Here is a 56,251-nt window from a genome sequence, read left to right on the forward strand (position 1 = left end):
CGCTGGCTGGCTCTCATTGCCACGCTGATCGATCTGGCGTTGGGCATACTACTGTGGATCAACTTCGATATCGGCGGCGCGCAGTGGCAGTTCGTCGAGAAGGCGGCCCTGTTCGACCGGTTCAGTTGGGCGCTGGGTATCGATGGCATCGCGCTGATGCTGATCATGCTCTCGGTGTTCCTGATGCCGATCTGCATCGGTGCCAGCTGGGAGGCGATCCAGACCCGCGTCGGCGAGTACATGGCGGCATTCCTGCTGATGGAAGTGCTGATGATCGGCGTCTTTGCCGCGCAGGACATCTTTCTGTTCTACATCTTCTTCGAGGCCGGGCTGATCCCGATGTACCTGATCATCGGCATCTGGGGCGGTGCGAACCGGATTTACGCGAGTTACAAGTTCTTCCTCTACACCCTGCTCGGATCGGTGCTGATGCTGATCGCGATGTTCTGGATGGTCAACGAGGCAGGCACGTCGGACATCCCCACGTTGATGGCCTATGACTTCCCGCTCGAGGCGCAGTCCTGGCTGTGGCTGGCGTTCTTCGCGAGCTTCGCTGTCAAGATGCCGATGTGGCCGGTGCACACCTGGTTGCCCGATGCGCACGTTCAGGCGCCCACCGCAGGATCGGTGATCCTGGCAGGCGTGCTGCTCAAGATGGGTGGCTATGGTTTCATCCGCTTCTCGCTGCCTATGTTCCCCGATGCGTCGGTCGACTACATCTGGTTGGTCTTCATCCTGTCGATGATCGCGGTGGTCTACACCTCGCTGATCGCCTTGGTGCAGAGCGACATGAAAAAGCTGATCGCCTATTCGTCGGTTGCGCACATGGCGATCGTGACGGTCGGACTGTTCGCCTTCAACCGCCAGGGGCTCGAAGGCGCGCTGATCGTTATGCTCAGCCATGGTCTGGTTTCGGGCGCGCTGTTCCTGTGTGTCGGCGTGATCTATGACCGGCTGCACACCCGCGAGATCGACCGCTACGGTGGTCTTTCGATCAACATGCCGCGTTATGCGCTTTTGTTCCTGCTGTTCACGATGGCATCGATTGGCTTGCCTGGCACCAGCGGTTTCGTCGGCGAGTTCCTGTCGCTGGTCGGGGTCTATGAAGTGTCGAGCTGGGTTGCGATCGTGTCGACCACGGGGATCATTCTGGGCGCCGCGTACATGCTGTATCTCTATCGGCGCGTCGCCTATGGCGTGATCAAGTCCGATGACGTCGCTGCCATGCCCGATCTTACCAAGCGCGAAATCGCGCTGCTGCTGCCGATCGCAGTCGTCGTGTTGTGGATGGGTGTCTACCCTGAAAGCTTCATGGCACCCATGCGGAATGATGTCGGCGCGCTCGAAGCGCGGCTTGCCGCGGCCAAGCCGCTGGGCGATGCCCAGGTCAAGCTGGGTGTTGCTCCCGTCCTGACGCCCGCAGCCCATGCTGAAGAAGGCCATCACTGATGAATTATGCGCTCTGGTTCCAGCTGGCCTCGCCGGAAATCGTCCTCAGTATCGCCGGACTGTTGCTGCTGCTGATTGCTGCCTGGAGCAGCGACAAATCGGCGCGCCTGGTAAGCATCCTCACTGTTGCCGCGTTTTTCGGTGCGTTGGCGCTGTCGCTCAACTTCCTGCTGGCCGATGGCTATGCAGAAGGCGCGGATGCGTTCTATGGCCAGTACCGAATGGACCGATTCGCAGCGTTGTCGAAGGTCCTGATTTTCCTGTCGGCGATTGCCTGTGTAATCGTCGCGCCTAAGTTCTTCGCGCGCGACGGCATGATGCGCGCCGAATACCCGATCCTCATCCTGTTCGCTTCGGTTGGCATGGGATTGATGGTATCTGCGGTTGATCTGTTGACCTTGTACATCGGCCTCGAACTGCAGAGCCTTGCGGCGTATGTGCTTGCCAGCTTCCTGCGCAGCGACGACCGCTCGGCGGAGGCGGGCCTCAAATATTTCGTGCTCGGTGCGCTAGCAAGCGGCATCCTGCTGTTCGGCATGTCTCTGCTTTATGGTTTCACCGGTACCACCAGCTTCATCGGCATCCAGACCGCGTTTTCGGATGGTGTGTCCACCGGCGCGCTGTTCGGCGTCGTCTTTGTGCTATCGGGACTGGCGTTCAAGATCAGTGCCGTGCCCTTCCATATGTGGACGCCCGACGTTTACGAAGGCGCGCCAACCCCGGTCACGACCTTCTTTGCCACCGCACCCAAGGTCGCGGCGCTGGCGCTGACCATGCGGGTGGCAATCGAGGCATTTGGTGGTCAGCAGAGTGTCTGGCAGCAGATCGTGATCTTCGTGGCGATGGCCTCGATCCTGTTGGGCGGCGTCGCTGCGATCGGCCAAACCAACATCAAGCGACTGCTTGCGTATAGTTCGATCAACAACGTCGGGTTCATGCTGATCGGCTTGGCCTGCGGAACGCCCGAAGGCGCATCAGCGATGATGACCTATCTGATCATCTATGTCGCAATGACTCTGGGCAGCTTTATCTGCGTGCTCGATCTCAATGATCGTGAGGGCCGCCCGGTCGAGGACATCCCCAAGCTCGCAGGGCTGTCGCGGACCCGTCCCGGCCTCGCCGCGGCCCTCGCGGTGTTCATGTTCAGCCTCGCAGGCATTCCGCCGCTGTTCGGTTTTTGGGGCAAGTTCGTGGTGTTCGATGCGGCGGTGGCTGCCGGCCTCATCCCGCTTGCGGCGCTCGGTATCGCTGCCTCGGTCATCGGGGCGTTCTATTATCTCAAGGTCATCAAGGTCATGTATTTTGATGAACCTGCCGATGTCATCGCGCCCAGCGATTCTACCGCGCGTTTGGCGCTGATCGCGGTATCGGCGTTGTTCGTGTCGCCACTGGGTTATTTTGCAACTTTGGCATTGAGCCCCATCACCGAAGATGCTGCCAGGGCATTGTTCTGGGCCGCCTGATCGAAACCGTCGCGCTGACCGCATCGACCAATGCGGACATGCTCGCACGCGCGCAATCAGGTGCGCCCGAAGGGCTGTGGATCAGGGCCGATCAGCAAAGCGGGGGCAGGGGGCGCCTGGGCCGCGAATGGCTGAGCCCGCTGGGCAACCTGTATTGTACGACCCTGGTTCGCATCGCGCCCGATGATCCGCCAGCGCACTTGCTGGCCTTCATCGCAGGACTGGCAGTTCTCGACACGGTGAGGGCGATCATCCCTGATGCAGAGCCGCGACTCAAATGGCCCAATGACGTCCATATCGAAGGCGCGAAGCTTGCCGGCATCCTGCTCGAACGGCGCAATGATGCGGTGGTCGTCGGTATCGGGTTGAACGTCGCCATCGCGCCCGAGGTTGTAGGGCGTTCGGTCACCTCGCTGCATGATCAGGGTGCCATGGCGCAGATCGATGCTCCGGTGGCACTCGACCTCCTGGCAGAACGATTCGAATCGCGGCTTTGCCAGTGGCGGTCTCTCGACACTGCAACGCTGCTTGAAGTCTGGTGCGACGCCGCGCATAAGCCCGGAGAGGCGATGGCGGTGCAACGCGGTCCCGGTGACCGGGTCGAAGGCGTGTTTGATGGCCTGGCCGAAGATGGGGCGCTGCGCCTGCGCTGCGCCAATGGCCGGGTGGAAACCGTCAGTGCGGGCGATGTCCACCTGATCGCGTGAAGCCGGTTACTTGAAACGAGGGACGTTCAACATGCTGCTTGCCATTGATGTCGGCAACACCAACGCCGTGTTTGCGCTGTTCGACGGGCGCACGATCAAGGCACGGTGGCGGATATCCACCGACGCACGGCGCACGGCGGACGAATATGCTGTCTGGCTTAACCAGTTGCTCGCGCTCGAAGGCTTCCTGCGCCAGGACATCAGCCAGGTGATCATTTCCACGGTCGTGCCGCGCGCGCTGCACAACCTGCAGGTGCTTTCGCACAAATACTTCAACGTTGAGCCGCTGATTGCCGGAGTCGCTCCCGCCGACTGGCAGATGCAGATCGATGTCGATGAGCCTAAATCGCTGGGCGCCGATCGCGCGGTCAATTCCATCGCGGCGCACGCGTTGCACCCCGGCGACATCATCATCATCGACTTTGGCACCGCAACCACCTATGACGTTGTCGATTATACGGGTGCTTACAAAGGGGGCATCATCGCGCCGGGGATCAACCTGTCGCTCGATGCCCTGGTACAAGCTGCCGCAAAGCTGCCGCGCATCGCGATAGAAACCCCGCGCAACAATCGCTCTGTTATCGGTCGCAACACCGAGGATCAGATGCAGATCGGCGTGTTCTGGGGCTATGTCGCGATGATGGAAGGACTGGTCGCCAGGATGCGCGCCGAGATCGGCCGTCCGACGAAGGTCATTGCCACCGGCGGGCTGGCGGTGCTGTTCCATGAGCACACGACGATATTTGACGCGGTCGAACCCGACCTGACCCTGCAGGGTCTAGCTATGATTGCCGAAAGGGCATTTTGAATACATGAAACCTGGAAAAGAACTATTGTTCCTGGCCCTTGGCGGGTCGGGCGAAATCGGCATGAATGCCAACCTCTATGGCTGTGACGGCAAATGGGTCATGGTCGATCTGGGCATGACCTTCTCGGACCCGGCTTATCCTGGCGTCGAATTGGTGTTCCCCGATCTAGAATTCATCGAGGAACGCGCCGACGATCTGCTCGGTATCGTGCTGACCCATGGCCATGAAGATCATATCGGGGCGCTGCCTTATCTGGCGGCGGACCTCGGCGTTCCACTGTTCGCCACGCCGTTCACCGCTGATCTGATCCGCCGCAAGCTCGAAGAGCAGGGTCTGGTCAAGGATGTCGAGCTCAACGTCATCGAAAACGAGGGCAGTCTTCAGCTCGGCCCGTTCGGGTTCCGTTATCTGCCGCTCGCACACTCGATTGCCGAGGGCAATGCGCTGCTGATCGACACGCCTTATGGCCGGGTCTTTCACACCGGCGACTGGAAGCTCGACGACGAGCCGATCGTCGGTGTGCCCTCGACACCTGCGACGCTGAGCGCGCTGGGTGATGAGGGTATCCTCGCAATGGTCTGCGATTCGACCAACGTGTTCAACCCGGAAAGCTCGGGCTCTGAAGGTGCGGTACGGGATGAACTGATCAAGGCGGTCAAGCCGCTCAAGGGTCGTGCGCTGATCACAACCTTCGCCTCCAACGTTGCGCGGTTACATACGCTGGGCGAGGTTGCCAAGGCGACCAACCGCGCGTTCTGCGTTGCGGGTCGCTCGCTCGACCGGATTATCCAGGTCGCCAAGGCTAACGGCTATCTCAAGGATCTACCCGAACTGGTCGATTTCGATACCGCGATGGGCCTTCCGCGCCGCGAGGTGCTGGTGGTCGCCACCGGCGGCCAGGGCGAGCCGCGCGCCGCACTGGCGCGGGTTGCCGATGGCAATCACCAGATCAAGCTGGAAGCAGGCGATACCGTTTTGTTCTCGTCCAAGGTCATTCCCGGCAACGAGATCGCGATTGGCCGAATCCAGAACAAGCTGGCGGGCGATGGCGTCATGATGGTGACCGATCGTCAGGCCGATATCCACGTCTCAGGTCACCCCGGGCGTCCCGAGCTCGCCGAGATGTACAAATGGATCAGGCCCAAGATCCTCGTCCCGGTGCATGGCGAAATGCGGCATATGACCGAGCAGGCCCGGTTCGGGATCGAGCAGGGCATTCCTTCGGTGGTCGTGCAGAAGAACGGCGATCTGGTCCGACTGGCGCCGGGCAAGCCCGGCGTGATCGGCAGCGAACGCAGCGGACGGCTGGTGCTCGATGGCGATGTCATCCTGCCCGCCGATGGCATGACCATGGCCGAGCGGCGCAAGCTTGCGGTCAACGGTCAGGTCAGCGTCGCGGTGGCGCTCGATGCGCGCGGCGCTCTGATCGGCGACCCAGTGGTGCGCTGCCTGGGCCTTCCGGTCGAGGACGATCTCGATGCCTTCATCGCCGAAACGGTCGAGGACGTCCGGCAGGCGATCGAAAAGCCGGGCAAAAGCAAGCCTCGCGGCAGACAGGGCCGGTCCGAAGGCAAGCCGTCGACGAAGGCGGCAGGTAAGGGCGATGACGTGCAGGAGGGCATCCGCCTGGCTGTGCGCCGTTCGGCCACGCGCTGGACCGGCAAAAAGCCCGTGGTCACCGTCTTGATGATCGCCGGGTGACGACCCATTTGAACCAAAACGATCAGGGTGAAACTACATGAGCTGGACGAGTATCGCCGCCATCTATCTGCTGTTCTGGGTGATCACCGCGTTTGTGGTGATGCCCTTTGGTGTGCGGACGGCGGACGAACTGGGGATCGAGAAGGTGCGCGGTCAGGCGGACAGCGCGCCAGCCAATTTCAAGCCCATGCGGGTTATCCTGATCACCACGGCGCTATCGGCAGTCGTGTTCGGGCTTTTCTACGCAAATTATCTCAACGGATGGATCGGTCCTTCTGACGTCAACATCTTTGGCAAGCCGCCGGGTCTCGATTGATGCTTCGACCCATGCGATGGGTCGTTCACGATTAGTGTGGGACTTTTCTGGCGATTGATGGTACACAACTGCCATCGCGTGAAATTTGATCCAAGCCTACACGCGACTGAGAGACACGCGGCTTGATTGCTCCACGCTCTTGCTTGCACAGCAAATTGAGCCGACGCATGCCCGATATCAACCAGCTTTTAGAACTTCATCAGTTGGCGCATCAGCGTGCGCTGCATGCTGCCACCGCAGATGAGCGCGCCTGCCAGCGCCTGCTCGCGCAAGGCTATGCGCAGCGTCTTGATGAGGTCACTTATCCCCAGCCGGGCAGTTTCCTGCTCGACTGAACCATTTGGGAGTGTCGTTTTCCTCAACGAGATCGATGCCCCCATATCTTCACATGCAATGGCCGGGACCGGGCGCTGCATATGTCGCAATCGTTCTTCCGGTCCTGAATACGTCCTGGTATTTTCGCAGATTGCTGCAGCCCGGATGCTCTACTCTTAAGGAAATGACTATGCCTATTGGCACCGTAAAGTTTTTCAACGCCGACAAGGGCTATGGTTTCATTCAGCCCGACGATGGCGGCAACGACGCGTTCGTTCACATCAGCGCCGTTGAAGCATCGGGCATGCGTACGCTCGATCGCGACCAGCGCGTGAACTTTGAGCTGGAACAGGATCGCCGCGGCAAGATGGCGGCTGTCCGTCTCTCGGCTGCTGCCTGAATTCGGGTGCAAGGGTGCGGGGTGGCGGATTGCGCCGCTCCGCAGCCTCTTTGCCTTCGGAACGACCTAAAAGTTTACGCGGGTTCGACACCTGTTGCCTCATGGGTCGCCCGCTATCAAAACGGGCAGCTCCGGGGTTGGTGCTGCCTTCATGGGCCTACCAACTGACTGGTAATCGCCATTCATGCTTTGCTTGAGATGGTTTGATCTAGCGCGCTAATCGTCTAAGCGCAGCGCCATGTCCGAGACGAATCCCGATATCCTGCCTGCAGGTCTTGCCGATCTGCTCCCTCCGCGCGCCGAGCAGGCAGCGCGTCTCACCCGCAACGCCATGGATGTGTTCGCGGGACATGGCTATGACCGCGTCTCGCCGCCCCTAGTCGAATATGAGCGCTCGCTGGCATCACGGATGCAGGGGACCGGGCGGCAGCATCTGTTCCGGATGGTCGATCCGACCTCGATGCGTACGCTGGCGATCCGGTCGGACATCACCGTGCAAGTGGGGCGGGTCGCAACCACGTTGATGGCGTCGGCACCGCGACCGCTCCGGTTGAGCTATGCCGGCCAGGTCCTGCGGATCGCATCGGACCAGCTCGCCCCCGAGCGCGAGCGGCTGCAGATCGGCGCCGAGCTGATCGGGCATGATAATATCGCTGCAGCACAAGAAGTGGTGCGGATCGCGATCGAGGCGCTGTCGCAGGCAGGCGTATCCGGCATAACCGTCGATCTGACGTTGCCCGATTTGGTCGATACGCTTGCTGGAACCGCGTTTCCGCTTGTACCCACTGAGATTTCTTCCGTGCGCCGCGAACTCGATATGAAGGACGCAGGGGGCCTGACGGCGCTTGGCGCCGATGCCTATCTGCCGCTGTTGTATGCGATGGGGCCGTTCGAGGTCGCTATCACCGCGCTGGCTGCGATTGACGCGGGTGGGGTGCTAGCCAGCCGGATTTCGGCGCTGCGGCAGATTGTCGCGGGCTTGCCCGATGACGTGACCGTGACTTTGGACCCCACCGAGCGGCATGGCTTTGAATACCAGAGCTGGTTCGGCTTTTCGCTGTATGCGGAGGGTTGTGCCGGCGTGTTGGGACGTGGCGGCACCTATGCCATCCCCGATGGCAAGGGCGGCGAGGAGGTCGCCACCGGTTTCTCGCTCTATCCCGATGGCTTGCTCGATATGGAATTGAACGGCGGTGATGGATCAGCCGGCAAGCTGTTTCTGCCACTGGGCCATGACCGCGCCGTTGCAGCACGTTTGCGCGCGATTGGCTGGCGGACGCTTGCTGCACTGACCGACAGCGATGATGCGGTGGCACTGGGATGCACACACCGGCTCGATGGCAATGAAACCATCCAGCTTTAGGAACAAGCCCTCATCAAAAGCCTGAGAGGAACTCCGAAACCGCGATGGTGTGGGCATTGTCCTGTGCGCCAAGCTCGCGGTTTATCGTCATATGACTTTCACCCGCGATCGATTGAACGCGTGCGGTCGCGCCTTCCGCTGTTAACGCTGCGGCCAGCGCGTTGGACTGGTCGGCGGCGTCGCGACGGCTGGCAACATGCAAAATCAGCCATCGCTCCACATTCGGTGCCGCGACATGCGTGATCGGAGATAGCCGTGCCTGGCGCGCAGGGTCGGTGCCAAAGGCCGGAGTGTAAAGGCTCTTTGCGAGCAAGGGTTGGGCGCGCATTTGCCGTGCCACGTCGTACCCCGCACCATCGAGCAGGATGACCCCGGCAATTTTGCGCATATTGCCGCCAAGATACGCAGGATCGGTCGCGATCAACGCCGCCAGATGTGCGCCAGCACTGTGACCCATCACGACGATTCTTGCCGGATCGATATCGACCGATGCCGATTCGGCGAGCAGTTCGCGCAGTGCTGCGGCAACATCAGCGGCCTGCTGCTCGACCGGAGCCTCGGGCAGCAGACGGTAGCCCACCGACGCAAAGGCCCAGTCCTTGCCCATCAAGAAATCGGGTTTCCGCTGGACCATGCTTCGGTCGCCATTGCGCCAGCCACCGCCATGAACGTAGACCAGCAACGGAAAGCCGCCTGCTGGCTTCGCACCTTTTGGCACGTAAAGATCGATGGCCTGTCTGGGGGCGCTGCCATAGGAAATCGTGCGCGCCCGCGGATCGCTTGATTGCGCTGGAGCAGGGACCTGGCGGTTGGCGATGCCTTCGACAAACTGCGCCTTGCAGCGTTCCGACAACGTATCTCTGCGCTCGCGCAGGCACGACCGGATTTCCGATCGGTTGAGCCCGCACATTCGCACCACTTCACGGCGGCATTCACGGTCGAGCAGGCGCTCGCGTCCGCCGCCCTGCTGCGCCAGAACCGGCGCGAACAGCCCCATCGCTACGATCAGTCCCATGATTGTCCCGCGCATCATCGGTTCCCGCAATTCCTGAGTGGTCGCGCAAAGAATGCCCGACAGGCCGAAGGCGCGTCCATTCCCGAGGTGCACTAAATTGTATCACGATTTGCCCTAACACACTGGACGCAGCCGCCCGCCATCACTAGGACGAGCGCGTTTTGCGCGCCGTTGATCGGCGCGTCCATCTTTCAAAAAGGTTGATGTCGTGGCCAATGTTACGGTGATCGGCGCCCAATGGGGCGATGAAGGCAAGGGCAAGATTGTCGACTGGTTGGCCGAGCGTGCCGATGCCGTGATCCGCTTTCAGGGTGGTCACAATGCCGGGCATACGCTCGTCATCGGCGAGAAGGTGTTCAAGCTCTCGCTGCTGCCGTCGGGAATTGTGCGCGGGACTTTCAGTGTCATCGGCAACGGCGTCGTGCTCGATCCCTGGGCGTTGCGCGACGAAGTCGCCAAGCTTCGCGGGCAGGGGGTCGAGATCACCCCCGACAATCTGGCCGTCGCAGACAACTGCCCGTTGATCCTGCCGTTCCATCGCGACCTTGATGCCTTGCGCGAGGATGCCAGCGGCCAGGGCAAGATCGGCACCACCCGTCGCGGCATCGGCCCGGCGTATGAGGACAAGGTCGGCAGGCGCGCGATCCGTGTGTGCGATCTGGCGCATCTCGATGCGCTCGATCCGCAGCTCGACCGGCTGTGCGCGCACCATGACGCTTTGCGCGCAGGCTTTGGTGAACCTCCCGTCGATCGTGCAGAGCTGCTGGCACAGCTGGCCGAGATCGCTCCGTTCGTGCTCGAGTTCGCGCAGCCGGTCTGGAAGCGCCTCGGCGAAATCCGCCGCGCAGGGGCGCGGATGCTGTTCGAAGGCGCACAGGGCGTGCTGCTCGATGTCGATCACGGCACTTACCCCTTCGTCACCTCGTCGAACACCGTCACCGGGACCGCATCGGGAGGCAGCGGCCTTGGCCCCCAGGCCACCGGCTTCGTGCTGGGGATTGTCAAGGCCTACACCACCCGCGTCGGATCGGGGCCATTCCCGACCGAACTGCAGGACGAGGTCGGCCAGCGGCTGGGCGAGCGCGGGCATGAATTCGGTACCGTAACGGGGCGTCAGCGCCGGTGCGGATGGTTCGATGCCACGCTGGTCCGGCAGAGCTGCGCGGTCGCAGGCGTGACCGGCATCGCACTGACCAAGCTCGACGTGCTCGATGGCTTTGCCAAGCTCAAGATCTGCACCGGCTACCGGCTCAACGGCAGGGTGCTCGACTATTTTCCCGCGCACGCCGGCGATCAGGCTGCGGTCCAGCCGATTTACGAGGAGATGGACGGCTGGCACGAATCGACCGCTGGAGCGCGCAGCTGGGTTGACCTACCCGCGCAGGCGATCAAATATATAAAGCGTGTCGAAGAGTTGATCCAGTGCCCGGTGGCCCTGGTTTCGACTTCGCCCGAACGCGATGATACGATCCTGGTACGCGATCCCTTTGCGGACTGAGGGATGACATGAAGGGGGGATTTCATGTCGGAAAACGGGCGTACGCCCTTTAACGATGACGCACTCCCGACATCGGGAGCCCTCAATGTTGCGGTCGATACGCCATCGACCAGAAGGCTGGTTGAGGCTGCAGGCTGGGCGCCTGATCTGATCGCATCGGCGGGCAGCGCCGCGGCTGCGTCGGCCCAGATTTATGCGTTTGACTGGCAATGGGTCGTTCCGGGTCCGGAGGCACTTGCCGATATCCCGTCCGATGCGGGCCTGATGTGTCTGGTCAGCCTGGAGACGATCGACCTGGCCGATGTGCTGCTGGAGGGCCGCACTGCGGCGTGCATTTTTGGCGAAGATCGTTTGCTGATTGCCATCGCTTTGTCCGACCTTGCTGGCATCCTTCGCGGGGGAAGCGCCTTCGACAGCAACCGGGCCGAACGGGCCCGGCTTCAGGCATTGGCGCTTGAACTCGCGAGGCTCGCCGAGCAGCTGGGCGCGATCACCACGGGCAATGACGACACACCCGACGCGCTGGCCGAACGCAATATGGCCTATCGCGCCGAGGCCCCTGCGGACCATGGCACGGCCATCCCGCCCGATCCGCAACGCATCCGGCATCTGATCAGCCTGCGCCGTTTGCGCGACCGGTTTTTCCCGTCGGATCTGTTCGCCGATCCGGCCTGGGATATCCTGCTCGATCTGGCGGCATCGCGGCTCGAGCATCGATCAGTATCGGTATCCAGCCTGTGCATCGCCGCTGCCGTGCCGCCGACCACCGCGCTGCGCTGGATCCGGATGATGACCGAACAGCAACTGCTCGAGCGCCGCGCCGATCCACTCGATGCGCGGCGGATGTTCGTCGACCTTTCGAATCCTGCATTCGATCAACTGTGCGGCTGGTTTGCACTGATCGATGCACGCGGCGGTTTGGGTGGATAGTCCCGGCCTAGCGTCGATTTGGCGGGATGGCTTGTTACTCGCGACGGTTGCGCCTAATTTGGCCGAATGACCAGCCAGTTCACCGAACTGAACGACCGCGCACGCGACGTTTTCCGTATCGTTGTTGAAAGTTATCTCGATACCGGGATGCCCGTCGGCTCGCGCACGATTTCGAAGTCTTCCATCGTCAACCTGTCGCCTGCCTCGATCCGCAACGTCATGCAGGACCTGGAGGAGCTCGGCCTGCTCGCCGCGCCGCACACCAGCGCAGGGCGGATGCCGACAGAGCAGGGGTTGAGGCTGTTTGTCGATGGCATGATGCAGGTAGCCGAGCCATCGTTCGAGGAACGCGCGGCGATCGAGAAGCAGCTTGATAATGCAGGTCCGATCGAGGCCGCGCTGGCGGCGACGACACAGGCGCTATCGGGGTTATCGGCGTGCGCAGGCATCGTCATGGTGCCGCGGCGCGAACCGGTGCTGCGACAGATGAGTTTTGTGCGGCTCTCCGATACGCAGGTGTTGGCGGTGCTGGTCGGCAATGATGGCAGCATCGAGAACCGCGTGCTCGAGATGAGCAGACGGGTGACCGATAGCATGCTGGTTCAGGCGGGCAACTTCATCACCGCACGATTGTCCGGGCGCAGCCTGTCGCAAGCGCTGCAGGCGTTGGAAGCGGAGATCAACAACGAACGCGATGCCCTGGATCAGGCAAGTTCTGACCTTGTCCGGCGCGGATTGGCGTTGTGGTCGCGCGACGGGCTCGACCGGCCGGTGCTGATCGTGCGCGGCCAGGCCAATCTGCTCGATAACGACGCGGTGGCGGATCTGGAACGGGTGCGCCGGCTACTGGACGAGCTTGAAGCGATGCAGGACATTGCCCATCTTCTCGACAGCGCACGGGAGGCAGCCTCGGCTCGAATCTTCATCGGCGCTGAAAACAAATTGTTTTCGCTTTCCGGATCATCCGTGATAGCGGCGCCATATCGCGACGGCGAGGGGCGCGTCGTCGGCGTGGTCGGGGTTATCGGCCCCACCCGCCTTAATTACGCGCGTATCGTCCCCATGGTGGACTTTACCGCGCAAAGCCTAACCAGATTGATGAAATGAGCAGGACAGACGTGAATCAGGACGAAACAGTGAAGCAGGATGATTCCACCCCTAACGCCGATGACCACCGGTCGCTCGATCAGGAAGCCGCCGCAGAACTGGAAGGCGTGCCCGAGAGCCTGAAGGACCAGGGCGATGATCATTCGGCACTCGAAGAGCGAATCGCGGCGCTGGAAACCCAGCTTGCTGAAGCCAAGCAGGACGTGTTGTACGCGCGCGCCGACACCCAGAATGTTCGTCGCCGCCTTGAAAAGGATGCGCAGGACGCCCGCGCTTATGCCGCCACCGGCTTTGCCCGCGACATTCTGTCGGTGTCCGATAATCTCGCCCGCGCGCTGCAGCTGATCCCCGAGGACCTGCGCGAGGACGAGAAGTGGAAGGGGCTGGTCGTCGGGCTCGAGGCCACCGGTCGCGAACTCGACAACGTGTTTTCGAAGCACAGCATCACGCGCATCGCCGCGATGGGAATGCCGCTGGACCCGAACCAGCACCAGGCGATGATCGAGATCCCCAATGGCGATGCCGAGCCCGGTACCGTGGTCCAGGAACTCCAGGCAGGCTATATGATCAAGGACCGCCTGCTGCGCCCTGCGCTTGTCGCGGTTGCCAAGAAGCCCGATTGAATCGGCCGGTTCAGACCGGAAACGGCAGGATCTGCCGATAGGTAGTGAGCGGTGGTGCCCCTGGCACCCCGCCGCCCTGCTTCAGCAGAAACGCGTGGCGGACAAGTTCCGCCTGCTGTTCCAGGCCGTATTTGGCGAAGGACTGGCCCGGCTTGATCGCGTAGTCATAGCGGCAGAACGGGTGACGCTTCAGCGGCAGGAAGATGCCCTGCTGATACTGCCAGACATGCACCATTTCATGGATGAACAACCCCTGGCGGCTCAATCCCGCGCAGCTGAAATCATCGCAATAGGCGCTGCCGCCGGGATGAAAATGGATATGCCCCATCGGCGCCATGACTGTCTTGCGCGGCTGGAAGAATATCCATTTTTTCAGGCGGATCCGGACCTTGTCATACGCGATGCTCTCCCCGAAAACCGACCGGGCAAGAGCAACCTCCGCAGCTACCAGCGGCCTGTCGATAGGCTCGCGGCGCATTAATGATTCATGCCGCCTGCGGGGTCGCCGCCGTTTGTACCGGCGGGTGCGATCGCCCGGATCGCGGCGGTAGCCGCGATCTTCTCGCCGTTGGAAAAGGTGAACACGAACTCCGCATTGCCGCGATTGCGGGCACCTTCATCGATGCCCCACACCATAACGTGCTTTCCGCCGGGTTCGAATTCGACCTTGCCGCGGGTCGGGATGGCTGCAGCCCGCAACGGCCGCATCATCGACATGCCGTTCTCCTCGACCGTCTCATGCATTTCCAGGCGCAGGATCGAGGCTGAGCTCACCGAGCGCAGTTCCGTGTCGGCGGGACCGCCGCGAACGGTGAAGTACAGTGCCGACGGGCTGTCCTTGACAGGCGAGAGCTGGATATAGGCCTTCTCCACCAGCAGCTGCGCTGGCGGCTGACATCCGGCGAGCAGAGCCAGCGCCAGACCTGCAACGATCATAGAAAGCATGCGAAACATATCGTTGCGGTCCTCTTATCCAATTGTGTCGTCATCGGGCAGCCGGTCTCGCTGCCCTATACTGACGCGATGTAGATACTGCCACGCCTTGTGCCAAGCGAAAGCAACCCTATATCCGCCGACGGGGACGGAATCGCCGGATGCTTGGGGGCATGCTGGCGGTACGTAATCTTTCATCTGCATATCGAAAGTCACGTGGGAAAAGCACTATGGCAAAAGTAATTGGTATCGACCTTGGCACCACCAACAGCTGCGTGTCCGTCATGGACGGCGACAAGCCCAAGGTAATTGAAAATTCCGAAGGTGCGCGCACGACGCCGTCGATCGTCGCGTTCACCAAGGATGGTGAGCGGCTGGTCGGCCAGCCGGCAAAGCGTCAGGCTGTTACCAACCCTGAAAACACCGTGTTTGCGGTCAAGCGCCTGATCGGCCGTCGTTTCGACGATCCGCTGACCAAGAAGGACATGGAACTCGTTCCTTACACCATCACCAAGGGCTCCAACGGCGATGCCTGGGTGAGCGCAGGCGGCAAGGATTATTCGCCTTCGGAGATCAGCGCATTCACGCTGCAGAAGATGAAGGAAACCGCCGAGAGCTATCTGGGCGAGACCGTCACGCAGGCCGTCATCACGGTTCCGGCGTACTTCAACGACGCGCAGCGTCAGGCAACCAAGGATGCAGGCCGCATCGCGGGCCTTGAGGTGCTACGCATCATCAACGAGCCGACCGCAGCGGCGCTGGCTTATGGTTTGGACAAGAACGACGGCAAGACCATCGCGGTTTATGACCTTGGCGGCGGCACTTTCGACATTTCCGTGCTGGAAATCGGCGATGGCGTGTTCGAGGTGAAGGCGACCAACGGCGATACCTTCCTGGGCGGTGAGGATTTCGACTCGAAGCTCGTCGAGTTCCTCGCGGAAGATTTCAAGAAGTCTGAAGGCATCGACCTGACAAAGGACAAGCTGGCTTTGCAGCGCCTGAAGGAAGCTTCGGAAAAGGCCAAGATCGAGCTGTCGTCGGCCCAGACCACCGAGGTCAACCTGCCGTTCATCACCGCCGACCAGAACGGCCCCAAACATCTGGTCAAGATGATCAGCCGCTCGGATCTCGAAAAGCTGGTCGCCGATCTAATCAAGCGCACGCTCGATCCATGCAAGAAGGCGCTCGAAGATGCGGGCCTCAAGGCATCCGACATTGACGACGTCGTGCTCGTCGGCGGCATGACCCGCATGCCGCGTGTGCGCGAAGTGGTGAAGGAATTCTTCGGCAAGGAGCCGCACACCGGCGTCAACCCCGATGAAGTCGTCGCCATGGGCGCCGCGATCCAGGCAGGCGTGCTGCAGGGCGACGTCAAGGACGTGCTGCTGCTCGACGTCACCCCGCTGTCGCTGGGCATCGAGACGCTGGGCGGCGTGTTCACCCGCATGATCGACCGCAACACGACGATCCCGACCAAGAAGTCGCAGACCTATTCGACCGCTGACGACAACCAGCAGGCCGTGACGATCCGCGTGTTCCAGGGCGAGCGTGAAATGGCGGCGGACAACAAGCTGCTGGGCCAGTTCGACCTGGTCGGTATTCCGCCTGCGCCGCGTGGCGTGCCGCAGATTGAGGTCACCTTCGACATAGACGCCAACGGCATCGTGAACGTTTCGGCCAAGGACAAGGGCACCGGCAAGGAGCAGGTGATCCGCATCCAGGCATCGGGAGGTCTGTCCGACGCCGATATCGACCAGATGGTCAAGGATGCCGAGCGCTTCGCCGAGGAAGACAAGAAGCGCCGTGAGGCCGCCGAGGCCAAGAACAACGCCGAAAGCCTGCTGCACAGCACCGAAAAGCAGCTCGAAGAGCATGGCGACAAGGTGGACGCTTCGGTCAAGGGCGAGATCGAAACCGCGCTTGCTGAGCTCAAGACCGCGATCGAGGGCAACGAGCCAGAGGCGATGAAGACCAAGACCGAGGCCCTGGCGCAGGCGGCGATGAAGCTGGGCCAGGCGATCTACGAGAAGGAGCAGGCAGCCGCTGCCGCTCCGGCGGCCGATGCGGCCCAGGCCGAAGACAATGTCGTCGACGCCGAGTTCTCGGAAGTTGACGGCGACGCGAAAACCTAATTGCCGGATTGATGACCGACAGTCCGGCCGGGCGGGATGATCGTACAGGGGGGCTAAAACCACTCTGGCGGTCGTCCCGCCCGGTCGCTGCATGAAGAATCGCGACCGATGACTATGGCCACTACCACTGATTATTATGAACTGCTCTGCGTCTCGCGCACCGCAGACGATGCCACACTCAAATCCGCCTATCGCAAGCTGGCGATGCAATGGCACCCTGATCGCAATCCCGGCGATGCGCACGCTGAGGCGCATTTCAAGGCGATCAGCCAGGCATATGACTGCCTGAAGGACCCACAGAAGCGCGCCGCATACGATCGTTTCGGGCATGAAGCCTATGAAAACGGCATGTCGGGCGGCGGCGGGCGTGGCGGTGCGGAGGGGTTTTCCGACCTTGGCGATATTTTCGACACCATCTTTGGCGGCGGTTTCGGCGGCGCGGGAGGAAGGCGCGGCCCGGCACGCGGCGCTGATCTGCGCTATGATATGGAGATCTCGCTGGAGGAGGCCTATCATGGCAAATCCAGCGAAATATCGATCGATGTCGCTGCAACTTGCGACACCTGCGACGGCAAGGGTGCCGAACCGGGCACCAAGGTGCGGACCTGCAACCTGTGCGGCGGCAGCGGCAAGATGCGCGCGCAACAGGGCTTTTTCGTGGTCGAGCGGACCTGCCCCAATTGCCATGGCTCAGGCCAGGTTATCGAGAACCCATGCCGCACCTGCCGGGGCGAGGGCCGGGTCGACAAGCAGCAGACGCTATCGGTCGATATCCCGCCCGGCGTCGACAACGGCACCCGGATCCGCCTGACCGGCAAGGGCGAGGCTGGGCCCAAGGGTTCGCCCCCGGGCGATCTGTACATTTTCATCCATGTCTCGCGCCACCGCATCTTTGAGCGCGACGGCACGACGCTGGTGACCCGTGCGCCGATCAGCATCACGACAGCAGCGCTGGGTGGCGAGATCGAAATTCCAGGGCTCGATGGCAAGCGCCACCGGATCAACATTCCCGCAGGAATTCAGTCGGGCAAGCAACTGCGCCAGCGTGGTGCGGGCATGCCCGTTCTACAGGGCAGGGGCACCGGCGATATGGTGATCCAGATCGACGTTGAAACGCCGACGCGGCTGACCGCAAGGCAAAAGGAACTGCTGCGCGAGTTCCAGGACACCGAAACCGGTCAGGAAAGTCCGGAGAGCACCGGCTTCTTCGCCCGCCTCAAGGAAATGTGGGACGGTATCGGCGAGTAAGCACCTGAATTTTTGGGCTGACCCTGCTATTCGGGTGGGGTCAGCGCGGGCACGTTCTTCGCTGCATCCTCGGGCGTTATCCCCGGCGGCGGCGCAGCGGCGATTGTCTCCTCGCGCTGCATCACTCGCCCTGCGCGCTTGATCGCCGCGCGCACCCGCGGATGGGTTCCGCACCGGCACAGGTTGCGGATGGCAGCATCGATCTCGGCATCGCTGGGGTCGCTGTTCTTGCGAAGCAGCACACTCGCCGCGATGATCATGCCTGGGGTGCAAAACCCGCATTGCACTGCCTGTTCCGCCACGAACGCCTGTTGCACCGGGTGGCTGCGATCGCGGCTCAGCGCCTCGATTGTGGTGACATAGCGCCCTTCGACTTCGGCGATGCTGACGAGGCACGATCGGATTGCCTCGCCATCGACCACCACCATGCATGCGCCGCAATCGCCATTGCCGCACCCATATTTCGTGCCAGTCAGGTTGGATGCATCGCGCAACGCCCACAGCAGCGGTGTTGCCGGATCGAGCCGGTACTGTACCGGGCGGTCGTTGACGGTGAACTTGGTCATAAGGTTAGCGCATAACCGGGCGGGATGGCCCTGTCATCCATCCCGCCACGGTGTGCGGTTCAATCGCGCCAGCTGGGATCGATCTTGTCGACCTTGCGCACCATCGCGGCAAAATCGGGAACGCCTGCGCCCATCGGCAGCTGCACCTGGCTCAAATCACGCTGGTGCACGTTGATCACGTCCTGTGAAACGAGGATAGGCTTGCCCATCGACATCGTGGCGAGCTGGATCTCGCACGCGCGCTGCAGCGCCCAATAAGTGATGAACGCCTCGGGTAGGGTCCGCCCCATGACCACGGGCCCATGGTTCTTCAGCATCAAAATGCGCTTGCCGGTAACGGCTTCAACAAGGCGATCGCCCTCTTCCGAGCGGACGGTGACACCTTCGAAATCGTGATAGGCGATGTTGCCGATAAAGTTGCAGGCATAGAAATTGGTCGGCTGCAGCCCGCCTTCGACCGAGCACACCGCCATCGTCGCTGTGGTGTGGGTGTGGATGATGCAGTGCATGTCGGGCAGCCGCTTGTGGAACACGCTGTGCTGGGTGAAGCCGGCCTTGTTGACAGGGTAGGGCGATCCGTCGAGCTTTTCGCCTTCCGAGTTGATCTTGACCAGGTTGGATGCACACACTTCACTGAAGTGCAGTCCATAAGGGTTGATCAGGAAGGCGTCTTCCTCGCCCGGGACCTTCAACGTGATGTGGTTGTAGATCATTTCGGACCAGCCCATCATGTCGAACACACGGTAGCATGATGCGAGCAGTTTGCGGGCTTCGTGCTCTTCGGTCGACATCTGGTTGGCGGGTTTCAATGCGGTGGCCATCGCGCTCTCCTGTGCTTATCGTTGGTAGCTCTATGCAACTTGTATCGCATAACAGGCATCGGCGATGCAATCAGGCAGGCAATAATTCGAGCTTATGCTGCCGAACAGCCCCGATGCCGTGATGCAATATACCGGGGGGCTCGGCTGAAAAACCGCGAAATGCCTTGAAAAGCCCGCGATGCACTGGTAACGGCCTGCTCGTGACCGACAGCCCGGTGGCTGGCGTGCCCTTGTTTATTGGCCTTTTAGCGATGGCTTCAGTGTCCGTTATCCGCGCCCCATGGCGTGGCGCGAGCGGATGATCTGGCCGCAATAGAATATGGAGCTGACGTAAGTTTATGCAGATTCTCGTACGCGATAACAATGTTGACCAGGCGCTGCGGGCGCTCAAGAAGAAGCTGCAGCGCGAAGGTGTGTATCGCGAGATGAAGCTGCGTCGGCATTACGAGAAGCCCTCGGAAAAGCGTGCCCGTGAAAAGGCTGCTGCCGTGCGTCGCGCGCGCAAGCTCGAGCGCAAGCGCATGGAACGTGACGGCGGCAAGTAAGCCCGTTACTGAATCACGACATTGGCGGATCGGGTAAACCGATTCGCCTGAATTGCTCTCGATCGGTTTTGCCAGTCTTCAAGGCGAATAAACCGGCGAGGGTTCGTGGTAAGATAACTGGAGGCTGCCATGTCCGTTACCCGCGTTCCCATTCCACCGCTTGAAAAAGGCTCGCTCACCAAATTGTGGGTGGGTGTTGCTGTCGCCGTGCTCATCGCCGGTGGGACTGCGTGGGCAGGCTTGCAGGGTGTGCCGCAGTCATCTGCTGGCTTCCTGGCCAGCAACGCGGACGAACCGGGCGTGGTCACGACCGAAAGCGGCTTGCAGATCAAGGAAATCACCAAGGGTACCGGTCCTTCGCCGACCGATGCCGATGTAACCTTGATCAACTACGAAGGCACGCTGATCGACGGCAAAGCCTTCGATGCCAACCAGCGCGTTCCGATGCCGGTGGCAGGCTCCATTCCCGGTTTTTCTGAAGCGTTGAAGCGGATGCAGCGTGGTGGCAAGTACCGCCTCTGGATCCCGGCCGAGCTGGGCTATGGCGCAGAGGAAAAGACGAACCCCCAGACGGGCGAGGTCGTCATTCCGGCAAACAGCCTGCTGGTCTTCGATGTCGAACTCGTCGAATTCATTCCCGAGGTCCAGTTGCGCGCGATGCAGCAGCAGCTCCAGGGCGAGGGAGGCCCCGGTGGTCCTGGTGGACCGCCTCCAGGCGTTCCGGGAATGCCCGGCAACTGATCCCAACAAAAAGGGCCGGTGGTTTCACCGGCCCTTTTTTTGTGCGTGCAGCCGAGCCGCGCAAGCGAATAACTGGCCCGGATCCGTTCAGCACCCTTCAGGCGTGACGACCTCGAAGCCGGCAACCAGATCACGAAAGCTCTGGGGGATCGGGGCCGGTCTGCGGCTCTCCATATGGATGTGGACATAGCTGACCGTGATCACGCACAGCAGCTCTTCATCGCGGAAAATAGCGCATTCGGTGGTCATGCTGCTGGTGCCGAAGCGGATCAGCCGCACCGCCAGATCGATCATGTCGTCAGCAAGCGCGCTGGCGCGAAAATCAACTGAGGCATGGCGAACCATCATGTCATGGTCGGGCCCGAACAGGTTGAAGCCGCCCGTGTCGGGAAGGGCGCTGGCAATCCGCAACGCGCGGAAATATTCGGTTACGCCGACATCAGCGAACATCAGATAGTTCGCATTGAAGACGATATTTTGCATATCGACCTCATGATAATGCACGCGCTTGGGTGCGATGCTGCGAAACATGGCGCGGTTTGGCGCGTCGGTCATTCAATCGATCCCCTGTCATCACTGTGTCGTCCAGCGGACTGGCGCAAAAAAAGGGGGGCGTAAAGCCCCCCATATCCCTGTTTTCAACCGCTTGCGTTTCTATCGCTGCAAGGGCTGTGACCAAGCCCGGTCAACTGTGAAACGGATCAGAACTTGAAGCGGACCGAACCACCGTAAGTGCGCGGTTGGTTGGGATAGCCCGACACGCTGCCCGACTGGGCGACCGAATCGAACACCGTGGTGATGTACTGCGCATCGAGCAGGTTACGGGCCCACAGGCTGACCGCCAGGCCGTTGGTCAGCTCCAGTGTGGTCGAAGCGTTGACTAGATTAACTTCGCGGGTGAACTCGCGTGCGCCAGCCTGCTGGTTGCCAGGACCAAAGGCGTTGAGGCCTTCGATGATCTGCACGCGGCTTTCATAGGCATAATCACCGCGCACCGACCAGGTCATGCCGTTGGCGAACTCGTGGGTGTAGCTACCGCCCATCGAAGCCGACAGCGCTGGAATGCCAGCAGGCGTGGTGCCACTAAGATCGCCGAACGCCGAGTTGACGAAGCTGTCATAGGTCGGATCGAGATAGGTCATCGCCACGAAGATGTTCACGCCGGGAGCCGGCTGAACCGTGCCGTCGAACTCGATACCGAAGGTCGACTGTTCGCCCGCATTGGCCAAAGCAAAGCCGGTGCCGGTGAAGATGTTGCTCTGGAAGCCCTTGATCGACTGCTTGAAGACGGCAAGGTTGAATGCGACCAGCGGCCACTGTGCCTTCAGACCGGCTTCATAGACTTCAGAGTTTTCAGGCCCGGCAAAGCGCGAACCGGTGGTGAGGTTGGGCAGCGCCAAACCTGCATCGCGGATCGGTGAGGCCGCAGGGTTGTTCACCGGCGAGCCGGGGATGAAGACAGCCGCCGAAGGACGCGAATCACGGCCCAGGTTGAACGAGCTCGCCTTGAAGCCTGTCGCATAGGTCGCGTAGATGTTGACGTTGTCGGTGATCTCGTAATTCGCGCGGATGGTGTAGGCGAAATCGTCGTCGTTGGTCCGGCCATCTTCCACAGCGTTGGGGAAGTTGAGGAACGGCGGCAGGAACTGCAGCGACTGCAGACCAATCAACGGATTGACCGCCGGGTTTAGATTGTTGGCCTGCGCGAAGGCTGCAGAGCCAGCCTGGATCTGACCGAAGAGAGCTGGCTGTGCAGCCGCGAACGCTCCGATCTGGGCAGCGTTGGCGAGGCCAGGAAGACCAAGTGCCTGTCCGACAGTCGTTGCGATACCCTGCTGGGTGATCAGCGTGTTGCCGATCGCGACGAAATCAAGCGCCGAGAACGGATCGGTGCTCACCGCATTCGAGCTGACCCGCTTCTTGTCCTTGGTATAGTTGAAACCAAAGGTCAGCGTCAGCCGATCGAGCGGCTTGAAATCGATCTGGCCGAAGGCCGAATAGCTGTTGTTCTTGTAGTCATAAGAATCAAACAGGCCCTGGCCCTGCTGGAAGAAAGTACCCTGCGGAACGCCGAGCTGCGCTTCGACGGCGGGTGCACTGAACGCACCGCCCGATGCTGCGCCAATCAACGCGTTGGCATAGGTGCGGAAATCACCACCGAATGCCAAGCCGTTGTCGACGTTGATCTTCTCGTTGAAATAATAGCCGCCGAGCAAGAAGTTCAGCGGGCCATCGAAATCCGAAGCAATGCGGACTTCCTGCGTGAACGTCTTGATCGCGGTGTCGGCTGAGTTCTGGCCGATCAGGTCAGCGCTGGTGAAATCTGAATCCTGGTCGGTGAACGAACGCACTTCACGATAGGCGGTGATGCCGGTCAGCGAAACCGCGCCAAGGCTGTAATCGGCCTGGAGCGATCCGCCGTAGTTCTCGATCTTGTTGATCGAGGGGAAGTTGTTGCGCACTTCATACGAGAAGGGCGATTGCGGTTCGATCGGACGCGGGTCGCCGCTGGCGAGCTGGAGAGCGCCGAAGATGCCGGGAACCGAACGGATGTTGGCGGCGATGCAACAATTTTCGTCGATCTTGTCATAGTCGCCGATGATCCGCACGCTGAGGTCGGAATTGGGCTCCCACAGCAGCTGGCCGCGAACGCCCCAGCGATCGCGATCATTGAAATCGATCCCGAGGTTGAGATCGCGCGCATAACCATCGCGCTTGTTGATGTTTCCGGCAATGCTGAACGCCAGCGTGTCGCTGATCGGGCCAGTGATGTCGGCCTTCAGGATGCGAGCGTTGAAGTTGCCGTAGGTTGCCTCGACCGATCCACCGAACTGGAACTGCGGACGCTCGGTAATGATCGAGATGATGCCGGCCGACGCGTTCTTGCCGAACAGGGTCGATTGTGGACCGCGCAGAACTTCGACGCGCTGGATGTTGGGCAGATCGCCGATCTGGGCGGCCGAGCGCGAACGATACACGCCATCAATGAACACGCCGACCGAAGGCTCGATGCCCGGGTTGTTGGCGCCGTTGCCGAAGCCGCGGATGATGAAGTTGGTGTTGGCCGAGCTCTGCAGCTGTGACACGCGAAGCGAAGGAACCAGCGTCTGGAGGTCGATCAGGTCGCGGACCTGAGCATTTTCGATGTCTTCGCCGCTGGTGACCGACACCGCGATGGGAATTTCCTGCAACGTGGTTTCACGCTTCGAGGCGGTGACGATGATGACGTTGCTGTCGGTAAAGCCGGCATCCTGATCAGCTTCTTGCGCGATCGCTACGCCAGGAATGGCAAGAGTGCCGATCGCGGCACCCGAAAGCAGAATCGATTTCAGGCGGGTTTCGGTGAATTTCATGGGTGGGCTCTCCCCTAAAGGTGACTGACAAAACGGCCCAATTGGTTCGGGCTCCGTTCGGCTTTGGACAGTCCCTTATGGCTGGTGTGCTCCGGTCACAATGAAAAACCATAGGAAAAGAACGCGATTCCGCCGTTCGCGTGATAAAAATGCAACGAAAAGCACCTAAACTGTGGTGCCAATTGCAAACATCACAATTGTGCGCCGCAGCATTCCGTTAACGTCAATTTGGGGGAGGTGCTTTTTGACATTCAGCCAATCGGTGCGCATGCAGATTGCAACCACGCCAAGGCCTCTCCTTGCAGCTGCGGCCCAACGACCTCCAGAACTTTGGTGTGATAGCGATCGAGCCAATCACGTTCATGGGCGCTGAGCAGGGCTACTTCGATGACGTTGCGGTCGATGGGAGCAAAGGTCAGCGTTTCGAAGCCAAGCATCGGCTGTTCGGCACCGGGCAGATCAAGCTCCTCGACCAAGACGAGATTCTCGATCCGGATGCCAAATTCTCCATCCTTATAATAGCCAGGCTCGTTCGAGCAGATCATGCCGGGGCGCAGAGGTTCGCCTTGCCCGCCAAAGGCTGCGATCCGCTGTGGGCCTTCATGCACAGAGAGGAAGCTGCCGACACCGTGTCCAGTGCCGTGTGCGTAATCGACACCATCGGCCCACAGATATTGCCGTGCCAAAACATCGAGCTGACCTCCGGTGGTCCCATGCGGAAATCGGATGGTGGCGAGCGCGATATGTCCCTTGAGCACCTGCGTGAACCGTCGCTTCATTTCGGCCGTCGGCGTGCCGATGGCGATGGTTCGGGTGATGTCGGTGGTGCCATCGAGATACTGGCCGCCCGAATCCACCAGATACAGGCTGTCCATCACGATCGGAAGATTGGTTTCTTCGCTCACCCGGTAATGGCAGATCGCGCCATTGGATGATGCCCCCGAAATGGTGTCGAACGATGTATCGACCAGCAACCCGGTCGCCTCGCGGAAGGTAAGCAGCTTTGCGGCAGCCGAGAGTTCGGTCTCGCCGCCCGCCGGGGCCGCGATCGACAGCCAGTGAAGAAACTGGCTCACCGCTGCGCCATCGCGCGCCTGCGCAGCGCGCTGACCGGATATCTCTGTGGCGTTCTTTGTCGCGCGCGGCAGCACGCTGGGGTCCCGCCGGGCGATGATCCTGGCGCCAGCGCTGTCCAGCCGGGAGAAGATCGCGGCAACCGCGCGTTCGGGATCGACCGCGACCGTCTTGCCGGCCAGCCCGTCTAGTCCGGCCTCGAATGTATCGTAGTCGTGCAGCGCCACCTGATTGCCCAGATGTTCGCGCAGGGGGTCGCTGACCTTCTCGGGCGCGACATACAGATCGGCGGTGCCATCTCGGTGAATGACGGCATACGACAGCGTAACGGGTGTATGGGTGATGTCGCTTCCGCGCACGTTGAACACCCAGGCCACCGAGTCCAGTGCGGTGATGACAGCGGCATCCATTCCGTGCTCGCTCAACCAACGGGCAATATCCGCACGCTTTTCTGCAGATTCCCGGCCTGCATATTCGATCGGGTGCGGGTTCATGCTCGCGACCGGACGGCTGGGCTGGTCGTGCCAGACAGCATCGATCGGGTTAGTGGTGACCGCAACCAGTTCGGCACCTGATCTGGTGAGCCGCGCGCTCGCCTGTTCCACCCAATCACGGGTGTGCAGCCAGGCGTCATAGCCAATGCGCGCGCCTTCGGGTGCGTTTTGGCCCAGCCATTCGGCGACACTCTGCTTAGCGGTACCGACATATTCATATAGACGGCCATCGACCTGATCGCGCACCTGAATGGTATAGCGGCCATCGGTAAAGATCGCGGCACGATCGGCCAGCACGACAGCCGTGCCAGCAGATCCACCAAAGCCGGTCATCCATTCGAGCCGTTGCGCATAGCCGCCGATATACTCGCTCATGTGCTCGTCGCAGATAGGGACGACAAAGCCGTGCAATCCCTGGCGCTTGAGTTCTTCGCGCAGGTCGGCGAGGCGGGCTTCGTGGGTGGACATCAGCATAAGGCGACAGCAACTCCTTGCAAAAGCGGTTGGGCAGCAAGATAGAGATGATCTGTGTCCAGCGCCAGCCCGTCACGGTACCAGTTGCAAAACAGGGGATTCCGCCATGTCCATTCGTCTGCCCCTATCCATCCATCTGGCTATGCCGCCTGCGGTTGTATCGACTGCGATCTGGGCCGCGCTGGTCCTCTCGTCCACTGCCCACGCCAATGAAAGTGCATCCATGTCGCAGAACACCACGCCGCCCATCGCCGAGCAGCGGCCCTACAGCTTCGAACGCCACGGTGTCACGATCGAGGACCCGTGGAGTTGGCTGAGGGATGCCGACTACCCCAAGGTCGATGATGCCGACGTGCTGGAATATTTGAAGGCCGAGAACCGCTATTTCGAAGCGCAGATGAAGCCTTATGCCAAGCTCACCGACACATTGTTCGAGGAGATGAAGGGGCGCATCAAGGAAGACGATGCCTCGGTCCCGCAAAAGGATGGCGACTGGCTTTATTGGGTCGAGTACGACAAGGGCGCGCAGTACAAGAAGTGGTATCGCAAGCCCGTCGCCGGCGGCGAGAAGGTGCTGCTGCTCGACGAGACCGAACTCGCCAAGGATGCCGAATACTTCCGGCTTGGCGCGTTTTCGGTGAGCCCCGATGGCAAGTTGCTTGCGTATGCGGTCGATGATGATGGATCGGAGCGTTTCGAGGCGCGGATCAAGGACCTCACCACGGGGCAGGTGCTGGACGACGTTATCCCGGGAACGCTGTCATCTTTGATCTGGCGCGCGGATTCGAAGGCGCTGCTCTATGGCCTGGCCAACGAGAACTGGCGCACCGACAATGCGCGGCTACACGTGCTGGGCACACCGGTGGAAAGCGATGTCGAACTGTACAAGGAAGCCGATGAAGGCTTCCGTGTCGATATCGGGATGACCTCGTCGGAAAAGTACATCGTCATCGCCACCGGCGACAACGAAACCAGCGAAGTGCGGCTGGTCCCCGCCGACAATCCGCAGGCGACGCCCATCCTGGTCCGTCCACGCCAGAAGGGCGTGGAATATGACGTCGAGGAGCGCGATGGCACGCTGTACGTTCACACCAACGATGATCACATCAACTTCCGCCTCGCGACCGCGAGCATCGCAAAGCCTGATGCTTGGACCACGCTGATCCCCGGGTCGGACGAATTCTACATGACCGACATCACGACGTTCAAGCAGTTCTACGTCGTCGAAGGACGCCGCGACGGGCTCGACCAGATCGAGATCCGTGACTACGCCGATCCGACCAAGGTCACGCCGATCAGCTTCCCCGAAGCCAGCTATGCCGCATCGCTGGGGGATAACCCCGAATGGGACATGATGACGCTTCGGCTGGCATATGAATCGATGGTCACGCCCGATACGGTCTATGATTATGACGTCGCCAACGGCGCGCTGACGGTGCTCAAGGTGCAGGAGGTGCCTTCGGGCTACAACGCGGCGGACTATGTCACCGAGCGGCTGATGATCCCCGCGCGCGATGGCACCAAGGTGCCGGTGTCGGTGATTTACCGCAAGGGAATGAAGCAGGACGGTACCGCGCCACTGCATCTGTATGCGTACGGCGCATATGGATACGCAATACCGCCCAACTTCTCGGTCACCCGGCTGAGCATGGTCGATCGCGGCTTTGCTTATGCTATCGCGCATATCCGCGGCGGGGATGATCTGGGGCGGCAATGGTACCTCGATGGCAAGCTGACCAAGCGGACCAACACGTTCAATGATTTCGTCGATGTCGCCAAGGGGCTGATCGACCAGGGCTATACCGCCAAGGGCAAGGTCACCGCGAGTGGCGGCTCGGCTGGTGGCGAGTTGATGGGGGCGATCGTCAATTCCGATCCCGATCTGTGGGGGGCGATCGTGGCGCACGTGCCGTTCGTCGATGTGCTCAACACCATGCTCGATGAAACGCTGCCGCTGACCCCGGGCGAATGGCCCGAATGGGGGAACCCGATCACCGACAAGGCAGCATTCGACCTGCTGCGATCATACAGCCCGTATGACAATGTCGGCGCGCATGCTTATCCGCCGATGCTGGTGACCGCAGGGCTCAACGATCCGCGGGTCACCTATTGGGAGCCGGCCAAGTGGGTGGCAAAGCTTCGCGTGACCAAGACCGATGACAATGTCCTGCTGCTCAAGACCAACATGGGAGCAGGCCATGGCGGCAAATCGGGCCGGTTCGATTCGCTCAAGGAAACCGCCGAAGAGTTCGCCTTCATTCTGTGGCAGATGGATATGGCAGGCGAATAATCCTGGCAGATAGCCTGGCTGGGCCGGGCAGGGGGTCAGCCCCTGCACGGTCCAAGCTGTTCGAGCACGAAATTGTAATCGCGTCGCGCAAGATCATTGTCCGCGGGGGTATCCGATACCAATGCGCGCGGCGGGATCTGCGCGGGCAGTGAGCAGGCCAGGCGGTACCACAACAACGTGCCCCGGCGCGGCGGCGAGGCGGCTTCGTCAACGATCTCGGTTAACGATACCGCCCAGCGCGCTGCCAGTCCGGGCCGCCGCAGAACGGAGATCGACACCGGATCGCCGGTCGAGGTTGCCAGAAAAATCTGCGTTTCTCCCTCGCCCTGCAGGTTGCCGCGCACGTGCAATGCCTCGCGGATACCGCGAATGGTCGGTGGCGCATCGGGTGAAACCAGTTCGGTCACGATTGCGCGCACCTGCTGTTCGGTCGTGGCGGACCAAGCGATCTGCGCATTCTTCGAGACCAGTTGGATTTCTCCCGGACGCGATCCCGGGCGCGCAAACAAAAGAAACTGCGCCTTTTTGAGCTTTGGCACCTTGGCGCGAGCGTCGCGCGGGACGTCAACGAGGTACCGAATCGATTCGGAAACGCCCGCTTTCCCGCGAATGAGATTCATTACCTCTGCTTCGACAAACAGTCGCACCATATTGGCGGGAACGTCCGGCGCGCGCTCCGCATCGACCACGGTGGTCTTTTTGACCTCGACGCGCAGCACCTGCGGGGCAGTATCGGAAAGCCTCGCCAAAGTGACGTAATCGTTGCTGGAAGGTGCCTGCAAGTTTTGGGCGGATGCTGAAAATCCCCCGGAAACCCCGGCTGCCAGCGCGGTAGCCGCTGCAAACTGGATCATGGCTCGGGTCATGGGCGAGGCTCCTGAGAAGAAAGTGTGGGGAGATGGCCTTCGGGGCTCAAACGTTAATTCAAACTGAATCCATTTAAGCGATTGCCTGCTGATAAGTTGCGCGTTAAATCCTGTTTCGGGCAAGAGAAAAACAAACCAGAGGCTGAAATGCGATGGAGGCGCGGGGCAACCACACAGGTTGCATTCCGCAATTTATCCGTTTCAGCACCAGCCGCGGTCATCGGCTGGTTTGCCCGGGTGTCGCTTATCGTCGTATGCGTGCCGCCCGGGTGATCAGGTTTAATAAGGGTAAGGAGCGTCGTTTCTGAATGGCCTATGCTGATCAACAGGCAAGCGGAAACAAGATAGTTTCCCTCGTTGTCGTGGCGCTGATCCACATTGTGGTGATTTACGCCCTGGTAACCGGACTTGCATATAGCGCGGTCAAAACGGTCGCGGAAAAACTCAATGTCGTGGACATTGAGGAGGAGGTAATCGAGGAGCCTGTACCGCCTCCACCGCCACCACCGGACCAGCCAATAACTCCGCCGCCGGTCGTAACACCGCCGCCGATTGTGCGGACGCCGCCAACCTCGGCACCGACCATCACCACAACCAATGTTCCGCCGCCGGTGTTCATCCCGCAGCCGATCGCTGCGCCGCCACCGGCGCCGCCAGCACCGCCTCCGGCGCCGTCAAAGGCGTCGGGAGCAGCGCCCCGTGGCAACCCGGGTAGCTGGGCGACGCCGAACGATTACCCGGCACGAGCGCTTCGTGAGGAACGCGCTGGTACCACCAGGTTCCGCGTTAGCATCGGTCCGGACGGGCGCGTGACGGATTGTCAGATTATCGGATCGAGCGGTCATGCCGATCTCGACCAGGCAACCTGCACCAACGTGACCCGCAGAGCGAGGTTCAGGCCCGCTCTGGACGCAGCAGGCAATCCAATTGCGGATTCCTACTCAAATGCGGTTCGCTGGGAAATCCCGAGGTAGTTGCTGGAATGGATGCCGCTACGGCGGATTGGGTTTTGGTTTTTAGACGCACCGGTTTTGTAACGGCGCTCTACACATTTTCTGAGAGGAAGTTTTGATGTTGATTGAAATGCTTGCTGCGGCTGGGGCCGAAGCGCCGAAAAACGCTTTTGGTTTCATGGAAGCCCTCGAACAGGGCGGCGTCATCGCGTATGCGACCGTCGCTATCCTGGGTATTATGTCGTTTGGTTCGTTCTTCATCCTGTTCACCAAGCTCTTCGAACAGCAGAAGGTCATGTCGCAGCACCAGAAGGTCCGCGAAGTGTTCTGGCGTGCTGGCGGCATGAAGGAAGGCGCCGCCAAGCTCGAAAAGAACTCGGCTTATCGCCAGATCGTCGACGACGGCATCAAGGCTCAGGAAGAGCACGCCAAGCTGACCGATCCGGTCGAAGCGCATGACTGGCTGCACGGTTCGCTGGGTCGCTCGGAAGCCGCGATCAACGCCAAGCTTGCTGGTGGTCTGCCGTTCCTGGCGACCGTTGGTGCAACCTCGCCGTTCATCGGTCTGTTCGGTACCGTTATCGGTATCTACCGCGCGCTGATCAAGATCGGCATCTCCGGTTCGGCATCGATCGACCAGGTTGCCGGTCCGGTTGGTGAAGCACTGATCATGACCGCGCTTGGTCTGGGCGTTGCTGTTCCTGCCGTGCTTGCTTACAACTGGCTGCAGGCTCGTAACAAGCAGATCGCCGCCCAGCTCAGCGCTTTCTCGAACGACGTGCTCGGCTACATGGCTTCGAACGGTGCCGTGATCCCGCACACTCCGGTTGCTGCCGCCAAGCCTGTAACCGCTGCAAAGCCGGTCACGGCTGCACCGATCAAGAAGTAATCGACATCACCGGTCGGCGGGCCGCTTCTAGCAAGCGCCCGCCGAACGTGGTGTTGGCACCGTCCGGTCAGGGTGGATATGCTGAAGCCTTGCGGCTTGGAATATCCGGTTTCGGTCAGGCGCTGCACAAATTCAATCCGGCCCATATGGGTTCGGCCAGTACAGAATAGGAATTGTTGCGATGGCAATGAGCGTTGGAGGAGACGGCGGCAAAGAGAAGCCGATGTCCGACATCAACACGACCCCGCTTGTGGACGTCATGCTGGTGCTTCTTATCATCTTCCTGATCGCTATTCCGGTGGTTATCCAGACGGTTGACGATCTGACCATTCCGGTGGTCGAGTTCGAACCCACTGAAACGAAGGCAGAAAACATCCTGCTTTCAGTTTCGACGACCGACGCGAACGGCCTCAGCCCTGGCGACGACGGGTATTTGGGTGCTTCGCCAAACGGTGAGTGCCGCGTGTACGTCAACGTGACTCCGGTGGATAACGTCGAACTTCAGGACATCGCGGTCAAGCGGCTCGAGGCGATCATCGCTTCGGCTGGCGGCGTTGAGAATCTTCAAGAAGAAGATCTCCCCGAGGTTCACATTCGCGGTGATATCAATGCACCTTACCGCTGCATTGGCGGTGCCATCTTCACGATGCAGCGTGCCGGTTTTGCCAAGGTTGGGTTCATTTCGTCACCGATTGATCTGACTGCGGTCTAATTGCGCGCCTGCGCACTGAAATGATTTGGGAGTAGCTTGATATGGCAATGAGTGGCGGCAGCGATGATGGCGAGCCGATGATGGAAATGAACACGACGCCGTTGATCGACGTCATGCTCGTTCTCCTCATCATGTTCATCATCACCATTCCGGTACAGACCCACGCGGTCAAGATTGACCTGCCGGTCGACAGCCCGACACCTCCCGAAGTGGTGATCGAGCCGGTCAAGAACAAACTGACGGTTGATGTCAACGATACCCTGGCCTGGAATGGCACGCCGGTGTCGCAGTCTCAGCTGGCTGGGATCCTCGCGCAGACGCGCAATATGGAGCCTGAGCCTGAGCTGCAGTTTCAGCCCGATGCGCGTGCACGGTACCAGATCGTCGATGAAGTTCTGGTCGTCATCAAGCGCAGCGGCGTGACGAAGCTAGGCTTCGTCGGTAACGAGCAGTACGGCACGTTCCAGAAGGCTGCGGCGAACTGATCAGTCAGCTCCGTCGTATTCGAGAGACATCAAAAAGGGCGGCGTAGCGATACGCCGCCCTTTTTTGTGTTCCTGTGGTTCAGGCGTTGCGCTGACGATCCGAAAGCTGACGCAGGGTGGTCAGGGCGTCCCGGAGCGCAGCGTCCATATCGTCATCGGCTGCGGTGTCGGGCGCTTGGGTCAGATTGGTTGCAGCAACGTCCGAGATGGATTGGCCAATACGAGCATCGGTCTGCTCGGAGAAGGTATCTGTAAACGCATTCTCGGCAGGTGAGTCTTCCCAAGGCGACGCATCGACCGAATGTGGGCTGGCTATAACGTCCGCGCTGATAGTGCGCTCGCGGCTGGTAGCCTCACCCTGAGCATCGATGGCAGGGTCGCTGACCCGGAAGCGAAGGGGGGAACGAGCGTCAGCGTCGCTGGCAGGAGCGTTCGTCATCGGAATGACCCGGCGTTCAGGCGCTATCTCCTGCGTGCGATCGGCGGTCTGCGCGCTCGCCAAGTTCCTGCGCCGCGCGAGCCCGGTTTCGAGGCGGTCAAGCAGCGTAGGAATATCGAGATGGCTAAAATCGGTGGCTTGGGTTGGTCGTGACGCGGCATCCTGTTGTGCTGGTGCACTCATCGTACGCGCGTCGTCGAATGTCTCCGGAACGTGCTCAAAGGCGACGGCTTCCGGTTCTGACTCAGGAAACCTTGCTTCGGTCACGCGCTGCGCAAAACGAAGCGAGGGCACGGCTGCGGTTTCGTTCAGCGCGAACGTCATCCCGGCGTCCAGTGCGAGCGGCTCGTCTTCGGCAGCGATTATCCCGGATTCGGTCAGCGGGGCAGGGTCAGTTAGAGGCGGCAGCCTATCCAGCGGTGCGCCCAGATCGCTGCTCGCCATGATCGGCGCGCGGACAGGTGCATCGGGATGCTGGTCGCCGTTTCGGATCCTGAGCCGGCTTAGGTCGGCAAATTCTGTGATCTCGCCTTCGGATACCTCTGCCTTGCCGAAACGCAATGTGCGCAGCCAGCCGGCAAGCCGCGACCCCTTCGAGCCGGTTGAGGCAGTATCGGCCATTGCACCTGCATCGTTGGGCACCTGTTGGTTCTTTACGACCGTTTCAAATCCCATCGTCTCTGTCTCCCCGCGCGGCAGCAGCGCCAGCAGCGCTCCTGCAGTCAATGCTCCAATTCCGGCGCCAAGCGCCAGCCGGGCGGTATTTCCCAGCGGCGGCGCCGCAGCGGGAAGCAATTCGGCGATACCATAGGCGGTGACAAAGCCTTCGATCGCATTCATCGGAATGAAGCTGCTGCCAACAGCTGCAGCCACCCCGCCGCCGATCGCGATCGCGGTCGGATAACGCACAGCTGCAGGGGTTTCGGCGAGGTTGTCGCCTTGATCCTGTTGGTGGTGGGTGTCAGTCATCGTGTTCGAACCTGTGGCTGCGCGGCGGATCAGGCTGCGTTGAAAACGCGCCTGATCGCCTGATGATCTAGCATGTGCTGGTAAACGGGTTGATAACGTTCGACATTGCGCGCCCAGTTGCGTTCCTCGGCAACGAACATGCGGGCCGCCTCTCGCCGTGCATCCCAGATATCGCGAGCGCCGGCCAGATCTGCAAGCGCCTTGGCTATCGCTGCCGGGTCGTCGGCGGCGAACAAGGTGCCGGTCACGCCATCGGTGATCAGTTCGCGGTGCCCGCCGACATCGGAAGCTGCCACTAGCCGCCCCTGAGCCATCGCCTCGAGCGGCTTGAGCGGCGTCACGGTTTCGGTGAGCCGCATGGCCTTGCGCGGATAGGCAAGGATATCGATCAGGCTGTAATACTGCTCGACCTCATGGTGCGGCACCCGTCCGGCAAAGCGGATCGCATGTGCTGCGGTCGATTCAGCGGCCTGCGCGCGAAGCGCATCTTCAGCCGGGCCACCACCCACCAGCAAAAACCGGATGTCGGGGTTGCGTTCGAGCAGCATCGGCATCGCGGCGATCAGATCATCAAGCCCCTCATACGGGTAAAAGCTGCCGATAAAGCCGATTACCGTCTTGCCGGTGAGACCCAGCGCTTCTGCACGCGCCGCGTCTGGAGGCACCGGAGTGCCGAACATTTCCATATCGACGCCGTTGGGCGAGACTATGATCTTGTCGGCTGCAAAGCCGCGCGCGATCAGGTCCGCGCGCAGGCCATCACAGATCACGGCGACCGCATCTGCGCCCGCCACCGCGCGGTTCTCCATCTGCCGGGTCAGCCAGTATTTGGGCGATCCTTGCGTTCCGGTGCCGTTGCCAACCGCTGCATCCTCCCAGAATGCGCGGATTTCGTAAAGCACCGGAAGCCCAAGCTTGCGCCCGACACGCAGAGCGGCGAGCCCATTGAGGGCGGGGGAATGCGCGTGCAGAATATCAGGCTTCCAGATTGCGCAGGTCGCTTGCGTGGCGCGTGCGAGCGCCGCGATATCGCGCCATTCGCGCAGGCCCGGCGGACCCGATACGGTTTCCATTGTGCGGTGAAAGGTCAGGCCATCATGCACCTCGACCGCGTCCACCACGGCGCCTCCGGGCAGCGATGCCTGGTGGCGGATGCTGGTGACGCCGCGGACATCGAGCCCCGCGCGTTGCTGCGCGGTCATGATCGCTCGCGTGCGAAACGCATAGCCGCTGTGCAGCGGCAGGCTGTGGTCGAGAATATGAAGGATCCGGGTCATTGCCGCCAAACCTATGGCGCAAAAGGTTTAACGCCGCGTCAACCCATTGCAGTTATGGCTTTAGACTTGGAAGCGCCCGGTGCATAGTCGCAGGTGCCAAAGGGGCTACAGGACCGCAACAAATGGTCGATAATTTTGCCATTGCGGTCTCCCATCTGCTTGTCGCGATCGCGATCTGGCGTCTCGCCTGGCGCGCCGACCTTGATCACGAAGACCCCCCGGCAGGCGACGGTTCCGGGACCGACTTCTTCCGCCGCGCGCCGCGCCCGACCAAAAAGGGGGATCACGATGCGTGATCTTGCCTTTGTCGGTTTTCTGATGGCGTTCCTGGCGATGGGCTTCAAGCGGCCGTTCATCTTTGTGCTGGCTTATGCCTATGTTGATATCGTCGCGCCGCAGCGGCTGAGCTATTGGATGCTCAATACGGTTCCGATCTCGCTGATCGTGTTCGGATTGGCGTTCCTCGGTTGGCTCATCGCCGATGATAAGCGCGACATGAGGGTGTCCTTTCGCCAGGGTGTCATGGCACTGCTGCTTGTCTATTGCGCCTATACCACCAGTGTTGCCGACTTTCCGGTCGAGGCAGAGGGCAAATGGGATTGGGTATGGAAGGCGCTGGTGTTTGCGATGTTCCTGCCGCTGACTCTGCGTACCAAGTTGCGGATCGAGGCGCTCGGGCTATTGATGGTGCTGTGTGCATGCTCGATCATCATCACCGGTGGTATCAAGACGCTTGTTTCGGGCGGCGGCTATGGGGTGATGCGGCTGCTGATCGATGACAACAGCGGATTGTACGAAGGGTCGATCATCTCGACCGTGGCGATCTGCATCGTACCGTTGATCTGGTGGCTGGCAAAGTTTGGTACGGTGTTTCCGCCCGACTGGAAGGTGAGGGGCTTTGCCTATGCGCTTATCCTGGCGTGTCTGCTGATTCCGGTGGGCACACAGGCGCGCACCGGGCTGGTGTGCATCGGCGTGCTGGCGGTGCTGATGCTGCGTTTTGTCCGCTATCGCTTTGTGTATGCCGGGCTGCTCGCCGCGGCGGCGGTGCTGGCGATCCCGTTCCTGCCGCAAAGCTTCACCAATCGCATGGCGACGATCGGCGAGTACCAGTCGGACCAGTCGGCTTCCACACGCGTCGCGGTCTGGGCGTGGACCTGGCAATATGTCCAGTCGAACCCGATGGGGGGGGGCTTCGAGGCGTATCTTCAGAACAGGGTGAAGTTCGACACGGTCGCAGCAACGGGCGATGGCCCCAACACCCAGATCGAAAAACAGGAAGTCACAGATGCCGGCCGAGCTTATCACTCGAGCTATTTCGAGATGCTCGGCGAACAGGGATTCCCGGGCCTGGTCATGTGGCTGATCATCCATTTGGGCGGGATCTGGCGGATGGAAGTGGTGCAACGGATGTACCGCAAGCGCAACCGCCCAGACGAGGACTGGGTGGTGCCGCTGGCGCTGGCGTTGCAGAACGGACAGATCATCTACATGGTCGGCTCGTTGTTCGTCGGGATCGCCTTCCAGCCGTTCATCTATATGCTGATCGCGCTGCAGATCGGGCTCGACACCTATCTGGCGCGTCGTCGCAAGGAGGCCACTCGTCGTCCACTTGCCCCGCATGGAGCGGCGCGACGGGTTGCGTGATCGCGACCGGCGCTCTAATTGCCGGATATGTCGACAAAACCTGCCGCTGATGATGTGTCAGCTCTCCCCACACCGATTACTGCCGAAAATGCCCAGGAGCGGCTGACGGGCCTGTGGGTCTGGGTCAGTGCCCATGCTCTGGAGATCGCCATCGCGGCGGGGATCGGCACTGCGATCTATATCGCGCTGGCATTTCTGCAACGCAGGGCGCGGATCTACGCCGACCGGCAAGATGACCGTCTCGCGCTGACGACGATCATCGCGCGAACCTTGTCGAAGACCAAGCATTATTTCGTCCTGATGGTTGCGGTGAGGCTGGTGGTCGGTTTTTCCGAGGCGCCGCTGGGCATCGTCCAGGTGGTCAACTTCCTGTTCACCGTCGCGGCGGTGTTCCAGTGCGCTATTTGGGCGCGCGAGATCATCCTCGGAATGATCGAACGTCGCGCCACCGGCAGCGAGGATGCCGGCGGCGAAACGCTCGCCAACGCGATGTCGCTGATCAAGCTGCTGGTCAGCGTCGTTCTGTTTGCGATCGCCTCGATCATGGTGCTCGACAATCTCGGGGTGAACGTCAACGGTCTGATCGCCGGTCTCGGGATCGGCGGCATCGCCATCGGTCTTGCCGCGCAAGGCATTTTCTCGGACCTGTTTGCCGCGCTCTCGATCATCTTCGACAAGCCGTTCAAGCGTGGCGAGACGATCGCATTCGACAACACCACCGCGACGGTTGAAAAGATCGGCCTGAAAAGCGCCCGATTGCGTTCGGTCTTTGGCGAGGAGGTGATCATCTCGAACACCAACCTGCTTGGCAAGGAAATCATCAATTATACAAGGCTCAACCGTCGCCGTACCCGTTATGCGATTGGCCTGATCTACCAGACGCCGCCTGCGCGCGTACGCCTGGTGCCCGCGATGCTCCAGGAGATCGTCGAGCAATCGGGCGGGGTGTTCGTGCGCTGCGGCTTTGTCGGGTTTGGTGCGAGTTCGATCGACCTGAATCTCGAATTCGACGTGATGAGCAGTGACTTTGAGCATGTCTTTCAGACGCGCCACACCATCGGACTTGCGATCCTCGAACGGTTCAATGCCGAGGGCCTGGAATTTGCCTATCCGACGCAGACCACCTTCACGTCTGCGCCTGACGGCACCATGATCATGCCCTATCCCGAAAAAGGCTACCCCATCCCCGTGACCGATGATCGAAGACCGGACAGCTGAGTCGGGGGGCCTGCTTCCCTTTCCGTTTGCGTCAAGTGCGGCGCGTGGCGCAGATGCCGTAGCGGCGTGCAATCTGGCCTTGTGTCAGTAGTGCAAAAGCGCCAAAAGACGCGCATTCCAAGCGACGGTGCGATCTAAACATCACCGCCGCAGCATCGACAGGAGAGCGAGAATGAGCGCAATTTCCCCGCAGGAAATGAAGGACATGGTGGGTCAGGCCCTGGGTACGTCGGAATGGCTCCTCGTGGATCAGGAGATGATCAACAAGTTCGCCGACGCCACGGGCGACCACCAGTTCATCCACGTCAACGAGGAAATGGCCAAGATGACGCCGTTTGGCGGAACCATCGCGCACGGTTTCCTCACGCTATCGCTTTTCCCGGTGATGATGGCCAAGTCCGATTGCCCCCGCGTCGAGGGCGTCAAGATGGGCGTCAATTATGGTGGCAACAAGGTCCGCTTCCTGGCGCCCGTTCGCTCGGGCAAGAAGGTGCGCGGCCACTTCAAACTGCTCGAGCTCGAGGAAAAGCGCCCCGGCCAGTGGCAGCAGACGCTCGAGTTCAGCGTCGAGATCGAGGGTGAAGACAAGCCCGCTTTGATGGCCGAATGGATCAGCCAGTTTTTCGTATGACCCAGACCGGCCCGCGGACAACACCGCGTGGCCTTACCGAGGAGAATATCCATGCGTGATGCAGTAATCGTTTCCACCGCCCGTACCCCGATTGGCAAGGCCTATCGCGGTGGCTTCAACGCCACACCGTCACCGACGCTGGCCGCCCATTCGATCCGTGCCGCTGTCGAGCGTGCAGGCATCGAAGGCGGCGAAGTCGACGATGTCGTTTATGGCGCCGCGCTCCAGCAGGGTGTGCAGCACACCATCGGCCGCACCGCCGCGCTGCGTGCCGGTCTGCCGGTCACCGTTGCTGGCATGTCGATCGACCGTCAGTGCTCGTCGGGCGTGATGGCGATCGCGACCGCGGCCAAGCAGGTCATCGTCGATCGCATGGATATCGTCGTTGCCGGAGGCGTCGAGTCGATCTCGATGGTGCAGACCCCCGAAATGCGTGTCGCGCCCGATCCCGAACTGCTGGCGATGCACAACGATGTGTACATGCCGATGTTGCAGACTGCCGAGACCGTAGCCAAGCGCTACAACATCAGCCGCGATCGCCAGGACGAATACGCCTATCGCTCGCAGATGCGCACCGCTGCTGCCCAGGCCGCCGGCAAGTTCGACGACGAGATCATCGCGGTAAAGGCGAAGATGGCGTTCAAGAACAAGGAAACCGGCGAGGTCACGATGACCGATGTCGAAGTCACCAAGGACGAAGGCAACCGCGCCGATACCACGCTCGAGGGCTTGAAGGGCCTTCAGCCCGTGATGGGCCCCGGCATGAACATCACCGCCGGCAACGCCAGCCAGCTTTCGGATGGTGCGTCGTCGTGCGTGATCATGGAAGCCAAGATCGCCGAGCAGAAGGGGCTGCAGCCGCTGGGTCGCTATGTCGGCATGGCTGCAGCAGGCACCGCACCTGACGAAATGGGCATCGGCCCCGTGTTCGCGGTGCCGCAGTTGCTCAAGCGCTTTGGCCTCAAGATGGACGATATCGGCCTGTGGGAGCTCAACGAAGCGTTCGCAGTGCAGGTGCTGTATTGCCAGGACGTGCTGGGCATCCCCGACGAACTGCTCAACGTCAACGGCGGCTCGATCTCGATCGGCCACCCTTATGGCATGACCGGCGCACGGTGCACCGGCCACGCGCTGATCGAAGGCAAGCGTCGCGGTGCCAAGTATGTTGTCGTGACGATGTGTGTCGGCGGCGGCATGGGCGCAGCAGGCCTGTTCGAAGTCTTCTGAGTCCATACTGACAGACAAAACAGACACCCCGTCGCAGCCATGGTGCTGCGGTGGGGTTTTTGTTGCGTGATGCATCCTTCGGTTCTGGAACGAGATCCCGGTCAGGTCGTACATCCTGTATCACTTACAGGAGCTTATCGCATGTCCGATCTCGCAACACAGTCCGACACCCATGAGGCGCTCGACGCTTTCTGGAGCGCGCTCGAATCAAGCCCCTTCCTGATGCTGGGGCTTCCGTCGCAGAACGCTCACAGCATGCCGATGACCGCGCAGTTCGATGGTCACCATGGCCCGATCTGGTTTTTCGGTTCGCGCTCGAGCCGGCTTGCCGAGGGGCTTGCCTCGTCCAATGATGCGATGGCGCAGTATGTCGGAGAAGGGCACAACATATTTGCCTGCATTTCCGGGATGCTGACGGTGGACAACAACCCGGCGATCATCGACAAATTCTGGTCCAATACGGTCGAGGCTTGGTACCCACAGGGCAAGTCCGATCCAGATCTCGTCATGCTACGCTTCGATCCCAACAATATCGAAATCTGGCAAGCCGATATGTCTCTCGTCGGCAAGATCAAGATGATGTTCGGTGGAACGATGAATTCGGCCGATCTTGAAGGCAAGCACGTCGAAACCGCGCTTTAACGGATAATCAGCGTCCAGACACACGCACATTCTGGGGCGGGATCAGGATCGATCCCGCCCCTTTTTTCAGCGTTCACACTCCAGCCGAAGCGCTCAGCGGGGAAGGCTGATCTTGCCGCCTTCGAACCGGAAACCGCCGATGCGGTCGTCGGCCAGCAATGCCGGTCCATCGAGATCCACCCAGTCGGCCGTTTGCGCCAGATGAAACGCCGGGTGAATACCGAGGCTCGACGACAGCATGCAGCCAACCATAGTCTTCAATCCACGGGCCTTGGCAGCTTCGCTCAACCTGAGTGCCTCGGTGAGTCCCCCGGCCTTGTCCAGTTTGATGTTCACGGCTTGAAACCGCGACGCGATCCGCTCGATATCCTCGGCGACATGGCAGCTTTCATCCGCGCAGAGCGGCAGCGATGACATGACGCCTTCAAGGTTGTCTTCCAGCCCTGCCGCCACCGGTTGTTCGATCAATTCGACCCCCAGTATCTTGAGCTCTGATGTCATCTCTTCGATGTCAATGTCGCCCCAGGCTTCGTTGGCATCGATGATCAGGCGCGCATCGGGTGCACCAAGCCGGACCGCCGTCACCCGCTCAAGGTCGGCTTCGCCGTCCATTTTCAGCTTGAGCAGAGGATAGCCCTTGGCTGCAGCCGACTTGGCATCTGCCTGCATCGTCGCGGGGTCGTTAAGTGAAATCGTGTAAGCGGTGACCAGCGGTTCAGGCTCGGGCAGTCCCGCCAGCTTCCACAGGGGCGTGCCCGTCATTCGCACTTCGAGGTCCCACAACGCGGCATCGAGCGCGTTGCGGGCGGCACCCTCCATCATCGTCTGCAGCAGGTCTTCGCGGGTCAGCGGACGGTTCTGGCTGGCGCGGGTTTCGATGGCGTCGGCGCACAGCTCTGCGGTCTCGCCCTCATAATAGATCGGTGTACCTTCGCCGCGTCCCACGAGCGTGCCATCGGTCACTTCGCAGTAGACGACATCGACCTCGGTTTTGGCACCGCGGCTGATAATGAAGCTACCATCGACGGCAAAGCGTTCCACGCGAACGGTTTTGAGAGTAATCATGCGCGCCCACTAAGCGGCAAGGCAAGGGGCGGCAAGGCAGAAATGCCCGGTGCCGCCCCTCTGATCGGTTCAGGTGCACGGTCAGTTGTGGGTGGCGATCCAGTCCTCGACAACCGGCGCAATCCGCTCACGCCATTTGCTACCGTTGAAAATCCCGTAATGGCCGACGCTTTCGGCCATCAGATACCGCTTCTTAGCCTTCGGCAGCTTGGGCGCGAGCGTCAGTGCGGCGCGGGTCTGGCCAAGGCCGCTGATGTCGTCGCGTTCGCCCTCAATCGCCAGCATCGCGATATCGGTGATCGCGCCGGGATCGATACGCTTGCCGCGGTGCATAAACTCGCCCTTGGGCAGGGCGTGCGTCTGGAAGACGTTCTCGACGGTCTGCAGATAGAATTCCGCGGTCATATCGCAGACCGACCGGTACTCGTCGTAAAAGTCCTTGGCGGCGTCAGCGCTTTCGCCGTCGCCGGCGACCAGATGCTTGTACATTTCCCAGTGGCTCATCATGTGGTTGCCGAGGTTCATCGACATGAACCCGGTGAGTTGCATGAAGCCGGGATACACCTTGCGGCCGGCGCCCTTGTATTGGAACGGCACCTTGGCGATGACATTGTGCTCGAACCAGGCCAGCGGACGCTTGGTGGCCATCGTGTTGACCGCCGTTGGCGCTTCGCGGGTGTCGATTGGCCCGCCCATCATCGTCAAGGTCTTCGGGCGGCAGGGATGCTGGTCGGCTGACATCAACGCAGCTGCCGCAAAGCTGGGCACCGATGGCTGGCAGACCGCCAACATGTGCGCGCCGGGGCCGATGTGCTCAAGGAAGCCAATCAGGTAGTCGATATAGTCGTCCAGATCGAACCGACCCTCGCGCAAGGGCACATCGCGCGCATCGGCCCAATCGGTAACATAAACCTCGTGCTTCGGGATCATCCGCGCCACGGTTCCCCGCAGCAGCGTCGCATAGTGACCCGACATCGGCGCGACGATCAGCAGGCGCGGTGCATCCTTTGGCAGGGTCTCGTGACGGAAGCGCAGCAGATCGCCGAACGGGCGTTCCAGCACGATATCCTCCTGTACCGCGCTGGCGATGCCCTCGACTTCGACTGTTTCGATCCCGAAAGACGGCTTGCCGTATGGCGCGGATGCATGCGCAAATACCTCGAGCGCAGATGCCATGATCGGATCGCCGCCGAAATACGTCATCGGATTGAACGGGCTGTTGAGCATGTTGGCGCCCATCGTCGCGATGGCGCTGGCGCTCGACAGAAACGAGCGCTGAAGTTCGTAAGCGTGGTAAAGCATGTAATTCCCCTGCAAACCGCCGTGTCCGCTTTGCGCAGCTCTATCCGGAGGCCTCTCGCCAATGGTTGTTGCGCTGCAGCAATCAAAACACAAGCCCTTTACGCGTAACAGGGCGTTGAGGTTGCGGTGACAACCATTGGCCCATTTGGGTTAAGACAACGGCCACATCGCCCTCAGGGGTACCCGCAATGGTCTCGGCGCACGCAATCCGTGACCTGCCCTCAATCCGCCAAAATCGTTGAGTGGAACTGGCAGGCCTGCTAGGCGCACTGCCATGGCGGAAACACACATTTCATCGGCCCCTGACACGGCTGCACCAGTTCAACCCGGCGCAGTCTCTGCGCCCGATGCCGAAGAGGTGGCGACCACCAAGGGCAAGCGCGGCAATCCGCGCCAGCTGGGCAATCTGGCGATGATCATGCGGTTCGCTTCGGCCTATCCTCGGCAAATCACCTGTGCGATCCTCGCCCTTGCCGTCGCGGCAGGCGCAACGCTGGCAATTCCTGCAGGCTTCAAGATGGTCATCGACCGCGGTTTCGACTCCGGAGGCAGCACGCAGGATATCGGACGCTGGTTCCGCTACCTGTTCCTGATCACCGTGGTGCTGGGCTTGTCGACCGCACTGCGCTTCTATTTCGTCTCGTGGTTGGGTGAGCGGGTCGTGGCTGATATCCGCCTGGCGGTACAGCGCAATCTGCTCGGTCTCGCTCCCAGCTTTTTCGAAACCAACCGGCCATCGGAAATCGCCTCGCGGATGACGTCTGATACCGCAATCGTCGAGCAGGTCGTCGGCACCACCGTCTCGGTCGCGTTGCGCAATCTGGTCGTCGGTATCGGCGGCATTGCGTATCTGTTCTCGCTCGCACCCAAGCTGACCGGCATGCTGCTGCTGGGTATCCCGGTGATCGTGCTTCCGATCGTATTCATCGGTCGCAAGCTCGAAAAGGTCGCACGATCCAGTCAGGACCGCGTTGCCAATGTCGGCGCCACCACGACCGAGGTGCTGGCCGCGATGAAGATTGTCCAGGCGTTCGGACAGGAAGAGCGCGAGGCTGGCCGGTTCAGCGAAGCCGTCGAAAGCACCTTTGCAACCGCTCGCCGCCGCATCACGCTGCGCGCCAGCCTGACCGCTGTCGTCATCACGCTGATCTTTGGCGCGATCACGATGATCATGTGGCAAGGCGCGGTCGATGTGATCGAGGGGCGGCTTTCGGGCGGTGACATCGCCGCGTTCGTGCTGACCGGTGGCCTGGTTGCAGGCGCATTTGGTGCCCTGACCGAGGTCTATGGCGATCTGCTGCGCGCAGGCGGCGCTGCGGGGCGGTTGAACGAACTGCTCAACGAACAGCCCGAGATCCGCGCGCCAGCCAATCCGATCGTCCTGCCTGTACCCCCCCGCGGCCAGATCAGCTTCCAAAATGTAAGCTTCGCCTATCCGACCCGGCCCGAAACACTGGCACTCAAGGATTTCTCGCTGCAGGTCTCGCCGGGTGAAACCGTGGCCATTGTCGGGCCTTCGGGTGCGGGCAAATCGACCCTGTTTCAGCTCGCTCAGCGGTTCTACGATCCGCAGGCCGGCTCGGTCCGGATCGATGGGGTTGCGCTGCCGTCTGCCGATCCGAAGGAAATCCGCCAGCGGATGGCCTTCGTGCCGCAGGACAGCGTGCTGTTTGCCGCCAACGCCCGCGACAACCTGCGCTACAGCAACTGGGCCGCGACCGACGACGAGATCTGGGATGCGGCGCGCGCGGCCAATGCCGAAGAATTTCTGCGCAAGCTTCCCGAAGGCCTCGACAGCTATTTGGGCGAGGGTGGTGCCCGGTTATCTGGCGGCCAGCGTCAGCGGATCTCGATCGCACGCGCGCTGCTGCGCAATGCACCAATCCTGCTACTCGACGAGGCAACCTCCGCACTGGATGCGGAAAGCGAGAAGCTTGTCCAGAACGCACTCGATCGGCTGATGCATGGACGGACCACGCTGGTCATCGCGCACCGCCTGGCGACCATTCGCTCGGCCGACCGGATCATCGTGATGAGCGATGGCGGGATCGTCGAGCAGGGCACGCATGACGAGCTTTCCGCGCGCAGCGGTCTGTACGCGCGGCTGTCGAGCCTGCAGTTCACCGAAGGTCCGCTGGCAGCGGAGTGATCGCCGTGAGAGGGCAATTCTGCCTCACTCGGGTGCTGGGGGATGCCGGATCATGATTCGGCGTGCACTGGCCTTGCTGTCGCTGATGTTCTTTCTGGGGACAGGCGCATTCGTTGCCGATTCCCCGTTACCACCCAACACCAGCCAGCAGATCGTGCTCAAACGCCCGCTCGACCTGCCAGCTTTGCCGCACCGGCTTGGCAATGGCGAACTCACACTGATCGATGGCTGGGAACTGGACAGCGACAACAGCGATTTCGGTGGATTTTCCGCACTGCACACGACGGGCAACGGACGGCTTCTGGCGCTGAGCGATGCATCAATACTGGCAGGCTTCACGATCGGCGAAGGAAGCACCGCGCAGGACAGCTTCATTGCGCCACTACCGATCCGCAGGGGCGAGCGCAGCACCAAAAAGGATCAGGACGCCGAGAGCTTGACGCATGATCCGGTATCCGGCCGGTATTGGGTGGGTTTTGAGCACAACCACCGCATCCGGCGCTACTCGCCCGGGTTTGCGCGGGCCGAGGCGACCGGCGCGCCGCCAGCTATGGCCAACTGGCCCAAGAACGGGGGGGCAGAAGCCATCCTGCGGCGTCCCGATGGCAGTTTCATTGTATTTGCAGAGGCGCATTCCGAGGCTGCCGGGGTTACCACCGGGTTGATCTTTGATGGCGATCCGGCTGAACCCGCGGCCCCGTCGCAACGCTTTTCCTATCGGCCGCCGCCAGGCTATCGGATGACCGATGTTGCCGCGTTGCCAGACGGACGGTTGCTCGCGCTTCATCGCAAGTTCCATTATCTCAGCGGGGTCAGTGCCAAGCTTGGCATTATCGATCCTGCGCAGATCGTTCCTGGCGGCCTGGTGGAGCCCAGGGTCATCGCGACCCTGAAGCCACCATTTCCTGTCGACAATATGGAGGGGATAGCGATCGACCGGGAACAGAGCCAAACCATCATCTGGATAATATCCGATGACAATTTCATGACCTTGCAGCGAACCTTGTTGCTGAAGTTCGAATTCAGTGGGCCGCGCGTTTTGCCACGATCTTGATTTCAGTCTTGCCTGTGGGGAGGTACAACCGCGTTACCTGGACAGCGGTCCACGCAGGAAAGGGGGGAGCAAGATATTGTTTCTGCACCGACGACATCGGGCCGATTTGCGCGTCGATATCGGTGTGGTAGCTGGTGACATCGACCACGTCCTCCCAGCTCGCCCCAGCACGGATCAGTATGTCGCTGATCCGGCGATAGGCGCGGTTGAACGCGGCCTCATCGACATCCGGGCCGACGACGATACCCGAAAGGTAGATCGTGCCATCAGCCAGGATGACGGCGTCGCTGAAGCCCGCGCTTTCCTGGAAGGCGCGTTCTTCAGCGTTGTTCGAGTAAAGCACTTCCGCCGTTGTGCGCGTACCAGCCAAGGCGGGGTGCGCTACGGCGGAAAGGACCAGCGCACCTACACCAAGCAGGATGCGCTGGCGGGCCATGATCAGGCCGCTGCCTTGTGCAGCTCGCGCTTGATCTTGGCAGCGCGCGCCGAGAGCTTTTCCTCACCGGTCTTGATCAGCCAGTTGTCGAGGCCGCCGACATGTTCAACCGAGCGCAGGCCTGCGGTCGAAACACGCAGCTTGAAGCTGCGGTCGAGCTTTTCGCTCATCAACGTGACGTTCTGCAGGTTAGGCAGAAATACGCGCTTGGTCTTGTTGTTGGCGTGGGACACATTGTGGCCCACCATCCGGCCCTTGCCGGTCAATTCGCAAATCCGCGACATGGTGTAAGAATCCTGATGAAACGTTGTGTTTATGAAGGGAGGGCGGTTAGCCTCAGACAGAGTTGAAGTCAACCTTATGCTCGACCCGCTGACGCAGCTATGCGTGAAAATTGCTGGCAGGGCAACCGCAATGCCAGTAGTTCGCTGGGTATGACGCTGGATCACGCCCGCCGCTTAGCTGCTCACGCGCTCGAACTTGCGCAAAAGGCAGCATTGCTTGGCGAGGTTCCTGTGGGGGCGATCGTTGTCCAGCAGGGCAGGGTCATCGGCGAGGGCCATAACCAGCCCCGCGCACTTCACGATCCCACCGCGCATGCCGAAATCATGGCGATCCGCGCCGCGTGTGCCACCTTAGGAAGCGACAGGCTGATGGGCTGCGACCTTTGGGTCACGCTCGAGCCTTGTGCGATGTGCGCCGGAGCCATTTCGCATGCCCGGATCGCGAGACTGCACTACGCGGCCAGCGATCCCAAAGGCGGCGCTGTCGAGCATGGCCCCAGGCTGTTCCAGCAGCCCACCGTGCTGCACAAGCCTGAGGTGTATGCAGGTGTCGGCGAAGCCGATGCGGCTGCGCTGCTGAAGCAATTTTTTGCAGCGAGGCGCTAATCCCCGATACCGTCACCCTCGCGCACGCGGGAATGACGGTATCGGGGGTAATCGTTGGGCTGCCTCAGGGTCAGTGGACGAAGCGCGCCACGACATCGCGATAGCTGCGTGATACCTTGACCTGAGCCCCCGATTCCAAGACCAGGAAACATTCGCCGTTGGTGTGCGGCTTGACCTGACGGACCAACCCCAGATTGACGATGGTCGAGCGATGAACCCGCTGGAAATTGCGCGGATCCAGCCGCTTTTCCAGATCCTTCATCGTCTCGCGCAGAATGAGCGAGTTGTCGCCGGTGTAGATGCACATGTAATCGCCGGCAGCATCGATCCGCTCGATGGTATCGACATCGACGCGGAAAATCTGCCCGCGATCCTTGATGTTGATCAGCTTTTCATAACGGTTCGAGGCCGAAGCGTCATCGTCTTCGCCCAGATCGAGCGCTTCCATTGCATCCGGCGCGACTTCGTTGAGCACGTTCATCAATTTATCGGCTTCTTCGCGGCCCTTTTTGTCGCGGATGCGTTCGCGGATGCGGTCTATGGCATCGGCCAGACGGACATCATCGACGGGCTTGAGCAGATAATCGACAGCCTGGGCTTCGAACGCCTTGACGGCATGTTCGGAGTAAGCGGTGCAGAACACCACCAAAGGCGGTTCGATGTCCATGATGCCCTTGACGACCGAGAAGCCGTCGAAGCCGGGCATCTGGATGTCGAGGAAGACCAGATCGGGTTTCAGGGTCTTGATCTTGCGGATTGCCTCGCGCCCGTTAAGGCAGGTGTCGATGATTTCGATGTCGTCAAACTTTTCCAGCCGGAGCTGCATTCCCTGAATGGCGAGTTTCTCGTCATCGATCAGGATGGTGCGGATGGTCATGCCTGTAGTTGCCTTTGTTCGCGTGTTTCAAACGGAATCTCGATAATCACGCTATAGCCGCCCCCGGGTGATGATCGTGTCTCAAACCGGTGATTGTCTTCGTAAGCTTGGGACAGTCTGTCCCGTATGTTCGCCAGCCCGACCCCGGTTGATGCATTGGCCGTCGTGCCTTGCTTCTTCAATCCGGGCCCTGTGTCGGTTACGGTGATACGCAGCAGGGGTCCGATGAGTTGCGCCGATATCGTGATATCGGCCCCGTCCTCTTTTGGCGTTACGGCATATTTTATGGCGTTCTCGACCAGAGGTTGCAAGAGCAGCGACGGCAGCAGTGCATAGGCGGCGTTTGGCTCGATATCGAAATGCGCGCGCAGACGCTCCTCGAAACGCATTTTTTCGATGTCGAGATAGAGCTTGAGCGTCTCCACTTCCTGCGCCAGCGTCACCCGCGCGGTGGGTTCGTTGGCCAGCGTATAGCGCAGGAAAGACGACAGCCGCGAGAGCATCGCGTTGGCAGGCTCGGTCTGCTTTAGCAGTACGAGGGTGGAAATGCTGTTCAGCGTGTTGAACAGGAAATGTGGATTGAGCTGATAGCGCAGCATGGCCAGCTGCGCGCTGGTCGCCTGGTTTTCCAGCCGCAACATCTGGTCCTGCTGTTCCTCGATCCTCAGGAAGAAATTGATCGCATAATACAGCGCGGACCAAGCACCCAGCAGGGTGAGGTCAAGATAGAATGCGCCGAGCAGGATCGCGGTGAAATTGCTGTCGCTGCCGGGGCGATACAATGTCGCTACCCAGGCGTCGACAAAGGCATAAAGCGCCGACCCCACCAGCAGCACGATCAGGGTTATGCTCCACGTTATCAGCGGTTTGCGGTCGATCAGCGTCTGGTAGATGACGCCCATCACCAGCGAGATCGAATAGCCGGTGATCGTCGCGATGATAATCGGCACCAAGAACGAGATCGGCTGGCCGTTGGCGAGGCCCGAAATGCCGCGCAGCGCCAGTGCGCCTGCCCAACCCAAGGTCTGCAGGTTCCAGAAGGCCCGATTCTTGTTGGCAAAGAACGGTGTCGGCTTGAAGGGCAGCATCGCCATGATGAAACAGGGCTTAGCCCGATTTGTGCCGAGGCCCCACATTTTTTTGCATCATGGTTGCGGCTGGGTTACGCTTTGCACCAATCATAATGAGAGGACCTGCCGCATGAGCGAAACTGCAACCATATTGGACCCGGCCCACCGCGCCAAGTTTTCCGCGATGACCGAGGGCACGCAGGAAGACTGGGCAATTATCGCGAACGAGTATCGTGGATTTGCCACCGGGCTTCCGGACCGCGTGCTCAAGCATCTGCGTCTGCTCGATGGCGATTTCGGCGGCTTTCCGATCGACCGGATGCAGCACAGCCTGCAGACCGCGACCCGTGCGCACCGCGATGGTCGCGATGAGCAGTATGTCGTGATGGCGCTGCTGCATGACATCGGCGACACGCTGGGCAGCTACAACCATCCCGATGTTGCCGCTGCGATCATCAAGCCGTTCGTTTCGGATGAAATCCACTGGATCTGCGCCAACCACGGGGCGTTCCAGGGCTATTATTATTTCCATTACATCGGCGGTGACCGCAATATCCGCGACAATTTTCGGGGATCGCCCTATTTCGATGCCTGCGCAGAATTCTGCGAGAAATACGATCAGGCTGCGTTCGATGCTGACTACCAAAGCGAACCGCTCGAGTTCTTCGAACCGATGCTACGCCGGGTGATGGCCAGGCCGATCAACTCGATGTACGCAAAGGCGGCAGAAGCACAAGCAGCCTGACCGGAAGATACGATAAGGGTGTCAGCGGCGTGGCCAGCTGACACCCTCCATCCATAGTTCGTAAGATTGCGGAACTTCAGCGCGCAGAGTTGTCGGCATAAAGCCCGTCAACTGCCTTACTGACCAGCACGTTCACGGCAACACGGCGGTTTTGCGCCTTGCCTTCCTCTGTCGTGTTGTCCGCGACTGGATCAGCCTCAGCCATTCCGGCCGGGGTCAGCATGCGATACGGCTTCCACTTGCAGGCTTGCTGCAGATAATTGATCACGCTGGCCGCGCGCTTTTCGCTGAGCTGTTGGTTGTAATCCTGGTCGCCATCAGCATCGGTATAGCCCACGACCAGCATCAGCGCGTTGTCCGTCTGTTCCGCCGAGCCTGCAGCGGCACACAATTGCGCCTTCGCCTCGTCGGTCAGCTTGGCCATGTTGGTATCGAAATAGACGTTGGTGGTGGCCTTGACGTTATACTGATCGATATCACCCATCCGCCCGCGCAGCGCCTCGGTCGCTGCCGACTGCTCGGCGAACTGCTGTGCCGTTCCGGTGCGGATCATCGACGCGGTCTTGAAATCGGTATTTTTGAACGTGATCTGGTTGGCGAGCAGAGTATTGCCCGACTGCAGGGTCTTGATCGTCAGCGGCAGTCCGTTGAGCAATGCGCCGGTATCCAGCGTGGTGCGGCTTCCACCGAAGAGGCCGCCGGTCGCACGCACGCGGGTCTGATCATTCACGTAAAGGACGGTCCTTGCGCCATCTGCCGTCTGGACTTGAATGCGGTCGTCCTGCCGGGCAGTCAGGACGCCCTTGATCTCGGGGCCCTCGGTCATCGTGGCGGGATCGGGCAGCGCTTCGACCTCATTTGCGACATCGGCGCGCAGCGGGGCTGCTTCCTGCGCGACAAGCGCGGTCGATGCAGTCAGGGCCAGAGTGGCCGTGAGGATTTGGACGCTGGATGTGGAAAGGGGGAAGCGCATCAAGATACTCCTTCAGAATATGGGAATAAGCCCAATCCCTCCGGAGACAGTCGAAGGCTAATTTATGTTCCCGGCTTCATGTCCAAAGTGCGGCGAGGCGAAACGAAAGGCACGACAAGCCGACTTGGCAGCCAGTCACGGCGGTGTTCGAACGGTCAATCGAGCAGGGGAGGTGCCTCGGCGAGCAGAGGGGGATACCAGCCCCGCGCATCTTTTTCCGCTGCTGCCAGCTTTCCCATCTCTTCCTCGAACAGTCCGACGCGCTTTTTCCAGCGGTAGTGCGTCGGAGCGGAGAAAATGCCCTTGCCGCGTTGCTTGCCGTAGCGGGTCCAGAAGCGCACCGCGCCGCCTGGATCATAACCCGCATTGGCCATCAGCCAGATCGACAGCCGGTCCGCCTCGATCTCGGTTGCCAGCGTCAGCCGCGCGTTGCGACCCAGCTGCTGCATCAGCCCGCGCTGGATGCCGGCGGCGTTGAGCCGCTTGCGGTGGTCGAGCAGGTTGTGCGCCATCTCGTGCGCCAGGATCGCTGCCAACTCGTCATCGTCAACCATGAAGCCCAGCATCGCACTGGTGATGCCGACGATGTCGCCATCGGCAGATGCACCGTAATCGCCGCTGGGGCGCAGTTCGAAGCGGCTGCGGCAGGCCGGAACGCCGGTCAGGCTGGCATCAAAGGTCTGTCCTTCACGCACCAGGGTGATCGCAACCGGCGGCGCATCGAGTGCGCTGCGCAGGGTGGTATCTGCCCAGGCGACAGGGCGATAGGCGGCGGGTTGGTCGATCGCGGCCAGATCGTCGGGGGCAGGGGCGAATGCGCTGCCGTTGACCGCGATGATCGAGTCATCAATCTGGATGCCTGATTGTGCTGCTTCGCCATCGCTTACCAAGGCAAGCACCGCGTAATCGCTGGCAAAGCCGAAGGTCGCACGCGCTGCGTCTGCATCAGGATACTGGCCGATATGATGCAATGTCATGCCGACCGAATTCTTGGTTGCGCGGCAAAACGGTGCATTGGCGATCGCCAGCCGGGTTCCCACCGTGAGCACCCGCGTATCGGCCGCGCGCAGGGTCGCCAGCCCATCGTCTGCGCCTGATGCCGGTTCAGCTTTCAGCGCCGGTGTTAATGCCAGGAACGCACTACACACGACCAGCCCGAGGGCAAAGTGCAGTACGGCGCGCATATCGGCTCAGCCAACCGCCTTCTTGGCGGCGCGGGCTTCATCGATCGCCGATTTCAGCTCGTCATAGCCGACAGCACCGTTGAGCACCTTGTTGCCGACCACCCAGCTGGGGGTGCCACTGAATTCGAGCTGCTGGGCAATGCGGATGTTGGCGTCGATCACTTCATCGGCCTGTTTGGTCGCAGCAAAACTGCGGGCAGCGGCGATATCCAGCCCGGCGGTCTTGGCGGCCTGCTCGATGGTCGCCTGGCTGGGACGGCCCGCGCCGAACATGGCCTTGTAGAATGCGTAATACTTGCCCTGTTGGGCAGCAGCAAGACCCCAAGCAGCAGCGAGGCGGCTTTCATCCGAAAGGATCGGCAGCTCATGGAACACGATCTTAAGATTCTTGTCTTCGCTCACCAAACGCGCCACATCGCTGACACTCTGCCGGCAAAAACCACAGGCAAAATCCGAGTATTCGGCCAGCACGATGTCACCGTCGGGGTTGCCGGCGAACGCTGCAGCAAAGGGCTTTTCGACCTCGCTGCGCACCGATGCGATCCGGTTGGCGGCCTGCTTGCCCTGCAGCTTCTGGACTGCTTCGGGAATGATCTCAGGGTTTTCTAGGATATAGGCGCGCACGATCGCTTCGATCGCGGCCTTGTCCTTGGTGTCGAAACCAGCCGCGGTTGCAGCTGCATTCGCATCCTGCGCTGCTTCGCCACCTGTCGAGGGAATCATGCCGCCGCTCTGCCACATGAAGGTGCCGATCCCGGCTGCGATGGTGAGAAGTACGGCGACGCCCATGAACAGCCAGTTCCTTGATGATGATGCCTCGCCAGAGGTCGATGTACGTACAGTCATGGCGGGGCCTTTAGGTTGAAGATGAAACGCGGAAGGTGGGGTGGGCTTACCGGCGACGCGACTGCCGTTCAACCGCGTCGCGCGCCAGAATGGCAATATCCTGCGCGCGGATCCAGTCGGCGGCACCCTGGGGCAGTCCGATCATCGCTTCTTCGGCGCTGCGCAGCGCCAGCGGTGCATTGCCTTGAAGCACATAGCGTTCTGCACTGGCGAGCGCTGCGCGCGGCCTGTCGCCGCGGGTCTCATAGACCACGCCCAGCTGGTACCACGCGAACGGGTTCGCCGCATCGCGGGCCAGTGCCGCCTTGAGCACGCGCTCGGCCTCGGGCAGGTTGGCAGGATCCTCGCTGGCGATCAGCGCATGTCCGTAGACACCCGCGATCAGCGACTGTGCATTCGTATTGGCCACCGCCTTTTGCAGCGGAGCGATCGCCTCTTGCGGCCTGCCCGATTCAAGCAGGATCTGGCCGTAGATCTCGAGGAAATACGGGTCGTCGGGGGATTCATCAAGGAGCGATCGGGCTGATTCGAGTGCCTTTTCGGGGTACGCGCTCTTATGCCAGGCATAAGCGCGGGCATACCGGCCGGGCACGCTCAGGTCGGTTTCGGGATAGTCGCGCAATGTTTCAGCCGGGTCGGCAACATAGCCTACCAGCTTGGCTTTCACCCGCTGGAACCGTGCCTCGATTTCGGGGTCGATCGGGCGGTCGAACGCTGGGTCATTCTCGTAGATTTCCTGCAGCAGCGTGATGCGCTCGCCCGACAAAGGGTGCGAACGGTTGTAGCTGTCCTCCTGCGGGATCGCGAGCCGGAACTCGAGGTTCTGTAGTCGCTTGAAGAAGTTGATCGAACCTTTGCCGGTCAATCCGGCTTGTGACAGATACTTCGCACCGGCCACATCGGCCCCGGCTTCCTCGCCGCGGGTGTGTGCCAGAAACTTGCCGAGCGCGGCCTGTTGTCCGGCACCCATGATTCCCATTCCGGCTTCGCCGGCACCTGCAGCGATCGCAGCAATCCCCAGCAGCAGCGACAGGATGGTGATGTTGGTCGCCTTCGATGCACTTTCTGACCGGGTGATCGAATGGCCCAATGCGATATGGCCAAGCTCATGGGCGATGACCCCCTGGACCTCGTTCGAATTGCCCGCCGCCTCGATCAGCCCGCTATGGATGTAGACGTCCTGCGTTCCTGCAACGAAGGCATTGATGCTGCGATCGTTGATCACCACCACGTTCACGTTTGATGGCAGCAGTCCTGCGGCCATGATCAGATCGCGCGACATATCGGCGAGCAACGCCTCGGTTTCGGCATCGCGCAGGATCGACTGCGCCGAGACAGGCTGCACGGCGATCACCGCAATTGCGCAGACGGCCATCGTCCGTGCCGCAAACTGCCTGATCGTCTTGTTCCAGCCTGACGTAACCGTATCCATTGCAACCCGTATTGTTTGGCGAACTGTCGCGTCCGATGGCGCTACCCCATGTTGCAAGGGCGATGAACGACATATGAAAACCGGCGGACGATCGGTACAATAGCGCGCCGACAGCGCGAAGGACAGTGCCGCCCTCCACAATCGGGCGAAGCGAGCGGATTAGCGTTCAAGCGAAGCAGAGCTGGGCCAGAAACTCGCTGCTGGCCCGGCGCAACTCGGTCGCCTGATTCTGCAAACGGTCTGTTATGGTCCGCATGTCGGCGGCCATGTGCCGGACCTGATCTGCATGGCTGCTCACCTTGCGTGCGGTCTCCTCCATGCTGCGAGCATCGTTCGCAACCTGGCTGACATGATCATTGATGTTGCAGGTCGCCTTGCCTTGATCGGCGATCACGGACGCAATGTGAACGGCACCTGCGTTCACCAGATCGATCTGGTCGACGATCGAGTGGATCGTTGTTTCGGCCAACGTAATCTGCGTTCGGATGCCATCGACGGTGTGCCCCACCGAATTGATCGCACCGCGTGTCTGCCCGGCGAGCTGTTTGACTTCATGCGCGACCACCGCGAACCCGCGTCCGGCTTCACCGGCGCGAGAGGCCTCAATGGTGGCGTTGAGCGCCAGCAGATTGGTGTGGGCCGCAATTTCCTCGATCAGATTGGCGATCTGGGATGTCTTTGCGGCCTCCGCCGCCAATGCGCCGATGGCCTCGCTGCCTTCCCGAGACGATTCGCGCGCCAAGGTTGCGGCGCGGTGCTGTTCATCGATCCGTTGCGCGATCGTGTTGGCCGATGAACTGAGTTGGCTTGCGGCATTTGCAACGTTCTGTACGGAGCGGCCGACGTTGCACGCCCGGCTGGTCACCATCGCGGCGCTGGCATCGGTTTCTTCGCCGATTGTACCCAGGGCGTCGGAGCAGTCGGCCAATCGCGTGAGCGCCTCGCTCAATTTTTCGACCGTTTGCACCACGGATTGTTCGAAATCACCTGCAAGGCTGGCCATTCCAGCCCGCCATTCGGTAGCATGGCGATTGGCTTGGTCGGCGAGCATTGTTTGGGCCTTCAGATCGAGCTCCGCCTGGCTCTTCAGCTGTTCCTGCTCGCGTTCGAACTGATGTTCACGCGCCTCGGCCAGTTCGCGCGACTGAATGATGGCGTGCGCAAAAAAGTTCCAGATCAGAATGTTGGTGCGCCATAACGCAAACAGATAGACAAGCAGCAGCATGTACAACTCTGCCGGGACGTAGGTGTCGGTCAGTTCGATCGCGAAGACCAGCCCGGCCCCTGATCCGATCAGCCAGATCAGGTTGGTCGTCGGAAGGGTAAAAGAGCCCATCGCTCCCACCGCAATGTGGGCAACAGCAACCAGCAGCCCCAGCACGCGGATGCCCGGGTCGGGCGACATCAGCATACCCATCGTGATCAGCGACCATCCGACCGCCGCGAAGATGATGATCGCGCGCAACCGCAGGTTTAGTGACAGCAGCGCGGGATCGAGATTTTCGTCGTCAACGTGTAACTGCAACGCTCTGAGATGGATAAAACAGAACGCCGTGACCGCAAGAACGATCATGATCGACCCGGTTATCACCCAGCCCGCGCCGGTGCTACCCAGGCTGAACCAGGTGACGATCGGCGCGGTGATCGCCACCGATGGAACCAGAGCGACCGAGCCCTTGCTGGCGTGCAGAAACTGGGCAAGCCGGAAGGCGCGGCCCGCTACGGAATCTGCGGTCAGATCGGTTCTGACGATGCCCGGCGCAATTCGCGTGTGAACGGATATATCCAGCCACAACTGGCGTGACATTCGGGCATCTCCTTAACCTGATTAATGCCCGCTAGCACTGTCGAGGTTAACAAGAATTTACCAAACCGTATACAATGGCACCACGATCAAAGCACGTAT

At 60.9% G+C, this 56,251-nt stretch carries 56 protein-coding genes (2 of these 56 running past the window's edge); 32 read left to right on the plus strand and 24 right to left on the minus strand.

Annotated elements, in window-relative coordinates; translation table 11 throughout:
* The 9 genes from IEW00_RS11395 to IEW00_RS11435 form a co-directional block, all read left to right on the plus strand.
* Positions 1 to 1,449: the 3' portion of an NADH-quinone oxidoreductase subunit M gene (locus tag IEW00_RS11395; RefSeq protein WP_188514480.1), read on the plus strand. 93 nt of this gene lie to the left of the window's left edge; 1,449 of the gene's 1,542 nt are visible here — the last part of the coding sequence; its start codon lies off the left edge, out of view; its stop codon occupies positions 1,447 to 1,449.
* Positions 1,449 to 2,912 carry an NADH-quinone oxidoreductase subunit NuoN gene (nuoN, locus tag IEW00_RS11400; protein WP_188514481.1) on the plus strand — a complete coding sequence of 488 codons (1,464 nt, stop codon included), beginning with the start codon at positions 1,449 to 1,451 and terminating at the stop codon, positions 2,910 to 2,912. Before IEW00_RS11395 ends, nuoN begins: the two co-directional genes overlap by 1 nt.
* Before the next feature lie 14 nt (positions 2,913 to 2,926).
* Positions 2,927 to 3,619 (plus strand): biotin--[acetyl-CoA-carboxylase] ligase, encoded by a 693-nt coding sequence (locus IEW00_RS11405; protein ID WP_268235818.1) that lies wholly within the window; start codon positions 2,927 to 2,929, stop codon positions 3,617 to 3,619.
* 31 nt (positions 3,620 to 3,650) lie between these two features.
* Positions 3,651 to 4,427 carry a type III pantothenate kinase gene (locus IEW00_RS11410; protein WP_188514483.1) on the plus strand — a complete coding sequence of 259 codons (777 nt, stop codon included), beginning with the start codon at positions 3,651 to 3,653 and terminating at the stop codon, positions 4,425 to 4,427.
* A gap of 4 nt (positions 4,428 to 4,431) precedes the next feature.
* Complete coding sequence (locus IEW00_RS11415; RefSeq protein WP_188514484.1) at positions 4,432 to 6,129, plus strand: ribonuclease J; 1,698 nt, start codon at positions 4,432 to 4,434, stop codon at positions 6,127 to 6,129.
* Between the two features lie 37 nt (positions 6,130 to 6,166).
* Positions 6,167 to 6,445: a DUF1467 family protein gene (locus IEW00_RS11420; RefSeq protein ID WP_188514485.1), complete on the plus strand. Its 279-nt coding sequence runs from the start codon at positions 6,167 to 6,169 to the stop codon at positions 6,443 to 6,445.
* Between the two features lie 167 nt (positions 6,446 to 6,612).
* Positions 6,613 to 6,780, plus strand: coding sequence for a hypothetical protein (locus IEW00_RS11425; protein WP_188514486.1), 168 nt, complete (start codon positions 6,613 to 6,615; stop codon positions 6,778 to 6,780).
* A 170-nt stretch (positions 6,781 to 6,950) separates the two neighbouring features.
* A complete protein-coding gene (locus IEW00_RS11430; protein ID WP_017671033.1) occupies positions 6,951 to 7,160 on the plus strand; it encodes a cold-shock protein in 210 nt (69 codons plus the stop codon).
* 238 nt (positions 7,161 to 7,398) lie between these two features.
* Positions 7,399 to 8,523 carry an ATP phosphoribosyltransferase regulatory subunit gene (locus tag IEW00_RS11435; RefSeq protein ID WP_188514487.1) on the plus strand — a complete coding sequence of 375 codons (1,125 nt, stop codon included), beginning with the start codon at positions 7,399 to 7,401 and terminating at the stop codon, positions 8,521 to 8,523.
* Between the two features lie 13 nt (positions 8,524 to 8,536).
* On the opposite strand, the gene IEW00_RS11440 is transcribed toward IEW00_RS11435, so the two are convergent.
* On the minus strand, positions 8,537 to 9,556 hold the full coding sequence (locus IEW00_RS11440) for an alpha/beta hydrolase (RefSeq protein ID WP_229736989.1): 1,020 nt from the start codon (positions 9,554 to 9,556) through the stop codon (positions 8,537 to 8,539).
* 190 nt (positions 9,557 to 9,746) lie between these two features.
* Here IEW00_RS11440 and IEW00_RS11445 point away from each other — a divergent pair, with 190 nt between their 5' ends.
* From IEW00_RS11445 to grpE, 4 genes are all read left to right on the plus strand, one after another.
* Entirely contained in the window at positions 9,747 to 11,036 is a 1,290-nt protein-coding gene (locus tag IEW00_RS11445) for an adenylosuccinate synthase (protein WP_188514489.1), read from the plus strand.
* 24 nt (positions 11,037 to 11,060) lie between these two features.
* Complete coding sequence (locus IEW00_RS11450) at positions 11,061 to 11,966, plus strand: MarR family winged helix-turn-helix transcriptional regulator (RefSeq protein ID WP_188514490.1); 906 nt, start codon at positions 11,061 to 11,063, stop codon at positions 11,964 to 11,966.
* 66 nt (positions 11,967 to 12,032) lie between these two features.
* A complete protein-coding gene (gene hrcA / locus IEW00_RS11455) occupies positions 12,033 to 13,073 on the plus strand; it encodes a heat-inducible transcriptional repressor HrcA (RefSeq protein ID WP_188514491.1) in 1,041 nt (346 codons plus the stop codon).
* Positions 13,070 to 13,696 carry a nucleotide exchange factor GrpE gene (gene grpE / locus IEW00_RS11460; RefSeq protein ID WP_188514492.1) on the plus strand — a complete coding sequence of 209 codons (627 nt, stop codon included), beginning with the start codon at positions 13,070 to 13,072 and terminating at the stop codon, positions 13,694 to 13,696. Before hrcA ends, grpE begins: the two co-directional genes overlap by 4 nt.
* Positions 13,697 to 13,706: 10 nt before the next feature.
* On the opposite strand, the gene IEW00_RS11465 is transcribed toward grpE, so the two are convergent.
* Together IEW00_RS11465 and IEW00_RS11470 are read right to left on the minus strand one after the other, a co-directional pair.
* Entirely contained in the window at positions 13,707 to 14,174 is a 468-nt protein-coding gene (locus IEW00_RS11465; RefSeq protein ID WP_188514493.1) for a vgr related protein, read from the minus strand.
* Complete coding sequence (locus IEW00_RS11470; RefSeq protein ID WP_188514494.1) at positions 14,174 to 14,650, minus strand: copper chaperone PCu(A)C; 477 nt, start codon at positions 14,648 to 14,650, stop codon at positions 14,174 to 14,176. The genes IEW00_RS11465 and IEW00_RS11470 overlap by 1 nt, the downstream gene beginning before the upstream one ends.
* A 209-nt stretch (positions 14,651 to 14,859) precedes the next feature.
* Between IEW00_RS11470 and dnaK the strand changes: the two genes are divergently transcribed.
* Positions 14,860 to 16,761: a molecular chaperone DnaK gene (gene dnaK, locus IEW00_RS11475; protein ID WP_188514495.1), complete on the plus strand. Its 1,902-nt coding sequence runs from the start codon at positions 14,860 to 14,862 to the stop codon at positions 16,759 to 16,761.
* A gap of 114 nt (positions 16,762 to 16,875) precedes the next feature.
* Complete coding sequence (gene dnaJ, locus IEW00_RS11480; RefSeq protein ID WP_188514622.1) at positions 16,876 to 18,009, plus strand: molecular chaperone DnaJ; 1,134 nt, start codon at positions 16,876 to 16,878, stop codon at positions 18,007 to 18,009.
* A gap of 26 nt (positions 18,010 to 18,035) precedes the next feature.
* Here the strand turns inward: dnaJ and IEW00_RS11485 are convergent, their stop codons facing one another.
* Complete coding sequence (locus IEW00_RS11485) at positions 18,036 to 18,575, minus strand: (2Fe-2S)-binding protein (protein ID WP_188514496.1); 540 nt, start codon at positions 18,573 to 18,575, stop codon at positions 18,036 to 18,038.
* 59 nt (positions 18,576 to 18,634) lie between these two features.
* On the minus strand, positions 18,635 to 19,396 hold the full coding sequence (locus IEW00_RS11490) for a class II aldolase/adducin family protein (RefSeq protein WP_188514497.1): 762 nt from the start codon (positions 19,394 to 19,396) through the stop codon (positions 18,635 to 18,637).
* A 338-nt stretch (positions 19,397 to 19,734) separates the two neighbouring features.
* Between IEW00_RS11490 and rpsU the strand changes: the two genes are divergently transcribed.
* Positions 19,735 to 19,941, plus strand: coding sequence for a 30S ribosomal protein S21 (gene rpsU / locus IEW00_RS11495; RefSeq protein WP_033924846.1), 207 nt, complete (start codon positions 19,735 to 19,737; stop codon positions 19,939 to 19,941).
* 129 nt (positions 19,942 to 20,070) lie between these two features.
* On the plus strand, positions 20,071 to 20,682 hold the full coding sequence (locus IEW00_RS11500; RefSeq protein ID WP_188514498.1) for an FKBP-type peptidyl-prolyl cis-trans isomerase: 612 nt from the start codon (positions 20,071 to 20,073) through the stop codon (positions 20,680 to 20,682).
* Between the two features lie 87 nt (positions 20,683 to 20,769).
* On the opposite strand, the gene IEW00_RS11505 is transcribed toward IEW00_RS11500, so the two are convergent.
* The 3 genes from IEW00_RS11505 to IEW00_RS11515 all read right to left on the minus strand — a co-directional run bounded on the left by IEW00_RS11505 (position 20,770) and on the right by IEW00_RS11515 (position 26,071).
* Positions 20,770 to 21,237, minus strand: a complete 468-nt coding sequence (locus tag IEW00_RS11505; RefSeq protein WP_188514499.1) for an acyl-CoA thioesterase — start codon at positions 21,235 to 21,237, stop codon at positions 20,770 to 20,772.
* A gap of 146 nt (positions 21,238 to 21,383) precedes the next feature.
* Positions 21,384 to 24,035, minus strand: coding sequence for a TonB-dependent receptor (locus tag IEW00_RS11510; protein ID WP_188514500.1), 2,652 nt, complete (start codon positions 24,033 to 24,035; stop codon positions 21,384 to 21,386).
* Between the two features lie 251 nt (positions 24,036 to 24,286).
* A complete protein-coding gene (locus tag IEW00_RS11515; RefSeq protein WP_188514501.1) occupies positions 24,287 to 26,071 on the minus strand; it encodes an aminopeptidase P family protein in 1,785 nt (594 codons plus the stop codon).
* A gap of 229 nt (positions 26,072 to 26,300) precedes the next feature.
* Between IEW00_RS11515 and IEW00_RS11520 the strand changes: the two genes are divergently transcribed.
* A complete protein-coding gene (locus IEW00_RS11520) occupies positions 26,301 to 28,367 on the plus strand; it encodes a S9 family peptidase (RefSeq protein WP_188514623.1) in 2,067 nt (688 codons plus the stop codon).
* 35 nt (positions 28,368 to 28,402) lie between these two features.
* On the opposite strand, the gene IEW00_RS11525 is transcribed toward IEW00_RS11520, so the two are convergent.
* Entirely contained in the window at positions 28,403 to 29,233 is an 831-nt protein-coding gene (locus IEW00_RS11525; protein WP_229736990.1) for a hypothetical protein, read from the minus strand.
* A 53-nt stretch (positions 29,234 to 29,286) separates the two neighbouring features.
* Positions 29,287 to 29,610, minus strand: a complete 324-nt coding sequence (locus IEW00_RS11530) for a hypothetical protein (protein WP_188514633.1) — start codon at positions 29,608 to 29,610, stop codon at positions 29,287 to 29,289.
* Between IEW00_RS11530 and IEW00_RS11535 the strand changes: the two genes are divergently transcribed.
* The 4 genes from IEW00_RS11535 to IEW00_RS11550 all read left to right on the plus strand — a co-directional run bounded on the left by IEW00_RS11535 (position 29,542) and on the right by IEW00_RS11550 (position 32,272).
* The gene (locus IEW00_RS11535; protein ID WP_188514502.1) at positions 29,542 to 30,207 is read left to right on the plus strand and encodes an energy transducer TonB; all 666 of its coding nucleotides are present in this window, start codon (positions 29,542 to 29,544) and stop codon (positions 30,205 to 30,207) included. The genes IEW00_RS11530 and IEW00_RS11535 overlap by 69 nt on opposite strands.
* A 97-nt stretch (positions 30,208 to 30,304) precedes the next feature.
* Positions 30,305 to 31,075, plus strand: a complete 771-nt coding sequence (locus IEW00_RS11540) for a MotA/TolQ/ExbB proton channel family protein (protein ID WP_188514503.1) — start codon at positions 30,305 to 30,307, stop codon at positions 31,073 to 31,075.
* Between the two features lie 181 nt (positions 31,076 to 31,256).
* Positions 31,257 to 31,787: an ExbD/TolR family protein gene (locus IEW00_RS11545; protein ID WP_188514504.1), complete on the plus strand. Its 531-nt coding sequence runs from the start codon at positions 31,257 to 31,259 to the stop codon at positions 31,785 to 31,787.
* Positions 31,788 to 31,828: 41 nt separating this feature from the next.
* Entirely contained in the window at positions 31,829 to 32,272 is a 444-nt protein-coding gene (locus IEW00_RS11550; RefSeq protein WP_188514505.1) for an ExbD/TolR family protein, read from the plus strand.
* A gap of 79 nt (positions 32,273 to 32,351) precedes the next feature.
* Here the strand turns inward: IEW00_RS11550 and IEW00_RS11555 are convergent, their stop codons facing one another.
* Both IEW00_RS11555 and IEW00_RS11560 read right to left on the minus strand, forming a co-directional pair.
* Entirely contained in the window at positions 32,352 to 33,680 is a 1,329-nt protein-coding gene (locus IEW00_RS11555) for a hypothetical protein (protein ID WP_188514506.1), read from the minus strand.
* Between the two features lie 29 nt (positions 33,681 to 33,709).
* Positions 33,710 to 34,957, minus strand: a complete 1,248-nt coding sequence (locus IEW00_RS11560; protein ID WP_188514507.1) for a TIGR04063 family PEP-CTERM/XrtA system glycosyltransferase — start codon at positions 34,955 to 34,957, stop codon at positions 33,710 to 33,712.
* Positions 34,958 to 35,079: 122 nt separating this feature from the next.
* On the opposite strand from IEW00_RS11560, the gene IEW00_RS11565 reads away from it, so the two are divergent.
* The 6 genes from IEW00_RS11565 (at position 35,080) to IEW00_RS11590 (ending at position 40,322) form a co-directional block, all read left to right on the plus strand.
* Complete coding sequence (locus IEW00_RS11565) at positions 35,080 to 35,253, plus strand: hypothetical protein (RefSeq protein ID WP_188514634.1); 174 nt, start codon at positions 35,080 to 35,082, stop codon at positions 35,251 to 35,253.
* Positions 35,246 to 36,604, plus strand: a complete 1,359-nt coding sequence (locus IEW00_RS11570) for a putative O-glycosylation ligase, exosortase A system-associated (protein WP_188514508.1) — start codon at positions 35,246 to 35,248, stop codon at positions 36,602 to 36,604. The genes IEW00_RS11565 and IEW00_RS11570 overlap by 8 nt, the downstream gene beginning before the upstream one ends.
* A 27-nt stretch (positions 36,605 to 36,631) precedes the next feature.
* Positions 36,632 to 37,822: a mechanosensitive ion channel family protein gene (locus tag IEW00_RS11575; RefSeq protein WP_188514509.1), complete on the plus strand. Its 1,191-nt coding sequence runs from the start codon at positions 36,632 to 36,634 to the stop codon at positions 37,820 to 37,822.
* 172 nt (positions 37,823 to 37,994) lie between these two features.
* The gene (locus IEW00_RS11580) at positions 37,995 to 38,453 is read left to right on the plus strand and encodes a MaoC family dehydratase (RefSeq protein ID WP_188514510.1); all 459 of its coding nucleotides are present in this window, start codon (positions 37,995 to 37,997) and stop codon (positions 38,451 to 38,453) included.
* Between the two features lie 51 nt (positions 38,454 to 38,504).
* The gene (locus tag IEW00_RS11585; RefSeq protein WP_188514511.1) at positions 38,505 to 39,680 is read left to right on the plus strand and encodes an acetyl-CoA C-acyltransferase; all 1,176 of its coding nucleotides are present in this window, start codon (positions 38,505 to 38,507) and stop codon (positions 39,678 to 39,680) included.
* A gap of 141 nt (positions 39,681 to 39,821) precedes the next feature.
* Positions 39,822 to 40,322, plus strand: a complete 501-nt coding sequence (locus IEW00_RS11590; RefSeq protein ID WP_188514512.1) for a pyridoxamine 5'-phosphate oxidase family protein — start codon at positions 39,822 to 39,824, stop codon at positions 40,320 to 40,322.
* Between the two features lie 93 nt (positions 40,323 to 40,415).
* On the opposite strand, the gene IEW00_RS11595 is transcribed toward IEW00_RS11590, so the two are convergent.
* Positions 40,416 to 41,387, minus strand: coding sequence for a dipeptide epimerase (locus IEW00_RS11595; RefSeq protein ID WP_188514513.1), 972 nt, complete (start codon positions 41,385 to 41,387; stop codon positions 40,416 to 40,418).
* Between the two features lie 81 nt (positions 41,388 to 41,468).
* The gene (locus tag IEW00_RS11600) at positions 41,469 to 42,689 is read right to left on the minus strand and encodes a polyhydroxyalkanoate depolymerase (RefSeq protein WP_188514514.1); all 1,221 of its coding nucleotides are present in this window, start codon (positions 42,687 to 42,689) and stop codon (positions 41,469 to 41,471) included.
* A gap of 274 nt (positions 42,690 to 42,963) precedes the next feature.
* On the opposite strand from IEW00_RS11600, the gene IEW00_RS11605 reads away from it, so the two are divergent.
* Entirely contained in the window at positions 42,964 to 44,838 is a 1,875-nt protein-coding gene (locus IEW00_RS11605) for an ABC transporter transmembrane domain-containing protein (protein ID WP_268235814.1), read from the plus strand.
* Between the two features lie 52 nt (positions 44,839 to 44,890).
* Positions 44,891 to 45,892: an esterase-like activity of phytase family protein gene (locus IEW00_RS11610; protein WP_188514515.1), complete on the plus strand. Its 1,002-nt coding sequence runs from the start codon at positions 44,891 to 44,893 to the stop codon at positions 45,890 to 45,892.
* Here the strand turns inward: IEW00_RS11610 and IEW00_RS11615 are convergent.
* Both IEW00_RS11615 and rpmB read right to left on the minus strand, forming a co-directional pair.
* Entirely contained in the window at positions 45,861 to 46,328 is a 468-nt protein-coding gene (locus IEW00_RS11615) for a Rid family hydrolase (RefSeq protein WP_188514516.1), read from the minus strand. The two genes, IEW00_RS11610 and IEW00_RS11615, sit on opposite strands and share 32 nt — an antisense overlap.
* A 2-nt stretch (positions 46,329 to 46,330) precedes the next feature.
* Positions 46,331 to 46,612: a 50S ribosomal protein L28 gene (gene rpmB / locus IEW00_RS11620; RefSeq protein WP_188514517.1), complete on the minus strand. Its 282-nt coding sequence runs from the start codon at positions 46,610 to 46,612 to the stop codon at positions 46,331 to 46,333.
* 150 nt (positions 46,613 to 46,762) lie between these two features.
* On the opposite strand from rpmB, the gene IEW00_RS11625 reads away from it, so the two are divergent.
* Positions 46,763 to 47,218 (plus strand): nucleoside deaminase, encoded by a 456-nt coding sequence (locus tag IEW00_RS11625; RefSeq protein ID WP_188514626.1) that lies wholly within the window; start codon positions 46,763 to 46,765, stop codon positions 47,216 to 47,218.
* Between the two features lie 70 nt (positions 47,219 to 47,288).
* Here the strand turns inward: IEW00_RS11625 and IEW00_RS11630 are convergent, their stop codons facing one another.
* Positions 47,289 to 48,095 carry a LytR/AlgR family response regulator transcription factor gene (locus tag IEW00_RS11630; RefSeq protein ID WP_188514518.1) on the minus strand — a complete coding sequence of 269 codons (807 nt, stop codon included), beginning with the start codon at positions 48,093 to 48,095 and terminating at the stop codon, positions 47,289 to 47,291.
* Complete coding sequence (locus tag IEW00_RS11635) at positions 48,092 to 49,189, minus strand: sensor histidine kinase (RefSeq protein WP_188514519.1); 1,098 nt, start codon at positions 49,187 to 49,189, stop codon at positions 48,092 to 48,094. Before IEW00_RS11635 ends, IEW00_RS11630 begins: the two co-directional genes overlap by 4 nt.
* A gap of 106 nt (positions 49,190 to 49,295) precedes the next feature.
* Between IEW00_RS11635 and IEW00_RS11640 the strand changes: the two genes are divergently transcribed.
* Positions 49,296 to 49,910: an HD domain-containing protein gene (locus IEW00_RS11640; RefSeq protein WP_188514520.1), complete on the plus strand. Its 615-nt coding sequence runs from the start codon at positions 49,296 to 49,298 to the stop codon at positions 49,908 to 49,910.
* Between the two features lie 76 nt (positions 49,911 to 49,986).
* Here the strand turns inward: IEW00_RS11640 and IEW00_RS11645 are convergent, their stop codons facing one another.
* The 6 genes from IEW00_RS11645 to hslU all read right to left on the minus strand — a co-directional run.
* On the minus strand, positions 49,987 to 50,883 hold the full coding sequence (locus tag IEW00_RS11645) for an OmpA family protein (RefSeq protein WP_188514521.1): 897 nt from the start codon (positions 50,881 to 50,883) through the stop codon (positions 49,987 to 49,989).
* A gap of 155 nt (positions 50,884 to 51,038) precedes the next feature.
* Entirely contained in the window at positions 51,039 to 52,067 is a 1,029-nt protein-coding gene (locus IEW00_RS11650; RefSeq protein ID WP_188514522.1) for a M48 family metallopeptidase, read from the minus strand.
* A gap of 6 nt (positions 52,068 to 52,073) precedes the next feature.
* On the minus strand, positions 52,074 to 52,913 hold the full coding sequence (locus IEW00_RS11655; protein ID WP_188514523.1) for a DsbA family protein: 840 nt from the start codon (positions 52,911 to 52,913) through the stop codon (positions 52,074 to 52,076).
* A 46-nt stretch (positions 52,914 to 52,959) separates the two neighbouring features.
* Positions 52,960 to 54,345, minus strand: coding sequence for a M48 family metalloprotease (locus IEW00_RS11660; RefSeq protein ID WP_229736992.1), 1,386 nt, complete (start codon positions 54,343 to 54,345; stop codon positions 52,960 to 52,962).
* A 166-nt stretch (positions 54,346 to 54,511) separates the two neighbouring features.
* Positions 54,512 to 56,152 (minus strand): methyl-accepting chemotaxis protein, encoded by a 1,641-nt coding sequence (locus IEW00_RS11665; protein ID WP_188514524.1) that lies wholly within the window; start codon positions 56,150 to 56,152, stop codon positions 54,512 to 54,514.
* 86 nt (positions 56,153 to 56,238) lie between these two features.
* On the minus strand, positions 56,239 to 56,251 hold the 3' portion of the coding sequence (gene hslU / locus IEW00_RS11670) for an ATP-dependent protease ATPase subunit HslU (RefSeq protein WP_188514525.1). 1,289 nt of this gene lie beyond the right edge of the window; the window shows 13 of its 1,302 coding nt (coding positions 1,290-1,302); its start codon lies off the right edge, out of view — the gene reads right to left on this strand; it ends in the stop codon at positions 56,239 to 56,241.

This window comes from Blastomonas aquatica, from assembly GCF_014639875.1.
Taxonomy (GTDB): Bacteria; Pseudomonadota; Alphaproteobacteria; order Sphingomonadales; family Sphingomonadaceae; genus Blastomonas; species Blastomonas aquatica.

Coding starts and splice junctions, on each gene's coding strand:
- nuoN (WP_188514481.1), top strand. CDS start 1,449: ATGAATTATGCGCTCTGGTTCCAGCTGGCCTCGCCGGAAATCGTCCTC.
- IEW00_RS11410 (WP_188514483.1), top strand. CDS start 3,651: ATGCTGCTTGCCATTGATGTCGGCAACACCAACGCCGTGTTTGCGCTG.
- IEW00_RS11415 (WP_188514484.1), top strand. CDS start 4,432: ATGAAACCTGGAAAAGAACTATTGTTCCTGGCCCTTGGCGGGTCGGGC.
- IEW00_RS11420 (WP_188514485.1), top strand. CDS start 6,167: ATGAGCTGGACGAGTATCGCCGCCATCTATCTGCTGTTCTGGGTGATC.
- IEW00_RS11425 (WP_188514486.1), top strand. CDS start 6,613: ATGCCCGATATCAACCAGCTTTTAGAACTTCATCAGTTGGCGCATCAG.
- IEW00_RS11430 (WP_017671033.1), top strand. CDS start 6,951: ATGCCTATTGGCACCGTAAAGTTTTTCAACGCCGACAAGGGCTATGGT.
- IEW00_RS11435 (WP_188514487.1), top strand. CDS start 7,399: ATGTCCGAGACGAATCCCGATATCCTGCCTGCAGGTCTTGCCGATCTG.
- IEW00_RS11440 (WP_229736989.1), bottom strand. CDS start 9,556: ATGATGCGCGGGACAATCATGGGACTGATCGTAGCGATGGGGCTGTTC.
- IEW00_RS11450 (WP_188514490.1), top strand. CDS start 11,061: ATGTCGGAAAACGGGCGTACGCCCTTTAACGATGACGCACTCCCGACA.
- hrcA (WP_188514491.1), top strand. CDS start 12,033: ATGACCAGCCAGTTCACCGAACTGAACGACCGCGCACGCGACGTTTTC.
- grpE (WP_188514492.1), top strand. CDS start 13,070: ATGAGCAGGACAGACGTGAATCAGGACGAAACAGTGAAGCAGGATGAT.
- IEW00_RS11465 (WP_188514493.1), bottom strand. CDS start 14,174: ATGCGCCGCGAGCCTATCGACAGGCCGCTGGTAGCTGCGGAGGTTGCT.
- IEW00_RS11470 (WP_188514494.1), bottom strand. CDS start 14,650: ATGTTTCGCATGCTTTCTATGATCGTTGCAGGTCTGGCGCTGGCTCTG.
- dnaK (WP_188514495.1), top strand. CDS start 14,860: ATGGCAAAAGTAATTGGTATCGACCTTGGCACCACCAACAGCTGCGTG.
- dnaJ (WP_188514622.1), top strand. CDS start 16,876: ATGGCCACTACCACTGATTATTATGAACTGCTCTGCGTCTCGCGCACC.
- IEW00_RS11485 (WP_188514496.1), bottom strand. CDS start 18,575: ATGACCAAGTTCACCGTCAACGACCGCCCGGTACAGTACCGGCTCGAT.
- IEW00_RS11490 (WP_188514497.1), bottom strand. CDS start 19,396: ATGGCCACCGCATTGAAACCCGCCAACCAGATGTCGACCGAAGAGCAC.
- rpsU (WP_033924846.1), top strand. CDS start 19,735: ATGCAGATTCTCGTACGCGATAACAATGTTGACCAGGCGCTGCGGGCG.
- IEW00_RS11500 (WP_188514498.1), top strand. CDS start 20,071: ATGTCCGTTACCCGCGTTCCCATTCCACCGCTTGAAAAAGGCTCGCTC.
- IEW00_RS11505 (WP_188514499.1), bottom strand. CDS start 21,237: ATGACCGACGCGCCAAACCGCGCCATGTTTCGCAGCATCGCACCCAAG.
- IEW00_RS11510 (WP_188514500.1), bottom strand. CDS start 24,035: ATGAAATTCACCGAAACCCGCCTGAAATCGATTCTGCTTTCGGGTGCC.
- IEW00_RS11515 (WP_188514501.1), bottom strand. CDS start 26,071: ATGTCCACCCACGAAGCCCGCCTCGCCGACCTGCGCGAAGAACTCAAG.
- IEW00_RS11520 (WP_188514623.1), top strand. CDS start 26,301: ATGTCGCAGAACACCACGCCGCCCATCGCCGAGCAGCGGCCCTACAGC.
- IEW00_RS11525 (WP_229736990.1), bottom strand. CDS start 29,233: ATGACCCGAGCCATGATCCAGTTTGCAGCGGCTACCGCGCTGGCAGCC.
- IEW00_RS11535 (WP_188514502.1), top strand. CDS start 29,542: ATGGCCTATGCTGATCAACAGGCAAGCGGAAACAAGATAGTTTCCCTC.
- IEW00_RS11540 (WP_188514503.1), top strand. CDS start 30,305: ATGTTGATTGAAATGCTTGCTGCGGCTGGGGCCGAAGCGCCGAAAAAC.
- IEW00_RS11545 (WP_188514504.1), top strand. CDS start 31,257: ATGGCAATGAGCGTTGGAGGAGACGGCGGCAAAGAGAAGCCGATGTCC.
- IEW00_RS11550 (WP_188514505.1), top strand. CDS start 31,829: ATGGCAATGAGTGGCGGCAGCGATGATGGCGAGCCGATGATGGAAATG.
- IEW00_RS11555 (WP_188514506.1), bottom strand. CDS start 33,680: ATGACTGACACCCACCACCAACAGGATCAAGGCGACAACCTCGCCGAA.
- IEW00_RS11560 (WP_188514507.1), bottom strand. CDS start 34,957: ATGACCCGGATCCTTCATATTCTCGACCACAGCCTGCCGCTGCACAGC.
- IEW00_RS11565 (WP_188514634.1), top strand. CDS start 35,080: ATGGTCGATAATTTTGCCATTGCGGTCTCCCATCTGCTTGTCGCGATC.
- IEW00_RS11570 (WP_188514508.1), top strand. CDS start 35,246: ATGCGTGATCTTGCCTTTGTCGGTTTTCTGATGGCGTTCCTGGCGATG.
- IEW00_RS11575 (WP_188514509.1), top strand. CDS start 36,632: ATGTCGACAAAACCTGCCGCTGATGATGTGTCAGCTCTCCCCACACCG.
- IEW00_RS11580 (WP_188514510.1), top strand. CDS start 37,995: ATGAGCGCAATTTCCCCGCAGGAAATGAAGGACATGGTGGGTCAGGCC.
- IEW00_RS11585 (WP_188514511.1), top strand. CDS start 38,505: ATGCGTGATGCAGTAATCGTTTCCACCGCCCGTACCCCGATTGGCAAG.
- IEW00_RS11590 (WP_188514512.1), top strand. CDS start 39,822: ATGTCCGATCTCGCAACACAGTCCGACACCCATGAGGCGCTCGACGCT.
- IEW00_RS11595 (WP_188514513.1), bottom strand. CDS start 41,387: ATGATTACTCTCAAAACCGTTCGCGTGGAACGCTTTGCCGTCGATGGT.
- IEW00_RS11600 (WP_188514514.1), bottom strand. CDS start 42,689: ATGCTTTACCACGCTTACGAACTTCAGCGCTCGTTTCTGTCGAGCGCC.
- IEW00_RS11605 (WP_268235814.1), top strand. CDS start 42,964: ATGGCGGAAACACACATTTCATCGGCCCCTGACACGGCTGCACCAGTT.
- IEW00_RS11610 (WP_188514515.1), top strand. CDS start 44,891: ATGATTCGGCGTGCACTGGCCTTGCTGTCGCTGATGTTCTTTCTGGGG.
- IEW00_RS11615 (WP_188514516.1), bottom strand. CDS start 46,328: ATGGCCCGCCAGCGCATCCTGCTTGGTGTAGGTGCGCTGGTCCTTTCC.
- rpmB (WP_188514517.1), bottom strand. CDS start 46,612: ATGTCGCGGATTTGCGAATTGACCGGCAAGGGCCGGATGGTGGGCCAC.
- IEW00_RS11625 (WP_188514626.1), top strand. CDS start 46,763: ATGACGCTGGATCACGCCCGCCGCTTAGCTGCTCACGCGCTCGAACTT.
- IEW00_RS11630 (WP_188514518.1), bottom strand. CDS start 48,095: ATGACCATCCGCACCATCCTGATCGATGACGAGAAACTCGCCATTCAG.
- IEW00_RS11635 (WP_188514519.1), bottom strand. CDS start 49,189: ATGGCGATGCTGCCCTTCAAGCCGACACCGTTCTTTGCCAACAAGAAT.
- IEW00_RS11640 (WP_188514520.1), top strand. CDS start 49,296: ATGAGCGAAACTGCAACCATATTGGACCCGGCCCACCGCGCCAAGTTT.
- IEW00_RS11645 (WP_188514521.1), bottom strand. CDS start 50,883: ATGCGCTTCCCCCTTTCCACATCCAGCGTCCAAATCCTCACGGCCACT.
- IEW00_RS11650 (WP_188514522.1), bottom strand. CDS start 52,067: ATGCGCGCCGTACTGCACTTTGCCCTCGGGCTGGTCGTGTGTAGTGCG.
- IEW00_RS11655 (WP_188514523.1), bottom strand. CDS start 52,913: ATGACTGTACGTACATCGACCTCTGGCGAGGCATCATCATCAAGGAAC.
- IEW00_RS11660 (WP_229736992.1), bottom strand. CDS start 54,345: ATGGATACGGTTACGTCAGGCTGGAACAAGACGATCAGGCAGTTTGCG.
- IEW00_RS11665 (WP_188514524.1), bottom strand. CDS start 56,152: ATGTCACGCCAGTTGTGGCTGGATATATCCGTTCACACGCGAATTGCG.